Below are 54,388 nucleotides of genomic sequence, written 5' to 3'. Positions count from 1 at the left end.
CTAAAGGTAAAGCGCGTTATGCTGCACACCGCGTCGAAAGCCACGTCGCTGGTGCGGTTTTATTACAACCGCGGCTTTTATATTGATTCTACAACAAAGGATAAAGGCTATATCCGTGCGCTGTTAATTAAGGATTTGGCCTAAGAAGTGTAGTCCTCAAGCAGGGCGGCAAGCTCCTCCTCCGATTCTAAAATAATGCCTTCCTCCAGCTGGGCCTTGTCCTCAGCCAACAGCGCGTCGGGGGCAATGTCTAAGTCTTTTGAATAAATTTGGTCGCCGCTTTCGGTAATGTTATAAAGTTTTACAACGCCGTTTTCTGATATTACCAGATAGTCGTTGGGGTCGGACGGGACGCGCACATCCTCCTTGGGCAGTGAGGCAGAGGCAAGGTCCTCAGGCAATTTGAGAGGGTCCTCCTCCTGGGGCGCTATGGTTTCGTTTATTTCCGGCTCCCGGCTTTCAACCGGATTCTCCGCAGCATTGCTGTTTCTGACAAAACGGTAGCCCGTTATGGCGCAAAGATACATAGCGGCAAAAATTAAAACCGCTGTAAGCACCAAATTTAAAAAATGTCTTTTTCTTGTGCCTTGTGTTCCTTTCTCCATTCTTTTCATCTCCTATCCATCATCTTTTACTCATAGTATTTGGCTTTTTGCCACCCTTTATTCGCCTAAAATAACCGTTTTTTGGAGCATTTAGTGTTATTTTACACCAAAGTAACGCACACGTAATAGTTTTGTAATATGTTTGGGATACAATAAATTTGGTATAGTTTAAGATTTACTACCAAATTAAGGGGTGAGCTATTTGGCAAAAAATACATACAAAAAAGGGACAAGTCCTGCTCAGGATAAAAATAAAAAAAGAAAGAAAAAGAGCAAGGGATTGAGAATTTTAGCACGGGTTTTAATTGTTATCCTCGTAATTGCGGCCCTTGCGGCTTCTGTGATTGCAGGTGCGGTTGTGGGTTTTATCGACAACAGCATGGACTTAATTGCCGAGGAATATAACTTAGATTTTACATCAATTATTTATTATATTGATGAGGAAACCAACCAGCCGGTGGAGATGGACCGCATTCACCGAAACGAAAACCGCGTTTGGGTAGACATTGAAAATATTCCCGAAAACTTAACCAACGCTTTTATTGCTATTGAAGACGAGCGGTTCCGCGATCACAAAGGTGTTGACTTAAAGCGTACGTTCGGCGCATTTCTACAATGGATAACGGGAAATAAAAATTCCTATGGCGGTTCTACCATTACCCAGCAGCTGATTAAAAATATCACTGGTGAAAATGACGTATCACCTACAAGAAAAATTCAGGAAATTGTTCGGGCAATTAATCTGGAAAAGAAGATGAGCAAGGACCAGATTATTGAAATGTATATGAACACCATTTATTTCGGCGCGGGATGCCACGGCGTTCAAACTGCGGCAAACTATTATTTCAGCAAGGACGTGAAGGATTTAACGCTGGAACAGTGTGCATCGCTGGCAGGCGTGGTAAAGGCGCCAACAACTTATAACCCGGCTACAAACTACGAAAAAAACAAAGAGCGCCAGGAGGTTATTTTAACCAAAATGGCCAAGCTTGGCTATATTTCCCAGCAGGAATGCGACGAGGCAAAGGGCAGAAACTTAAACGTGAAAATTGGCGAGGTTAAAAAGGATAAAGAAGATGTAAAGGTTCAGAGCTATTTTGTTGATGCAATTATCACCGATGTTGTCCGCGACCTGATGGAAAAAGAAAACCTGACTGAAGGCGAGGCGACTAATCGACTCTATACCGGCGGGTTTAAAATTTATTCCACCATGAATCCAGACGTGCAAAAGGCAATTGACAACGTTTATCAAAATACCGCCAATTTTCCGGGCAGCTCGGGCAACAAGCCCCAGTCGGCCATGGTGGTGATGGATCCGTATACGGGCCAGATTAAAGGCATGGCGGGCGGAATCGGCAAAAAGACCGTTAGCCGCGGCTTTAACATGGCAACACAGGCAAAACGGCAGCCGGGTTCGGCAATTAAGCCCTTGGCGGTGTATGCACCAGCGATTGAATATAACATCATCACTCCGGCAACCATTATTAACGACGCAAAAATTAAAATTGGCGACTGGGAGCCTAAAAACTCTGGGGGCGGCTATAAAGGTAGGCTAACAGCGCGCAGACATTTGGAGCTATCTCAAAACATTCCTGCGGTTAAGGTAATGCAGGAACTTACAGTTGACAAATCTTTCGACTTTATGACAAAGAATCTGGGCTTTACCACAATGGTGGCTGGCGAAACCAGAAACGGAAAACTGGTTACGGATAAATCATTGTCTATGTCGCTGGGCGGTTTAACCGACGGCGTAACTGTTAAGGAAATGACGGCCGGCTATGCCACATTTGTAAACGGCGGACAGTATAACAAGCCGGTGACCTATACAAAGGTAATTGATGCAAACGGAAAAATTGTATTGGAAAACAAAGTGGAAAATAAGCGGGCCATGAGTGAGCAGACGGCGTTTATCATGCAGAATATGCTCACTGGCGTAATTAAGAACGGTACAGGAACCAGCGCGTCGTTGGGCGACATTTACGCCGGCGGTAAAACGGGTACTACAAACTCCAACAAGGACCGTTGGTTCATGGGCTTTACGCCCAACTATGTCGCCGGCGTGTGGATGGGCTATGAAATTCCAAAAGCAATGAGCGGCAGCAATGTATGTCCGAAAATTTGGAAAAGTGTGATGCAGCCCATTCACGATGGGAAAACGATTAAAACCATTCCGGAGCCCGATGGTCTTGTGAAGCGTACCATTTGCCAAATCAGCGGACGTGTGGCATCAAAATCCTGCAGCACCACCAGGGTGGACTATTTTAAAGAGGGAACGCAGCCGATGAAATATTGCTCGTCCCATTCGTCTTACGGAAGCTCGTTAGGTGACGATGATGACGACAAAAAGACATCCAGTTCCAAAAAGTCCAGCAAGCCGTCTTCGTCATCTTCTTCAACACCGGAACCAGGCGAGGAATTAAATGAGAACAACCAAAACAATGTTTCGCCCGGCACGAATATTCCCAATGAGGAGGAAACGCCAGACGACAATTCCACCGAGGGCGACGGTAACACCGGCGACACCTGGTATGGAGAAGAATAATTCTGCATATACTAAATCAATAGCGACAGCGAAAAAAAGGTTTGAGGAGACATTTACATGGATTATAAAGAAAAATATGAATATTGGCAGACGAGCGATGTGGTTGACGCTCAGACAAAACAAGAGCTTGAAGCTTTAAAGGCAAATGACGGTGAAATTCAGGAACGCTTTTTCAAAGATTTAGAGTTTGGCACCGGCGGGCTGCGCGGAATTTTGGGCGCCGGTTCCAGCAGAATGAACAAATATACCGTAAGAAAAGCAACTCAAGGATTGGCAAACTACATTTGTGACAACGGAGAAAGCGCAAAGAAGCGCGGCGTGGCAATTTCATATGACAGCCGCCACTTTTCTCCGGAATTTGCAATGGAAAGCGCATGTGTTTTAGCGGCCAGCGGCATTCGCGCCTATGTGTTCGACAGGCTCCATCCAACGCCCGTGTTGTCTTTTGCGGTACGGGAGCTGAACTGTTTTGCGGGCATTATGATTACGGCCTCCCACAATCCAGCCAACTATAACGGTTATAAGGTTTATGGTGAAGACGGCGCACAGCTCAATGTTGCCGACTCCAACAAAGTGATTGGATATATGAACCGCATGGACATCTTTCAGGATGTAAAAGCAATGGACGAAAAAAGCGCGAAAGAAGCCGGTTTGATTACAATGATTGGCGACGAAATCCGGGAAAAGTTTGTAGGCCGCGTGCTCTCCTGCCGCAAAAATCCCGATGTGGAAAATGACACGGCAAAAGAAATAAAAATTGTTTACACGCCGTTCCACGGCACGGGCTTGGTTCCCGTTACCGAGGCGCTGGATAAGGCGGGCTATAAAAACGTGTATGTTGTGGAAGAACAGGCACAGCCAGACCCGGAATTTTCCACCGTGAAATCCCCCAACCCGGAGGAGAAGGAAGGATTTCAATTTGCCATCAAGCTGGCAGAAAAAGTGGGAGCAGACGTTATTTGCGGAACAGACCCGGACGCAGACAGAATCGGTGTTTTGGTGAAAGATGCAAACGGCAGCTATGAAGTGATGACGGGAAATCAGATGGGGCTTTTGCTGACGGAGTATATTCTGTCCTCTGCTGCGGAAAAAAATCAGCTTACCTCTAAGGACTATATAGTAAAAACCATTGTAACAACGGACTTAACCAAAAAAATTGCAGAAAATTATGGCGTTCGCATGTTTGATGTTTATACAGGATTTAAGTTTATTGCAGAAGTGATTAAAAAGCACGACGAAATGAACGATGGGAACTATTATTTTGGCTTTGAGGAAAGCTACGGCTGTCTGCCGGGAACCTATGCCAGGGACAAAGACGCGGTTGCCGCAACTCTTTTGGTGTGTGAACTGGTTGCAGTTTTGAAGCGGAAAGGACAGACCCTTGCCGACGCAATTCAAAATATTTACAAAAAGTATGGCTGCTGTGTGGAGCGGACGGTTTCTGTGGTAATGGAAGGCTTAGACGGCATGCAGAAAATGGCCGCACTGATGGAAAAAGTAGCTGCAGATCCGTTTAAGAAGATTGGCGAAACGGAAATTGTGGCATTTAGAAACTATAACGAGGATTTTCGGTTAGATTTTGCAACAGGCAAAAAAGAGTCCATTGGGTTTGAACCGTCAAATGTTCTTTATTTTGAACTTGCAGGCGGCGGATTTTTCGTTATCCGTCCGTCGGGAACAGAGCCAAAGATTAAGTTTTATTATTCCGTTCCTTGCAAAACAATGGCTGAGGGAAACACGAAAATTGACGCACTGGACAAAGCTGTGAAAGAAAAATTGTTGTAAAGTGAAAAAAGCCTTACCCTTTTGGGTAAGGCTTTTTATTTGCACAAATCGCAAAGCTTTGCTCCGACAAATTCTGTAAGCTCATGGCGGTTTACCAAAAGCTGGCATCCCTTTGTGCCTGCGCTGATGGTAATTTTTTCGAACCCCTCTGCCGACTGGTCAAAAAACGTAGGGAACTGTTTCTTCATTCCAATGGGGGAGCAGCCGCCGCGGATATATCCCGTCAAAGGCAATAGCTCTTTCACAGCCAAAAGTTCCACCCGTTTATTATTTGTGGTCTGGGCTGCCTTTTTTAAATCAATTTCCTTGTGAACAGGAATACAAAATACCACCGGGCCGGTTTTGTCGCCTTTTGCTACCAGCGTTTTAAACACCATGTCATAGGGCAGACCCACAGAGTCGGCTATGTGTACGCCGGAAAGGTCGGCTTCGTCCACCTCATATTCAATTGCTTCAAATGGAATTTTTGCTCTGTCTAACATTCGCATTGCGTTGGTTTTCACCGGTTTTGAGCCCAATTTGTCAGCCTCCTAAAATTATGCCTGTTTCAATTTTGTTGCCCTTAATATATTCCGACACGGGCATTTTCTTTTTGCCTTCAAACTGCACCTCGCAGATGAGCAGTGCACCGCTTTCGCACTTTACCAAAATGCCGTCTTTGGTTACACTTAAAATTTCGCCGTTGGCGCCGCTGCTGTTTTCGTGAATGGGCAATGCACGAATAACCTTAAACCGATGCCCGTTATAAAACGTGCTGGCATATGGATAAGAATTCAGTCCGCGTACAAGGTTATATAGCGATAGAGCGTCTTTGTTAAAATCTAAAACGCCGGTATCTTTTGATATCATTGGCGCATAGCAGGAGAGGGCGTCATTTTGCTTTTTAGGATCAAGGGTGCCGTTTTCTAATTGGCAAATGGTTTCCCGAATGGCGTCTGCACCGGCTTTAGCCAACTTATCATGCAGGGTTTCACCCGTATCGTCAAATGCAATGTCCACAGGCTTCACCACCAGCATATCGCCGGTGTCAATGCCATCGTCCATCTGCATGGTTGTAATGCCAGTTTTCGTTTCCCCGTTGATAATGCTCCACTGAATGGGCGCAGCGCCCCGGTATTTCGGCAGCAGGGAAGCGTGAATATTGATGCTTCCATGCTTTGGAATGTCTAAAATCCGCTGGGGCAGAATTTTTCCATACGCCACCACTACAAAAAGGTCTGCTTTTTCTGCGCTTAAACGTTCAAACGCTTCGTCAGTTTTCATGCTTTTGGGCTGATACACAGAAATATTACGGCTTTCAGCAAACACCTTAACTTCCGGCGGAAGCATTTTTTGGCCGCGGCCCTTCGGCTTGTCAGGCTGGGTAACGACAAGAGAGATTTCGTGTCCGTCTTCACACAAGGCCTTAAGAGGGGCCACCGCAAATTCCGGCGTTCCCATAAACACAATTTTCATTTTTATCCCTCCGTAAAAAGCTTAGTTTTCCACTTCCGCAATCATTTTGTCAACATACAGGGTGCCGTTCAAGTGGTCAATTTCGTGGCACAGGGCAATTGCCAACAGCCCCTCGCCCTCAATGGTAAATTCCTTGTTATTTCTGTCTATGGCACGCACGCGCACCTTTTCCGGGCGGGACACCGTGCCGGATCTGCCGGGAATGGAAAGACACCCTTCCGCGTTAATCTGTTCGCCCTTTTTATAAACAATTACAGGATTAATCAGTTCGATAAGCCCCTCGCCAACGTCAATAACCACCACGCGGCGCAAAATCCCTACCTGGGGCGCGGCTAAACCTACGCCGTTTTCCGCATAAAGCGTTTCTTTCATATCGTCTAAAAGTGTAAGAATCCTATCGTCAATCATTGTGACATCGCGGGACTTCTTTCTTAAAAAATCGTTGTCATCGGGAATTGTAAGTACTTTTCTGATAGCCATTTGCTTTCCTCCTAAATTGCGCCGAATGGGTTGTTTTCAATCACCATATTAATATGTGGATTTTTTTCATTGATATGATAACTTCTCAGGCGCGCAAAAATATCCTCCGCCTTCCGGTTCATTTTGCATTTAATCCAAATCCGCTGACGAAAACGCCCGTTAATCTTAGTTACAGACGTTTCGCTGGGACCTAACAATTCAAACGCTCCGTCATAGTCCTTTTGCATCACAATGTGAATGGAACGCGCCAGCTTTTTTGCGTAGCTCAAGAGTCCGTTTAAAACAGGCGAAGTGAGCAAAACGGAAATGATGTCGCAAAAGGGCGGATAGTTCAGCTGGCGGCGAAGCTCAATTTCATTTTCATAAAACGAAAGATAGTCTTGCTCTTGGGCCTGGCAAATCACGCTGTTCTCCGGCATGTAGGTCTGAATCAGCGCGCGGCCTTGTCTTTCGCCTCGGCCGGCCCTGCCGCAAACCTGGGTAATCAGGTCGAAAGTGCGCTCGCCGGCGCGGAAATCGTCCACAAACAGGCTTTGGTCTGCCGCCAAAACGCCCACTAAGGTGACGTTGGGAAAGTCTAAGCCCTTAGCCACCATCTGCGTGCCCAGCAAAATATCAATTTTTTCTTTGTCAAACTTTTCTAAAATCGCCCGGTGGGACGACTTTACACTGGTAGTGTCTACATCCATACGGATAACGGACAGATCGGGGAACAAACTGTGCAGCTCCTCCTCCACCTTTTGGGTGCCTGCGCCAAATTCCTTGATAAAACTGCTTGCACAATTTGGGCACACCTCAGGTTTTTTTATAGTATATCCGCAGTAGTGACAGGTGAGAGAGTTTTTCGCTTTATGATAAGTTAAAGAAACGTCGCAGTTCTTACATTTTATCACGAAACCGCAGCTTCTGCAAGACACAAATGTGGAAAAACCCCGCCGGTTTAAAAATAAAATCGTCTGTTCGCCCTGTTCTTTGTTTTTGCGTATCTCCCGCTGCAGGGAAAGCCCAATGCAGGAACGGTTCCCGTTTTTCATTTCCTCCCGCATGTCTGACACGGCGACTGTGGGCAAATTCTGAGCAGTTGGCCTGCGGGTTAAGGAAATTAGCTGATAATTGCCCTGCTTTGCCTGGTAAAAACTCTCAACAGACGGTGTGGCAGAAGCCAGAACAAAAGCGGCTCCGTGCTGTTTTGCACGAAAATCAGCCACCTCCCGCGCGTGGTAGGTGGGTGCGTTTTCCGCCTTGTAGCTGGTTTCGTGTTCTTCGTCAATTACGATGACACCAATGTTTTTTAAAGGCGCAAAAATGGCCGAACGGGCGCCCACAACTACCCTTGCCTCACCGCTTTTAATGCGTTTATATTCGTCCGCTCGTTCTCCCATAGACAGAGCAGAGTGCAAAACGGCAATTTTTTTGCCAAACCGCGCGGCAAACCGCGTTACCATCTGCGGTGTGAGAGAAATTTCGGGCACCAGCACAATGGCGGTTTTTCCAATTTCCAGCGCCTTTTCAATGCAGTTTAAAAAAACCTCTGTCTTTCCGCTGCCCGTTACGCCGTGGAGCAGAAAGGTGTTATTTTGATTTTCTGTTACCGATGCGCAAATGCGGTCCACTGCGTATTGCTGCTCCTCCGTCAGCGCAGGGGAGGCTGAACGGGGAATGCTTTCGTAATCAATTGGAAGCCGGAACACCTCTACTGTTTCCTGCCGGGCCAGTCCCTTGTCTTTTAACGCGCGAATGGCCTGATAGCCTACGCCTGTTAAAAACAAAATGTCGCTGTCTGCCACAAAATCGTTTTGAATTAAAAGCTCTAAAATCCTGCACTGCTTCGGCGCTTTGTCCCGCAGTTTTTCCAATGCGTCAAATGCCTCGTCGTAGGGCACGTTTAAAACCGAGCCGCGGATCAGTTTGTCAGACACCTTATTTTTGCGTCCGCTGCCAGGAGGCAAAACGGTTTTTACCGCGCTGATATAAGAGCAAAAATACTTCTGTTTTAAAAACTGACAAACCGAAAGCATTTCTCTGTCAAACAGCGGACCGCTTTCTGAAACCGATAAGATTTCTTTCAACGTGCCGTCAAAGTCGGAGTGGTTTGACAAAGACAGCACAAATCCGTCAACAGTTTTGTTTCCGTTTCCAAAGGGCACTGTGACGTGGCTTCCAATATCAATTTTACCCAATAAGCCGTCGGGTATACTGTAATGGAACATTCTGTCAATGTTCAGCGCCAGCCTGTTAATAATTACTCCTGCAAATTTGCCTTCCATTATTTTTCACCGTTTAGCTTTAAAACTTCGTCTAATATTTTCATTCCGGCATCAAATTTGCTCATGTTGGGAAGCGGAATTTTCGCGCCGTTTTTCGTGAGCAAGGTAATGGTGTTGGTGTCAGCCCCAAATCCCGCGCCAGGCGTTCCGATGGTGTTGGCGCAAATCATATCCAAATTTTTTGCATTTAGCTTTTTTTCTGCGTTTTCCAAAAGGTTCTGTGTTTCCATGCAAAACCCTACTAAAATTTGTCCGCTCCGTTTTACCTGGCCCAGTTCTTTTAAAATATCCTTATTTTGAATCAGGGGAATTGTCAGCTCCCCGCCTTTTTTCATTTTTTGTTCTGCTGTGTGCGCCGGGCGGTAGTCGGCCACCGCCGCGGCTTTTATGATAACGTCGCAGCTGGAAGCAAGTTCGGTGCATGCGCGGTACATTTCCTCAGCGCTTATAACCTGCACAAACTCAATTCCAGGCGGAACAGAAAGGGCAGTTTCGCCTGAAACCAGGGTAACTTCCGCACCACGGAAGTGCGCGGCCTTTGCAATTTCGTAGCCCATTTTGCCGGAGGAGTGGTTCGTGATATACCGCACAGGGTCAATGGCCTCCTGAGTAGCGCCTGCGGTGACCAAAATTCGCTTGCCTGCAAAATCTTTTGAAAAACCAATGGCCCGCACAGCCTCATACAACAGCCGGTCGGTGTCGGGCAGCTTTCCGCGGCCTGAGTCGCCGCAGGCAAGGTTACCGCTTTCCGGTTCAACAAACAAAACGCCACGCTGCTTTAATTTTTCCATATTTTCCTGGGTAGCGCAGTTTTCAAACATAGCAGTGTTCATGGCCGGAGCAACGAGCATGGGCGCTTTTGTTGCAAGCGCAACGGTCGACAGCATGTCGTCTGCAATTCCGGCTGCAATTTTGGCGATGATGTTGGCCGTGGCGGGCACAATGTATAAAAGATCGGCCCATTTTGCCAAGGCAATGTGCTCAACCTCCCAAACAGCGGGAGCGCTGAACATGTTGTCGTCTGCCACCATATTTTGCGACATGGTGCGAAACGTTAACGGCGTTACAAATTCTGTAGCCGCCTTTGTCATAATCACCTTTACTTCTGCTCCCTGCTTGCGCAGTTTGCTGATTAAGTCCGGTGTTTTATATGCGGCAATGCCGCCTGTTACGCCAATTAAAATATGTTTTCCCTTTAGCATGAATCCCCGTCCTCGCTTTCCGCTTTCAGTTTTCTAAGTGTGCTGTCTATGTCGTCAAAGCTGTATCCCCTTGCGGCAAAATACCGCTTTGCTTTCATCACGTTTTTTATGTCGAAATTACCGCTGAGCTTTTTTATCATTAGCTTTTCTAAGTTTTCTGTTTCAACATCTGCACAGTCAAGCTCTTCTATTGCATTTTCTGCAGTTTCCGGCGAAATTCCTTTTTCCATTAGTTTATACTTAATCCTTCTCCGGCCATATTTTTTTAAGTTGATATAGTCGGAGGCAAACCGTCTGGCGAAGTCAGCGTCATCTATTAGTTTATATTCTTTTAAAAGTGCGATAACCTTATTCGCTGTGGCCTCGTCGCCTGTGTAGTCCATTAGCTTTTGTTTCATGGTGCGTTCTGTGTAGCTCCTTGCAGAAACAAGATTTGCAGCATAGTTTTTTGCACTTTCAAACAGAATTGTGTTTTTAATTTCGCAAAGCTGTTTTTCGTCAATCTCGTCATTTTCTTTTAATTTCAACGCATACAGGCTGAACGTGTCAATGCCAAAAGCAAACTTTTCGTCTAAAAAAACAGACATTCTGTTTTTATGTTTTTTCTGTGGTTCAATTTTTGTAATTTTCATGAAAACCTCAAAGGACACAAAAGCAGGAACGCCAAACAGCGATCCTGCTTTTTTTTATTTGAAAGCTTATTTTTCTTCTGTTCTGTCGCAGTAAACGCCCAAAGGATAGTATGGAATCATATTTTCCTGAAGCCACTTAATTGCTTCTTCAGGCGCTAAACCCCAGTTGGTAGGGCAGGAAGACAGCACTTCCACCATGGAAAAGCCCTTGCCGTCGAGCTGCGTCTGAAATGCTTTTTTTATGGCCTTTTTCGCGCGGTTAATGTTTTTCACGCAATCTACCGAAACACGTTCAATATATGCCGCACCCGATGTGGTAGCAAGCATTTCGCTCACACGAAGGGGATAGCCCTGTGTTTTTGTGTCGCGGCCGTAAGGAGAGGTTTGCGTTACCTGGCCGGGCAGGGTAGTGGGGGCCATCTGGCCGCCTGTCATACCGTAAATCGCGTTGTTGATGAAAATCACGGTAATGTTTTCTCCCCTGGAAGCAGCGTGGACGGTTTCCGCCGTACCAATTGCCGCCAGGTCGCCGTCTCCCTGATAGGTAAACACCACTTTATCGGGGTGAACGCGCTTAATTCCCGTTGCAACTGCCGGAGCCCTGCCGTGGGCGGCCTCCTGCATGTCACAGTTAAAATAGTCGTATGCAAACACCGCACAGCCAACCGGCGCAACGCCAATGGTAGAGCCTTCAATGCCCAGTTCGTCCATTACCTCAGCCACTAGCCTGTGCACAATGCCGTGGGTGCAGCCCGGGCAATAGTGCAGGGTAACGTCGCAAAGTGCGTGTGGTTTTTTAAATACCTGTTCCATTATTTTTCACCCCCAACAATCTTTTTCACCTCATCAATAATTTCATTGGGATACGGAATATTTCCGCCGGTTCTGCCGTAGAAATGAACCGGAATTCTGCCGTTTACGGCAAGACGAACGTCTTCAACCATCTGCCCCATGCTCATTTCAACCGTTAAAACAGCTTTCGCGCAAACGGTTTCTTTCACATATGCTTCAGACGGGAACGGCCAAAGGGTAATTGGGCGGATTAAGCCGGCTTTAATTCCCTGCGTACGCAGTTCATCCACTGCGTTTTTGCAGATACGGGCAACAGAGCCGTATGCAGTTAAAATAAACTCTGCGTCGTCTGTCTGATATGCTTCATATTTGGTTTCGTTCTGTTCAATGGTTTTATATTTTTCGTAGCGCTCCAGCGTTATTTTTTCCAGCACATTGGGCTGAATATAAAGGGAATTGATAATATTGTGTTCCCGTTTCATTTCTGTTCCGGTGGTGGCCCATGTTTTTTCAGGAATTGTTCTTTCCGATTTTTTCTGTTCAAACACAACGGGCTCCATCATCTGGCCTAACATGCCGTCTGCCAAAATCATAACCGGCGTTCTGTAGATGTCTGCTAAATCAAATGCGTCAGACGTCATATCAACAATTTCCTGCACGGAGCTGGGGGCCAAAACAATCAGTCTGTAATCGCCGTGGCCGTGTCCCTTTGTGGCCTGAAAATAGTCAGACTGAGCAGGCTGAATGCCTCCTAAGCCCGGGCCCGCACGTACAACGTTTATCACAACGCAGGGCAGGTCAGCGCCCGCCATGTATGAAATTGCCTCCGCCTTTAAGCTAATGCCGGGGGAGGAAGATGATGTCATAACTCTTGCGCCGGCGCCGGCTGCGCCGTAAACCATGTTAGCCGCAGAAACTTCACTTTCCGCCTGGAGAAACACACCGCCGATTTTCGGCATACGCTTCGCCATATATGCGCTCACTTCCGTCTGCGGAGTGATGGGATAACCGAAAAAGTAACGGCAGCCGGCCATGATTGCAGCTTCTGCTATGGCTTCGTTGCCTTTTACCAAAACCTTTTCTGCCATGAATATATCAATCCTTTCTGTAAATAGTCTTTATTTAAAAACCTCTATTGCGCAGTCCGGGCACATGGTAGCGCACATTGCGCAGCCGATACACTCATCAGGGTTCACAGCCTCAATGGGACGGTAGCCCTTTTTGTTTAGTTTATCTTTTGCTGGTGCCAAGACCTTTTTCGGACATGCAGAGGCGCAGAGGTAGCAGCCTTTGCATACGTCGTCTAAAATAACAACCTTTGCCATATCATTTCTTGCCTTTCTGCCCACGTAAATTAAATAAAAGCAGGTCTGACAGTGGGCGGCCAGACCGCGGAAAAAAACTGAATTAGATTTTTGAGATGCGGCACTTTATTGGAAATAGCTTTTGTGAAATCTCAGGGCTGAGATGCTCAGCCGCTTTTTCGGTGGCGCATACAAATTTTATGGGGAGGCCGGTTTTCCGGCTGACGTCTTCTAAAATTTCATAGCCTTCCGCAACAATGAAAGACGTAGTTTCCTCTGCAATGTTCGTGTCGGAAATGAGGCCCGTAACCGTAAGACGCGAGGCAATTTCAATGTCTTCTTTCATCCGGATAATTTCGTCGGCATTCGATGTCAGCGGCCGGCGGGTGTTCACCACCAAATAAAGCTCATAACCGCTTTCATCAAAGTATTTTTTATACCGCCCCAATGCAATTGCTCCGTCGTCGTCGCCGCCCACATCTAAAATGATTTTTGCATCTTCTTCCTCAAAAATCCGCATAATTTCAGGCGGCAGAACAGGAATGTCCACATTCGTTCCGGCATAGGCCGGAGCAATTACACAAATTCCGGCGTCTTCTAAAAGAGCCCGGGCATCGTTTGAACGGAAATAGGGGTTAACAATGTCCAAATCCACCAAAAAGACTTTTTCGCAAGTCTTTTTTAAAGACAGCGCGTAGTTCACTGAAAATTCCGTTTTTCCGCTGCCGTAATGGCCCGTTACAATATATATATTACTTTTCATAGAAATACATCACGCCCAATTTACAATTTGATTGGATAACATCTTTCAGTATAGCACAATTTCGCTGTTATGTAAAGTTGTAACCGGAAAAAAGCCGCTTTTATTTACTTTTTTTTAATTAATTTTGCTTAATTTGACAATTAAAGCGCGCCCACCACAACCGACGCAATGGCGCACAGAATAGAGATAACGTCAACGAGATGCAGTTTCCGTTCTTTAAACACAACGACGGACAAAAATGCAGTGATTAAAATTCCCAAAGAGGTGCCCAAAATAGTCATCAGCGCAATGCTCATGCCCCCCATAACCACAAATGCCAGAAGGGTTGAAGCGTTAGACGTCACTGCGCTGGCAGCTACATAAGCAATGTGCTTCGGCGTAATTTTTTTCAGCTCGGTTTTGATGGAGGACTGCCGTTTGGAAAGCACCAGAAAGCCCGCTGCGGAGACAAAAAACATAACCAGATTCATAAGAAAACAATATGCATTTTCGTTGGTGACAATTGGGCTGCTTTGAAACAGCTTCAGCAGAACTACATACATTCCGTTCATAAAAAACAGCACGGCGCAGCAGATGTAACCGATAACGGTCCCGCGCTCTTTGGGTTTCCCCTTTGCGGCGATCGGAAGCAGAACCGCCGAAGCCATTAACGCAGCGCTGATCCAAAATAGCAGAGTTGTGCGCTCATTTAAAAACAAAATTCCAAATAAAACGGGAATGATCATGCTGCCGCAGCTTTGAGAAAAGGAAAGGGTAATCAGGTCGATATACTTCATTGCTACTACGCCTAAAATGACCACAATCACAGTGTCTAAACCTGCGACAATGGAGTAGAGAATTGTCGGACCGTTTACCTCCAGCCGAAAGCCGCCGGTAATGAAAAAGAATGTCATGGCACACAGTGACATGATAAGAGAAAACAGACAATAGGCAGCGTTGCCAGCAGGCGCCGTTTTTTGATATTGCTTGATAAAACCGTTGCTGATGCCGCCGATTGCAGATTTTATAATTAAGATGAGTATGTAAAACCAGGCTCCCATACGGACCCTCCAAACAAAATAATATTACCATGATTATATATGATAATGGAAACTCGGTCAATACATTGAAACGAAATAATTCTTGCAAAATTTAACGGAATATGCTTGACATTTTTTTATGGCTTTGGTATAATGTAAACGATTTCTTGGGAAAACGATTTCAGAGTGATAAGGAGGCGGGTAAAATCGCAAATATTAAAGATGTTGCAAAAATGGCAAACGTGTCAGTGGCAACAGTTTCGCGCGTTTTGAACAAGACCCGCCACGTTTCGGAAGAGATTGAAAAAGCGGTGCTTGAGGCCGCCCGGGAGCTGGGCTACACTCCCAACCTACTGGGGAAAAATCTGCGGCAGAAGCGCACAGGCATTATTTTGGTGATGATGTCTACGCTTACAAATTCCTTTTGCTCTAAAGTAGTAACAGGAATTGCGAACGAAGCGGAAAAGCACAACTATCATATTATGATTTGTGCCACAAATGGCTTGCCTGAGAAGGAAAAAATTTATTTGGGCCTGGTGAAAAACCGCATGGCAGACGGCATGATTGTGTTAAACAGCACCCTTTCTGCTGACGAAATGTCCTTAATTTCAAACCACGCGGCAATTGTCCAGTGCAGTGAATACACAGCCAGCGAAAACACGCCGTTCGTTTCAATTGACAACGGCCTTGCTGCCAAGGACGCTTGTGAGCACCTGATTTTAAACGGCAGAAAACGGATTTTGTTTATCGGCGTGGACAACAGCCTGATTTCCTCGCATCTTAGGATGGAGGGATACCGCCAGGCACTGAGCTGCCACGGCCTGCCCTTCGATCCGGGGCTGGTGCTCTACAGCAACTATGGCTACCGCAACACCATGCGCGTGGTAGACAGATATTTGGAGGAGGGTCACACGTTCGACGCGGTGTTTGCCATTTCAGACCGCATGGCGGCCGGCGCGGTGTCAGCTTTGCGCAAGCATGGGCTCACTGTTCCGGAGGATATTGAAGTGATTGGCTTTGACAATACGGACATTGCCTACATGGTAGAGCCGCCGTTGACAACCGTTTCCCAGCCGCAGACAGAAATGGGAAAACGCGCGTTTTCCATTCTTTATGAAAAGCTAAACGGAGGAGAGCCTGAAAATGTAATTCTCCCACATAAATTGATTGTAAGAAAGTCCGCTAAATAATGCATTAAAAAATATATAAATAAATATATAAATAAAAATCGGAGGTAATGTTTTATGAAACTTTCAGTTGTAAATTCAGCATGTGCCGGCATGTCCTTAGAGGAAACCCTGGCCTATCTTTCGCCCCTGGGCGTTGATTCATTGGAGGTGGGCGCAGGCGGCTATCCTGGTGACTGTCACTTGAACACAAAAGAAATGATTGCGCATCCTGAAAAGGCAAAAGAGATGCTCGACCTGTTCAAAAAATATAATATGGATATTGCGGCAATTTCCTGCCACGGAAACCCCCTGCACCCGAACAAGGAACAAGCAGAAAGCTTCCACAACGATTTTAAAAACGCCATTTTGGCGGCGGAGCTTTTGGGTGTTGACACCATTGTTGGGTTTGCCGGCTGCCCGGGCGACTGTGAAACCTCCCAGAACCCCAACTGGGTAACCTGCGCTTGGCCGCCGGAATATTTAGATATTCAAAAATGGCAGTGGGAAGAAAAAGTTATTCCTTACTGGAAAGACATGGCCGCATTTGCAAAAGAACACGGCATTAAAAAAATTGCATTTGAAATGCATCCTGGTTTTGTGGTTTACAACCCCGAAACGCTGCTGCGTTTGCGTGCTGCGGTGGGCGACATCATTGGTGCAAACGTTGACCCCAGTCACTTAATCTGGCAGGGAATGGACCCGAAAGAGGTTATTAAAGAGCTGTCCGGCGCAATTTATTACTTCCACGCGAAGGACACAAAGATTGACAAAGCAAACACAGCCAAAAACGGCGTATTAGACTATAAACATTACGGCGACGTCTTAGGCCGCTCCTGGGTGTTCAGAACCGTGGGCTACGGCAACGGCAAGGAATATTGGAACGATTTGATCAGCACCTTAAAGGCTGTTGGCTATGACGGCGTGGTTTCCATTGAGCATGAGGACTCGCTTATGTCTGTAAAAGAGGGCTTAGAAAAAGCAATTGCGTTTATGAAAGATGTTTTAATTTATGAGAAAGCAGGCGAAATGTGGTGGGCGTAAACAAAATTTATAACGTTGGTATTATCGGCTTTGGCGGCATGGCGTCGAACCACTTTAAACAGTCGAAAGAGCTTGACCGCATCAACATGAAGGGCGTTTTCGACATAAACCCTGAACGTATGGAATTTGCAAAAGCAAACGGAATGGTTACATATGAATCCAGAGAAGCGCTGCTGAATGACCCTGACATTGACATTGTGCTAATTGCAACGCCCAATGATGTTCACAGGGAAATTGCAATTGAGGCGCTGCGCGCCGGCAAAAACGTGCTCTGCGAAAAGCCTGTTACCATTGAGAGCTGGGAATTGGAAGAAATTATGAAAGTTGCTGCAGAAACGGGCAAGGTGTTTACCGTTGATCAGAACAGGCGTGTGAACAAAGATTTTGTTGCAATGCGCCGGGCAGTGGAACAAGGCCTTTTGGGAGACGTTTATGTAATTGAGTCGAGAGTGGAGGGTTCCCGCGGCGTGCCTGCCGGATGGAGAATTGACAAAAAGCAGGGCGGCGGCATGATGCTGGACTGGGGCGTTCATTTAATTGACCAGATTATGTATATGTATGACGCGAAAGTAACCAACGTGTTTTGCAAAATGTATAGCATCAACTACCCCGACGTGGACGACAATTTCAGGCTCACCATGACGCTGGATAACGGCGTAACAGCCCACATTGAGGTTTCCACAAACAACTTTATTAAGCACCCGAGATGGTATGTTTTGGGTAAAGATGGCACGCTTCAAATTGACGATTGGGACTGCGAGGGCAAAATTATCCGCTGTAAAGACCGGGAGGACACCTGGAGCGCGGAAATTCCAAAATCGAAGGCCGGCCCATCAAAAACCATGGCGCCCAGAAGCGACGATTCGGTTGACATTATCCCCATTTCCGCTCCGGAAGACGTGGTGGATAATTTAAATCCCACCTATTGGCAGTTGATTGACACGTTAGACGGCAAGTGCGAATTAAAAATTAAGCCTGAACAGGCAATGCGCGTCATTAAGGTTATGGAGGCGGCTTTTCAGTCTTCTGAAACAGGCGAAGCAATTAAAACGGATATTTAACAATAAAAGGAGACGAATTTCATGATTAAGGTTACCATTTGGAACGAAAATCAACATGAAAAAACCAGCGAGGAAGTCCGCGCCGTGCACCCCAACGGAATTCACGGCACATTGAAAAGCTTTTTGGAAAAGGACGAGGAGCTCATGATTCGAACCGCTACCTTAGACGACCCGGAATGCGGCCTGACACAGGAAGTGTTAGACGACACGGACGTGTTAATTTGGTGGGGGCACATGGCTCACGAAAAGGTACCCGACGAAGTGGCAGAACGCGTGCAAAAGGCTGTTTTAGACGGCATGGGCGCAGTGTTCCTGCACTCTGCACACCATTCAAAACCGTTCAGACGGCTTATGGGAACCTCCTGTAACTTAGAGTGGCGTGAAACCAACGACCGCGAGCGGATTTGGATTACGGCGCCCTCAAGCCCCATTGTTAAGGGCGTTAACGCAAGGTATTTTGAGCTTGAAGCAGAGGAAACCTATGGCGAGCGGTTCGACATTCCAGAGCCGGACCGCCTGATTATGATTGGCTGGTATAACGGCGGCGAAGTGTTCAGAAGCGGCTGCTGCTTTAACCGCGGCAACGGAAAGATTTTTTACTTCCAGCCGGGACATGAAACCTTTAGAACATTTTACCACCCCACCGTTCAGCTTATCATTAACAACGCGGTGCACTGGGCGGCAAACGAGCGTCCTACCGTAAAGGGCAACACCGATAGCTGTCTGCACTCAGAGAGAATAGAACCTATGGGCAACTAATAGAAAAATAACATGCTTTACACGAAATGAAGTGTAAAGCATGTTATTTTTTATCTTCTTTTAAACATTAAAACTGCTGTAACGAATCAGAAAAGAAGCGACTCGCCCCCCTTCTATCGAAAACTCTATGTTACAACTGTTGTGCACAAAGATACTGCATCAACTAAATTGTTCCAGAGCGTAACCTTCACGGGGGTTGCATCCCCGTTCCAAAGTCTTCGGAAACAGCAATTTCTGACTTGGTGTCTGCAATGAGCCTTTCTGTTTTTAAAGCTTATTCCGCTCTCCAGGAACCTGCAAAAATATTGTAGATTCTGGTTGCGATTTTTTCGGTTGTTGCGGTGCCGTCAACCACCTTGAGTACAACATTGTGTGTGCCATAGTCTAAATCAAAGTTAAAGTTGCCGCCGCGTACGGTCATCTGGAAGTTTGTTTTCAGACTTTCGCTGTTATAATAGGGATTGTCTGTCCACAAGAGCTCGCCGTCCACCCATACTTCAACCTTACCTGTGTAATAGTGCAAACCAGTTTCAAAGGCTAAGATGTCGCCTGTGAAGCTGAAGCTTAAGGTATCGCCTACCTGTGTGGATTCTAAGTAGTTTCCGCCCTCTGTCCAGCTGCCGGATTTTTCTACGCGGCTTGTATCCTTGCAGGAGAAGATTTCCATGGTTTCAATCACTCCGCTGTTTTCCGCCAGCTTATCTTCGCGATTTAAGGGCTTCACATAGTTTCTGCCTGTCTCTAACCATGCTTTTAAGCCGTCTGCATTCACTTTATAACCTGCGTTGTTGGGATGTGTACCGTCAGAATAAAGGTCCTCCACCGCTGTCCCTGCTGCAACGGCTGCTTTCATCGTTTCTGTGTTGTCCCATAGAGGCAGGCCGTAGAACGCAGCAATTTTTTCACCATGGCCGGGAGAAACCCTCCAGGACTGATTTGTGAAGAAGGTCAGTGCCACATAGGGCACGTTATCCATTTCGTTTAACATACGAATAGAGCTTTCCACATTCCGCAAGGTATCGCTTTCGCTTGTATCGTTGCAGGTCATAGCATAAAATACCATGTCCGGTTTTAAGTCGATACAGTCACGCATGAGTCTTAATAAGCTGTAGTCGGTTGTAGTGCCGCCAACGCCTTTGTTATAGCAGTTCACCGTTACGCCTTCTTTTTCATAGGTATCTTTAAACCACTGTGAAAGCTGAGGTACAAAACCATTGGAGGAAGGAGAAGCACCTGCGTTTGCATAGATGGAGTCTCCTAAGAATACAATATTGATTTCATCATCGCCTGCAAAGGGATTTTCATTTACAGCGGGAAGGTTATATTCAATGGCTTCAAATACGGGAGCAAGTGTCACTGCATCCCAAACAAACATCTTCACCTTCACAGCCTCCTGCGGAATGGTAAAGGTGCCGCTATATGCGTTTGTACCGTCCTGAACGGAAACAGTTTTAAGATCTGCCTTCGCTAAGGACTTGCTGTCATCGTATGCCGCAATGATTACCCGATACTGTTTTTCTGTGCCTGTTGTTGATGCAATATCGAATGTCCAGTTCGCTTCTGTTTTGTTTTCGTTTAAGGTAAAGCTTCTGTCCAGCAGCATATCAAATACGCTACCGTAGGTTGCTGTTGCAGAGTTTCCGATAACACCGGTTGCAGAAACAGGGAACACTTCAAAGGAAATGTTTTCGCCCAGTCCGGAAACGGGAACACTGAATACCTCATCTGCAGCAAAGGAGCCGATATTTTTCTCACCTAGTGCAGTTTCTATGTATGCACGAACTAAGGACTTGCTTCTGTCTTCTTTTTCCCCTGCATTGGGAACATAGTCATAGTCAACCTTTAAGCCGCTCATACCAACCTTTTCAAAGGTAATATTTTCAACCTTTGCGTATTTGCCGCTTGCCATGGTTTCTTCATTTAAAATGCCCAGCTCTTCGATAACAAAATCATCTAAGCACAGCACTGCGCCATTTTGCTGATTATTACCGCCCACACGGAAGCTGATTTTCGGTGTGATGGGCATCAAGTCGGAATCGGTCATGCCGTCTTTTAAAGCAAATCCGGGTGTATATAGGGTTGAATAAGTCTGCCAGTCGTTGGATACCTGCCATTCCTGATTATCCGAGATAGCGCTGTCGATTTTGTTTGTTCCTACAAGAAACTGATAGTCTGGTGTATCTTTATAGGGATATTTTTCATTCTCCTTCAGTGTGGAGTTGCTTCTTTCTAAGATAACGGTTAAGGGCTTTGTTGCGCCGCTTTCCAAGCCTTCTGTTTTTGCTTTGAAGCTGATACGGTAGGTGTTATCATTCTTCATGGATGCAGAAGTTGTCAAAGAACTGTATTCGCCGACGCCTGTGGCTTTGATGTAGGTGTTATCGTTTTCTGTCACTCTTTCTGCAGAGACACCTGACGTATTCCAACCCGGGAAGTCGGAAGCGGACACCATCTGATTATTATACATAAAGTATGCGCCGTCTTCCATCACCAGGTCAAGGTCTGCGGGCATACCCATATCCGTTACAGTTACATCTTTATAGCTGAAGGTACCTGCCGTACCTGCATTGGCACCGCCGGCGGTAGATGGTGAAAGTGAGTTACCGGCATAATATGGCTGTCCGTCAGTGTACATACGGGCAATCAGGCTGATGCCAGATGCGTAGCTGAATGTCTGATTATCCATCAGAAAATAAACGGTTAAGTTGTTGTCCGCATTCAGCTGCAAATCATAAATATATGCACCGGGATAGTTTGAGCTTGTCAAGCCGTTGTCCGACCGACCGGATGCGTTCCAGTACAGGCGCAGATTGGCTTTTGTGCCCTTCATCTTTTCCTCGTAGCCGTCTGTTTCGGGGGGTAAATCGTCTGCACGGAAGGTACCCGTGATTTTATACAAACGGCCGGGTCTCAGCTTCTGTGTGAAGGTCATATCGGGGTTACCCCAGCTTGTGGGTTTTGCAGATGTATTTGTTTTGGTGTAGGTCTGCGTTGTAACGGTGCCTGTGGGATTCGATGAGCCGGAGTCGCCGCCCTTGGTTACAAGAATAAAATCGTCAATCTGGTAGTCCAGCTTTTCGCCGTTTACATCGGCAGAAATACCCTTTTGGCCGGCAACACGGATAGCAATACCGTTGATTGAAACATTGTTAATCACAGAACCGCTGCCTGCTGTCAGTTTATCTTCCCAAACAAATTCGTGATCAATTTTTACCCATTCCCCTGTTACCAGCTTACCTGTGATAGGAATTTCATACCAGCAGTTCGTTTTTTCCTCACCAACGGTTAAGGATGAATTGCCCGCATTGGTTACGGTACCGCCTCCATAGAAAATCAGGGTAAAAGAGTTTGCGTCGCTTTTCAGCTCAGTGTTCATCTTAATCCAGAGATTGAACTTCACCCGTTCACCTGAAGGAATAGAAAGATTGTCTGCAGAATACTTGATATCGGTATAATGCGAACCTGCGGTTTGCACAAAATGCAGGCTGCCTGCGCTTCCCATAGCTCCTTCGGATGAAATGGAAAGCTTTCCGTTTGCACTGCCACCGCTTTGAGTCTTTACGGTTTTTAGAGATTCTTCCGATTCAAACGTTTCATAAATCATCGGAAAGTCGGGATTTTCGCCAATTGCCTGTACGCCAATGCTCATTGCGCCCATAAGACCGAAAAGCATGGAAACAGACAAGACCATTGCCAATAACTTTTTCATTTTTATACCTCCATTTATAAATATTTTTTGATACACATGCTTGGCCAAACAACTGTATGCAATCATTGCAGTATATGTACATCTACAATTCATATTTATTTTATCACTTTTCAATAAAAAAAGCTATAGCAATATTAAAAAATATGTCAATTGTTTAATACTATCTTTAAAATATCAAAAAAACTTTTCGTTTCGGCGCGGGGCTTTTGTTTATTTCTTTTTCATTTCATTTTTGTATAACTGCCGCCTTTTTCTTCTGACCCGGTTAATATTCCGTTCAAAATCTCCGTTATTGATAAATTCCGCAAGAACAAACTGCTCAAACACTGGAACGGTGCAAGAATAAAATCCGATTTTGTTTAAAAATAAATCTACCAGCTCATCTGGAAGCACCATATATCCAATTCGCATGGAAGGCGCAATTGTTTTTGAAAACGTGTTCACGTAAATAACCGTTTTTTTAGGTTCTAATGAAAAAACGGTATCTTCATTTTTTGTGGAAATGGTAAATTCAGAATCGAAGTCATCCTCAATGATAAATCCGCTGCGCGTTTTTGCCCAGCGGATATACTCGTTCCGTTTCGAAGCGGTTGCAGTGATCCCACTGGGAAAGCTGTTAAACGGCGTAACATGCAGAACAGAAGCTTTTGTTTCATTTAAAGCAGCAGACTGAATTCCGTCCGCTCCCATTTTCAGCATGTCGCACTGCACGCCGTTGGCCGTATAAACAGAACGAATTTTTTCATAGGAAGGGTTTTCTAAGGCATAAACTCTGTCGCGTCCTAATAGCTGCACAATTAGGCTGTATAAGTATTCCGCACCTGCGCCAATGACAATTTGGTGCGGCAAAACCCGAATCCCTTTGCTTCGGGCAAGATAGCGGCTGATGGATAGCTGCAGTTCCGGGCTTCCTAAGTTCGGCGGCTTAATTAAAATTTGTGTGCCATATTTTGAAAGCACGTTTCGCATTGTTTTTGCAAAAACCGAAAATGGAAATTCTTCGTTCCAATTGTGGTGGTTCGGCGCTGCACTTGTGTTTTCTTGCTCTCGGACGGGAACTGGAAAAAAGTCTTTTTCTTTGTAAATTACAAAATAACCGCTTCGTTCTCTTGATTCCACATATCCCTCATCGCATAAAATCTGATAGGCGTGTTCAACAGTGATAACGCTGACGGAGGTCTCAGCCGCAAGAAAACGTTTAGAGGGCAATTTGTCGCCAAATTGATAAACGCGCCCCGTAATGTCGTCTCTAATTTGAAGATATAGCTGTAGATATGCAGTTTTATCGCTGTTTGTATGAATAGAATATCTCATCTGGTTATATAAAAAACTCCTTTTCTGGCAATTGTAATACTATCAGTATATAGTATAATACAGTTATAACCAGTTGTAAAGGAGAAAAAAGATGAAAAACGAAAGATTTGAATTAAACAAAAATCTGGCCCAAATGCTAAAAGGCGGCGTGATAATGGACGTTACCACACCGGAACAGGCAAAAATTGCGGAGGAAGCCGGTGCATGCGCCGTTATGGCCTTAGAACGCATTCCGGCCGACATCAGGGCGGCCGGCGGCGTTTCAAGAATGAGCGACCCGAAAATGATTAAAGGCATTCAACAAGCCGTGAGCATCCCCGTAATGGCAAAGTGCAGAATTGGCCATTTTGCAGAAGCCCAGGTTTTACAGGCCATTGAAATTGATTACATCGACGAAAGCGAAGTTTTATCACCGGCAGATGATAAATACCATATTGATAAAACTGCGTTTTCTGTTCCGTTTGTTTGCGGCGCAAAGGATTTGGGGGAAGCCTTAAGAAGAATTAGTGAAGGAGCCTCTATGATCAGAACCAAAGGAGAACCGGGAACGGGCGATGTTGTGCAGGCGGTTCGCCATATGCGCATGATGCAGTCTGAAATCCGCAGAATTGCCTCTATGGGGTTAGATGAACTTTTCGAAGCGGCAAAGAACTTGCAGGTTCCTTATGATTTGGTTCTTTATGTTCATGAAAATGCAAAGCTTCCGGTTGTTAATTTTGCGGCCGGCGGTGTTGCAACCCCTGCAGACGCCGCAATGATGATGCAGCTCGGCGCGGAAGGCGTATTTGTTGGGTCGGGCATTTTTAAATCGGGCAATCCTCAAAAGCGCGCTGCCGCAATTGTGAAAGCTGTTTCCAATTTTGAAGATGCCGGACTGATAGCGGAATTGTCTGAAGACCTTGGTGAAGCCATGGTTGGCATTAACGAGCAGGAAATTGAGCTTTTAATGGCGGAAAGGGGCAAATAATTTGAAAATCGGTGTAATAGCCGTGCAGGGAGCATTTATTGAACACGAAAAAATGCTTGCAGAGCTGGGAATATCTTCGTTTGAAATAAGACAAAACTGCGATTTAAACCGCTCGTTTGACGGATTCATTATCCCAGGCGGCGAAAGCACGGTTCAGGGAAAGCTGCTCAAAGAGCTGAATTTGTTTGATGCGTTGAAGGAACTGATTAAAAATGGTTTACCGGTGTTTGGCACCTGTGCGGGACTAATTCTCCTTGCGAAGACCATTGAAAACGAACGTCATGCTTATTTTCGCACCATGGACATTACCGCCAGGCGAAACGCCTATGGGCGCCAGTTGGGAAGCTTTCATACAACAAGTAATTTTAAGGGAATTGGCGACATACCTATGACCTTTATTCGTGCTCCCTACATTCAATCGGCTGCAAAAGAGGTGGAAATTCTGGCCACAGTGGACGGGAAAATTGTTGCGGCCAAACAAAAAAATCAGCTTGTAACGGCGTTTCACCCAGAACTGGACCATGATCCTGGTGTGCATCGCTATTTTGCAGATATGATAAAAAACCAGCCGTCGTTATAAAAACAAACATACAAAAAGTGAGAGAACTTTTTTCTCTCACTTTTTTTGCTTTTAAAAGCTATTTTAACAAACTGATAGAGTCTTTAATGGTTTTTTCCAAAGCTTCTTCACCATATTTGTCAATGTCTTTCTTGTTCTTTTCCTCGTGGGTTAAACAGCCTGCGCCGCCGATACAGCCGTTAATGCAGGCCATGCCCTCAATAAAGTTGTTGGGCAAAACACCTTTTGTGGCCTTTAAAAGCGCAACCCTGCACGCCTCAATGCCGTCGCAGGAAACCGGTTTATAGTCAAAATCGGTGATGCCGTGTTCTTTTAAACCCTGGGCCACCGCGTCGGTCAGGCCGCCGCTGCGGGCAAAAATACGCCCGAAATACGAGGCGTTGTCCAAAACGTCCTCAGGCAAGTCCATAATGTCCATATCGCGGCTGTCAAACAGCGCCTGCAGCTCCTCAAAGGTAATAACGCTGTCGATAAAGGGACGAACGCTCTCTTTTTGAAACTCCATTTTTTTGGCCGTGCAGGGGCCGATAAACACAATTTTGCAGTCCGGCTCCTTTTCTTTCATGTGTTTTGCAATGGTGGCCATGGGAGAAAGATTGTGAGAAATGTGATCCACCAGGCTCGGAAACGATTTGTGAATATAGTCCACAAAAGCGGGACAGCAGGAGCTGGTTAAAAATGTGTCGCTTTCGGCAAGCTCTTTCGACTCGGCAAACGCCACCATGTCTGCGCCCAACGCTGCCTCAACCACATGGTAAAAGCCCAATTCTTTAATTCCCGTAATAATCTGCCCCAGCTTCGCATAGCTGAACTGGCCGGCAATAGACGGGGCCACCACGGCATATACCTTATAGTTTTTATTGTTTTCACTCTTTTTTAAAATGTCAATTACGTCTAAAATGAACGACTTGTCGGCAATGGCACCGAAGGGGCACTGGTAAACGCAGGCGCCGCAGGCGATGCACTTGGAATTGTCGATGGTCGCGGCCTTGTTTTCGTCTTCCCCCATATGAATGGCATTCACCTTGCAAGCGTTTTCGCAGGGACGTTTGCGGTTTGTGATGGCGGAGTAGGGGCAAACCTTTGCGCAGCGGCCGCAGTTCACACATTTCGACTGGTCAATGTGGGCTTTTTGGTGCTCGTCAAAGGAAATGGCACCCCGGGGGCACACGTCTTCGCAGCGGTGGGCAATACACCCGCGGCAGCTCTCTGTCACGTCATATCCGCTAACAGGGCATTCGTCGCAGGCAATGTCAATTACCTCAATTACGTTGGGATTTTCTTTGTCCCCGCCCATGGCCAGCTTCATGCGCTCCCAAACAATGGCCCGCTCCTTATAAACGCAGCACCGCATGGTAGATTCTTTTCCCGGAATAATGCGCTTAGGAATTTCGCCCATTTTTTCCAGCAGACTGTCGTTCCAGGCCTCGCGGGCAATTTCCCGCAGAATTTTATATTTTAAGTGCTGGACCTTCGTATCAAATTTTCTTAGTTTCATGTTATACACCTCGTTAAAAATAGCTCACGTTAATGGTTTTGCCCATTGTTTTCAGCGCCCCGGAAAGCTCCTCTACCAACTGCATTTTAATGTTGAACCCAATGGGAAGGTTCGGATTCTGGTGCGCGGGGTTTACCGCCCTGCCAACATAAAAGTTGATGTCGGTTGCATCATCAAACAGCATTTTTGCAATTTTTGATGCGCCGTCTTTTTTCGTGTGCCAATCTGAAAATAGTTTGTTTTCACCAATGTAATCTTTGGCATATTCTAAAACCTTGTTAATGGTTAAAACGCCTTCTGTCACCAAATCCACACCTTCAATTTTTGCGGTGGGCGGAACGTCGGGGTCTAAATAGTCGATGGAGGTTTCCATTTTTTTGCCCAGAAATTCCGCAGTTATGGTTGAAGTTGTGCCGCCGGACACAATGTGTTTGCCCTGCTTTGCAAAAAACAGGGAAAGCATTTTGTTTCCGTCTTCAGGGTTTCGCGGCGGGCCGAACATTAAGTTCACAACCGAGCGTTTTCTTACCCGAACTGTTGCGGCAGTGGTGTCGTCGCCGGGCTTGTGGTTATAAAGATCGTTGCAGGCGTCCACAATCATGGCGGAAATCGCCGCGGCAGACATTTTTACATCATAATTGGCTTCTGCATATTCCACGATGTTTTCTCTCTGCCAGCCATAGTTTAACGTTTCGCCCACGCCGGCAAAAATGGTGCCGTCGCTCATGGCAATGAAAGCATCGTCCTGCTCCAGCTCAATTTTCGACTCTAAAATCTGCTTGCCCGCAATCACTCTGGTTTCGGTTTCATAGTCAAAACTTTTGCCGCCCCGCAACAAAATCACCTGGGGATTGTCATACTGAATAATTTCGGCATAGGTGTTGTTGGTAATTTTAATAATGGTAAATGTAGAATAAGCAACGCCGCGGACAGAGCAAATGGGCAGGGTTTCCATAATGGTGCTAACGCACTCTTCAATGGACATTTGCGCGGCAATCATGGTTGAAATGATGGTAGACGTTAAGGTAGACAAAATGTTGGCCTTTACGCCGCTGCCAAGCCCGTCTGCTAAAACCAAAATTGTGGTGTCGCCGTCCCGCGCAATTTGCACCATGTCGCCGCAGAGCTGTTCGCCAAACTTGTTAATGCTTTTATAGCCTACGTCAACACACAAATCATTCATCATCTGTCAGCGTCTCCTTTAGCTTTGTCAGGGCAATTTTCGTTTCCGCTGTGGTTTCGCCCAGCAGAGATGCAATTTCCTGCACAACGCGCATCTGTTTTTCAACTACCCTGTCGGTAATCTCAACTGCCGCTTTGCACTGGTTATCCTTTGAAATTTTCATTTGTTCTTCCGCGCTGATGTCTTTCATCAAAACCATGATAATGCGGTATTCCTTGTCGTAAACAATGGTTTCTTCCACATATTTCTGATATTCAGCCAAATATTTTCGTTTGTCATACACATTTTTTTCGTTGCTTAAAGCAAGCACATAATCTGTGGGGTCTAAAATCCGCACAACGGGACTGCCCAAAACGTCCGACGCGCTGGAAAGGTTTAAAATTTTCCGTGCCGCCGTGTTAATTTGCTGCACGTTTAAGTCGCAGTCAAGCACCATAATACCGTTGGGGGTGTTGTGAATAATGGTGTCGGAAAAAGATTCGGCCTTTTCTTTTAAGAAAGGAAGGCACATGGAAAGGTCGGCCTTGCCCATAAAAACGGCCACCGCCTTGTCGCGGCAGGTGTTGTAGCCGCAGCTCCCGCAATTTAATTCCTTGTCCTTCGAGGTTTTGCCCATCTTTCTTAAAATCTCGTCAATTGCCGTGCTGCCGGGCATGGGTTTGGTTGATCCCTCAAAGGCAAAGGCCCTGTCCGTCGTTAAGCTGTCTGCCGCCGGTGTTTCATATAGCCCTTCGCCATAGCCTTTGTTTACCGACAAAAGGTCCATAATGGGGTTGCGGTTTTTCTTTTTCATCACAGGGCCGCCAACACAGCTTCCGCTGCAGGCGGACATTTCAATAAAACAGTTAGAAAGCTTGTCGTTGTCAATGTCGCGCAGGGCGCTGATGCAGGCTTCCATTCCGTCAACCACAACATAGTCGAACTTTTTGTCGAGGTTCATGCTGCGCAAAATTCCACCGGAGGTGGGATAGGCGTTTGTGCGGTTTTTTGTCAGTTCTGAATGGCTGGGGACAACGGAAATATTTTCGGATTCCAGCCAGCCATCTAATTCGTCAAAGGTTAAAACCGCATCCACAGCGCCGGGATATTTTTCTGCCTCTGCCTTTTTGGAAATACAGGGGCCAACAAACACCACTTTGCATCCCGGGTGCTTTTTTTTCAACATTTTGCCGTGGGCGTGCATGGGCGTTACCACATTTGCAAGATAGGGCAGCGCCTTTTCAAAGTGCCGTTCAATCAGCGTATTCACCGTGTGGCAGCAGGAGGAAATTACAATTCGCTTTCCGCCTTTGTTAATAATGTTTTCATACTGCTTCGACACAATTTGTGCACCGATAGCGGTTTCAAATACCCCGCGAAATCCAAGCTTTGAAAGTGCGTTTTCCACATTTTTTGCAGTGCATGACTGAAACCAGGCGGCATAGGAAGGCGCAAGGCTGACGTAAACATCGTCGCCTGCAGCGATAAGGGATTTTACCTGATCCACGTCGTTTCGGATTTGTTTTGCGTTCTGCGGACAGACAACATAACATTCGCCGCACAAAACACACTCGTCGCGGATGATGTGGGCCTGGCCGGCAGTGAATTTTAAAGATTTCACAGGACAGTGCCTGATGCATTTATAGCAATTTTTGCAGTTGGATTTTTTTGTTTCCAAACATTCTGCCATAGCGGTTCCTCCTTCCCAAAAGGATTTATTTTACGGTTTCTAATATTTGTGTTTCAAAAAAGTCTTTCACAGTTTCCGGCTTCACAGAAAAAAGCTCGCCGTCAACCGTTACGCTAACGCCGTTTACACAGTTTTGCATGCAAAACGCGCCGGAAAGCTCCACCTTATCCTGCAAATTATGTTCGTTTACCAGGTCTTGCAGCTGTTCAATAATAGGGCGCGACCCTTTCAAGTGACAGGAACTTCCGATGCAAATTGTAACTTTCATGAATTCGTCCTCCTAAATGCTATTCTAAATTTATGACATACATATACCCTCTATATACCATTGTAACGTATTTCAACCGTTTTTTCAACATATTTATGCTAAAAAACAAAAAATTATGACAAAAAAATAACGAGCAAAAGAAAACCCGGGCAAACCGCATGAAAAAGCGGTCTCCCGGGTGAGTTTGCTTAGTTAAAAATTGGAATTTTTAAAGAAAAAGTTTCGGCGACTGCGCTTATTTTGTCTGCAATGCACACAATGAAGCCCTCCTTATGTTTCGGCGGAATGAGATTCAGCGGAAACATGTGCCGCACGATAATGTTTTTTTCAATGGCGTTCAGATCAAAATCGCGGGAAGCGTTTCTGAGCGCGCATTTTGCATGGGTAAATCCGTGAAAGTTGTGCCATCGGCCGGCGGTGTGCCAGTCGTACATAAAATAGTCGTGCAGCAGCGCCCCGCGAACCAGATTTTTTTTGTTGACGTCGATATGAAATTTAAAAGCCAAATAAAGGCTTAAGCATGCCACGTTGTAGGAATGTTCAAAAATGCTTGTGCAGCCGTGCTGAATGTGTTTCTTTTCCGCTTGCATGCAGTCAGAGGAGAGAATGTCGCCTCCATACTGTTCTACTAATGTTTCTACATATTTTTCCAAAGTCATACGTTCCACCTGTTTTAGATTTATTTAAAGTTTCAGTAAAGCACCCAATATGCCTGCAAGAATGATATAAAATATGGGGTGCAGTTTTAGTTTGTTCGTTAAAATTAAAAAGATGAAAAATAAAATAGCCGCCCGAACATCTAACGACGCAAAAACGGTCTGTATCTGGCCGTTAAAATCATTGAGCACTGCCGAACCAATCAGCCCTAAAGCCACCGACGCAATCATGCCGGTCGTTGCTGGACGCACACCGTACAATGCATGTTCAACATACAGATTATTTTTAAATTTGTCAAACATTTTTCCAATTATTAGAATCGTTATCACTGACGGTGCAACCAAACCTATGGTTGAGCAAACCGCGCCAAAAATTCCTGCCACCGCATAACCCGCATAGGTTGCCACATTCACGCCTATGGGGCCGGGGGTAGATTCCGATATGGCAATCATGTCTGACAAAAACTCTTTCGTAAACCAACCCAGCCGGTCAGACATCTCATATAAAAATGGTACTGTGGCAAGCCCGCCGCCAATGGCAAACAACCCGGTTTTAAAAAATTCAAACAGCAGTTGGAGGAAAATCATTTTGCATTTCCTCCCTTTTTGCCGCGCTTAAAAAGCAGGCCTGCACATGCGCCGGCAATCACAAAATAAATCGGTGAGAGCTGAAAGAAGAAAGAGAGCAGGCAGGAGCAAACGGCGATACAGAGACAAATCTTATCCTGCACCGCAGATTTACCTATGGTAAACACAGCGTTTACCACCAGCACGGCAACAATAATCCGAATGCCGCCGAAAATGTGGCCGGTGATTTCATATTGTGCAAAGTTTTTTAAAAACCGGGCAATGATGATGATTATGATAAAGGAGGGGACTACAACGCCCAGCGTTGCCCAGATTCCGCCCCAAGCGCCGCTTGCCTTTCGGCCCACAAAGGTAGCTACATTTACGGCAATGGCCCCGGGAGTGCACTGAGACAGGGCAAAATAGTCTACCAGCTCCTCTTCGGTGCACCAATTTTTGCGCTGGCAAAGCTCAACCTTCATAAGCTCCAGCATGGCATAACCGCCGCCAAAGGTAAATGCACCGATTTTAAAGAAAGCGGCAAACAGCTGCAACAATTTTTTCATTGTCAAATCATCCCAAAGTGTTCAAACACTTCCCGGTTTGTGCCATAGAAAATATCGTCTTTACTGCCCATCATTTTGCAGAAGCGTTCCATGCGCTCCCAGCCGTTCTCTATGTCAAACTCATAGCTGTGTCCCCAAACATAAAATATCTGCGGTTTGTCCGGGGTGAGGCGTAAAAACTGCTCTCCCAGCTCAAACAGCTTTTCATCTGCATGGTGGCACGTTGCGTTATAGCGCAGCATATCCTGTTCTAAGTCGAAGCTGTGGGTCACAGCGGTTGTGCGCGCATATTTTAAGCCTGCGTTATGAATTACCTCCACCGATTCGTCCGTATATGCGCCAAAGGCATAGGCCATGCCGCAAATGTCGGTTTGAAACAGTTTTTCTAAGTTTTTCTTGTCTTCGACAATTTCTATTTCCGTCTTCAAACGGTCTGCGTCTTTTAAATTGATGTGGTTAAGACCGTGAACTGCAATTTCATGCCCCTTATAAAGCGTGTTCAGCCCCTCTGAATTCATTCTGTAAACGGGGACGATATCTTTGTAATACCACGGTTTATCGTGCTTTTGAATTCCGCTGTTTAAGTTAAAGGTACCTTTTAAGCCAAATTTATTAAAAATTTCAAGCAGTTTCCTGTCCTGTTCTACGCCGTCGTCATAGCTGAACGTCAGTGCTTTTTGAATCATGTTCGTCACTCCTGGTGCTTTTTTTTCATTATATCACGTTTTTTCTTCTGCGTCAACAAATCAATCTGGTTGAAATTTCAGCCAAAATGTGATAAAATAAATACCGAAATACTGAAAGAAAGGCTTGACAATGATGAAAACGCTCCATGTAACCGTACCAAACCATGAATATGATATTTTAATTGGAAAAAATATATTAAACCAGGCGGCGGAATATGTGAAAAATGTTTCGAATCCTGCAAAAATTATGATTGTAACGGATGAAAACGTTAACCGGTTTTATGGGGAACGGCTTATCAATTCCTTAGAGCAGATTGCAGATGTAAAAACCGTTGTGCTTCCGGCAGGCGAAACCACAAAATCGCTGGACTTTCTAAAGCAGCTTTATGACGCAGCTTTCGATTTCGGCATGACGCGGGCTGATTTAATGGTAGCTCTCGGCGGCGGTGTGGTGGGTGACCTTGCGGGCTTTTGTGCGTCAACGCTATTTCGCGGAGTTGATGTTATTCAAATTCCCACAACCCTCCTGGCCCAGGTAGACAGCTCCGTAGGAGGAAAAACCGCCATCGACGTGCCTCAGGGCAAAAATTTGGTAGGCACATTCTATCAGCCGAAACAGGTTATCATTGACACGGAAACGTTAAAAACGCTGCCGGGCAAGGAATTTGCAAGCGGTTTGGCCGAAGTCATAAAATATGGTGCGATTTGGGACAAAGCGCTGTTTTCACGGCTTGAAGAAGCAGAAGGCAAAGATGCGCTGTTGGAAAACATTGCAGATATTGTGTTCACCTGCTGCGACATTAAACGGCAGGTGGTGGAAATAGACGAACATGACACCGGCTTAAGAATGATTTTAAATTTCGGCCACACCGCAGGGCACATTGTGGAAAAGGCTTATCATTACACGGGCTACACCCATGGTCAAGCGGTGGCCTTTGGAATGATTGTTGCATCGCGCCTTGGTGAGAAAATGGGCCGTACTGCACCGGGAACCGCAGAAAGAGTTTTAAAACTTATTAAGAAAAATGGCCTGCCCACCGCAATTGACATAGAGGAACAGCAGCTTATGGGCGCGGCTTTAGACAAAAAGGCAACTGGCAGCAGCATCAGCGTAATTTTGTTAAAAGAAATTGGAAAATGTGAAATTTACAAAATGCCGGTTACAGAATTTGCTGACAGGTGTAAAGAGATTTGGAAATAATAAAAAGCCGCACAAATTTTTGTGCGGCTTTTTATTATTTAAATTCCGTCCGTCACAGTGTTGGATGCATCTTCAAACGGTTGAACGCTCACATATGCCTCGTCTGCCGTGCGAATCATGGAGGCAAGCATTTGAAATGTTATTTCGGGAACCGTTTCACTGGTTGCAGGCACGTCAATTTCACAAATAACAACCCGGGTGGGGTCGAGAGAAAACCTTGCCCATTTATATCTGCGGTTTAATTCGTTCAAAACTTTAAGGCATTCGACGGTTTTCCCCTCTTGAATTTTTTCAATTCCACATTGAACACTTGCTTCAAATCCGTTTGTATACATAAAAATGGCAATGTTAATCGGCTGCAAGTGCTTTCCGTTGAATCCCAAGGTGATGGCATCGGCCTTTCCGGCATAATTTTCAGTTAAGGTAACCTTCAGTTTTTTCCGTCTGAGAAGTTCTAAAAATTTTTTTGTAGATTGAACCATGTCCCTCTCCTTATGCGTTTGCTTTTTTACTGGGCATCATTACCAATTATATTATAATGAATAAAAAAAATCAAGTGGCATACGCTTTAATCTGATTCAAATTTTCTTTCACAAACCGAAATCCATCGTCATACATTTCTTTGAGCTTCTTGGGATCAGATTCCGTTCTGCGCCAGCCTGCGGTGTTTTGTGGGGCAATGATGAAGGCCTTGCCCTCCTTTTCCAGCTCCAGCAAACGGCGGTGGGACTGGTTGTAGTTTTCTGTTCTTGCCTTTAAAGCCTGTGTGAAAAGCGGATATTTGCGGTATTTAAAAGCTGCAAGCTTCAGCGCAGGCTCTTCTTTTTTTATATAGTTTTTTTCTCGCGTTAGAATTACCAAATTCTTGGTGCAGCCGTCTGAAAGAGCCTTTTCAATGGGAACAGAGTCGGTAATTCCGCCGTCCATATAGAGATTGTTTCCAATTTTTACAGGCTGAAACAAAATCGGCAGCGCGCAGGTGGCAATTAAAACCGCCCAGGATTTATCGTCGCCGGGAATGTTTAAATATTCCGTTTTTCCTGTGTTCAGGTTTGTTACCGCGGCATAGACGTTTTTGCTGTATTTTTGATATGTATCATAGTCGAACGGGAGATGAACGTTGGGCATATCGTCAAACACAAATTGAATGTTATAGTAGCTTTTGTTGCTGCGGTTTAGCAAATGGCGCGGTCCCATATACCGTTTGTCGGGAAAATATTTCATTCCGATTTCCAGGCTGCGCTCTTTTTGGCGCGAAACATACGACACCCCGTTGGCTATTCCGGCAGATGCACCAATGACATAGTCTGCAAAAATGTTTTCCTCCATCAGTGCGTCCATTGCGCCTACGGAAAAATAGGTTCTGCTGGCGCCGCCCTCCAAAACCAGTCCAAGTTTCATAAATTGTCAGCTCCTGTTTTTTTCTGTTCATTCATTATATCACAAAATTTTGAATAAAAAAAGGGGGGCCGGAAAAAATATGAAAGCAAAGAAAATTTTAAATCAGGAGGTAAAATGTTATGTCACCAAAAGAATTGCTTTATGTTGAAGATGTGTTGGGTCACGAAAAACAAATGAAAACTGCCTGCTCAGATTTTGCAAGCCAAATTCAGGACCCGGAGCTGAAAAGTTTTGTTCAGGGATTATCCTCAAAACACCAGGAAACATTCGGAAAAATTTATAATTTATTATCATCAAACTAATTAAGGAGGCATTTACATGGAAGACAGAGTCATTATGGATAACATTTTAACCGCAACAAAGGGCGCGTGCGATTTACTGATGCACGGCACCATAGAATCGTCTACGCCCGCAGTGCACAGCGCATTTAAAATGTCGCTGGACGAATGCTTGGCAATGCAGAACGAAATTTATACAAAAATGTCTGATAAAGGCTGGTATCCCCAGGAAAAAGCAGAGCAGCAGAAAATTGACAAAGCGAAACAGAAGTTTAACAGTATGCAATAAAAAATATGCCCGGGGCAAACCTGCCCCCGGGCATATTTTATTATTTAATATCGCTTTAAAGCTTCAAACCGATAGCCTTCGCCCTGAAAATATTCAATCAGACCGGGAAGCGCGTCAGCCGTAGCCTGCTTTGCTCCAGCGTCGTGCATTAAAATGGTAAGCGAATCTGACCCGGAGGATTTTGCTGTTTTTTTCGCTTTTTCAATTAAATTAGCAGGAACCGGACTCCTGGTTTCTGCGTCTCCCGTTAAACAGTTCCAGTTTACAAACGGAACATTTTCCTCAATTAAAACATTTTTAAATTCTGCCCGCTGCTCCCGGAACGCCCCCCCTGGGAAACGAAAAATATTGGTAAAAGCGTCTTCTCCCACAATGTTTGTTAAAACGTCTTTTGCTTTGTTCACTTCTTCTCTAAAATTTTCTAAGCTTCCATACACATAGCTGTAATCGTGGGAATAGGTGTGGCTGGCAATGGTATGTCCCTCGTCGGCCGCACGTTTCACTGTGTCCGGATACTGCTCCGCATTTTTTGCAATAATGAAAAACGTTGCTTTTACATTATATTGTTTTAAAATATCTAAAATTTGCGGCGTTACTTTGGCGGAAGGGCCATCGTCAAAGGTGAGGTAAACTACCTTGTCACCGGCCTGGGGCGGGTAAATTTCAAAATAGTCGGCCGATGGGGTGCCGTCGGGCCGCACACAGCGCCGCACTTGATATTCGGGCAGCAGGACCGCCTCATATGTATAATCGACCCCGCGGAGCGACTTGTCGTGCCGGTTCATGCAGGAGCTAAGGCCTGCGATAACCCAGACTATAATAACAAGCAAAACCAAAACCAGAACAGTGTGCTTGTTTGGTTTAAACGAATATTTTTTTCTTCTTCTAACGGCCATTTCCCACACTCCTTGCTGCAAACGTCACAAATTGTAGATTTTCCATTCTTTATGTTTATTATACATGATAATTGTTACACATTAGTTAAGTTACGTTTAAATTTAAGAATTTTTTTTTAGCAGAAGCATATAAATATAAAAAAACCTTTGGAGCATGAATGATGAATAAAAAGCTAATACTAATTTTAATGTCAATGGTTTTGTTATTGAGCGGCTGCACATCGAAAAGCGTTTTTAAAAACGAGATAACAGAAGATATAACGCCTGTTGCGGTGAATGTGCCGGCAGAGCTGAATCCGGGCAAATACAGCGAACTGCCCAACGAAAAAAACGGCTGGGGACTGAAAAAAAATAAAAATGCACCGCCGGAAATTCCTGCAAAAACAGTTGAAATTTTAAACAAATATGGTGCGGTTTACAAAGACAGCGAGCCTCATGCGCTATACCTCACGTTCGACGAGGGCTATGAAAACGGTTACACGCCGAAAATTTTAGACGTGTTAAAGGAAAACGAGGTTCCAGCTGCATTTTTTGTCACCGGTCCATATATTAAAAATCAGCCGGAATTGATAAAGCGCATGGTGGACGAGGGGCATATTGTTGGCAACCACACCATTAACCATCCCAGCATGCCGGACGTAAAAAGCGCGGAAAAACTGAAAAACGAAATTGTTGGGCTGGCCAACAGTTTTACAGAACTAACGGGACAGGAAATGAAATTTTTCCGCCCGCCCATGGGGGAATATTCCGAACGGACGCTGAGTCTGACTCAGGATTTGGGCTACACCAGCGTATTCTGGAGTTTTGCGTATAAAGACTGGGACGTAAAAAATCAAAAGGGAACAGATTATGCATATTCCCAGATAATGGACGGCGTGCACGACGGGGCAATTTTGTTGCTCCATGCTGTTTCAGAAAATAATGCCAATATATTAGACAAAGTGATAAAAGACTTAAAAACAGCAGGATACCGGTTTAAATCGTTGGATGAATTTGGAAATCATGTAAATAATAATTAGTATTTATATGCTCCTGCGGTCAATAATAAACATGCAGACCAAAAGGGAGTGATGAATTGCGGGCACATACGAAAAAGCGGGTTCAGACGTTTTTCATTTTTTTAATCATTACGGCAACAGCAATGTTCGTCGAATGTGACGTCTATTTTCCCGACAAAATTAAAATATTCTACGGCGAAAATATTGATGTGCGGGAGGGTTCACCGTACACTGTTCATATAGCTGCCTCAGGCACAATGGAAGCAAACGGCGAATATGACGCCGCGGTTAAACTGTTCGGCTTAATTCCGGTTAAAAATGTGGAAGTTGATGTTTTGCCGGCCACCGAAATAGTTCCCGGCGGAAAAACCATTGGAATTAAGCTGTTTACCCGGGGGCTGATGTGTGTGGGGACAGAAAAGCTGACAGGAGAAGGCGGGCAAACCATAGACGCGTTGAAAGATGCGGATATTAAAAACGCCGACATGATTATGCGGGTAAACGGTGCAGAGCTGCACACAGTTGAGCAGTTTGGAAAAATTGTGTCGGAGTCGGAAGGCAAGCCTCTGACGCTCTCGGTGGAACGCAGCGGAGAACAGATGGAAAAAACCTTGACGCCGGTGAAAACAAAGGACGGCTATAAGCTTGGCATTTGGGTGCGCGACTCCACAGCAGGAATTGGAACGTTAACGTTCGTAGATAAAAAAACCAATTTATATGGTGCATTGGGGCACCCCATAACAGATGTGGACACAGGCGCGCTGATGCCGGTGGAGCAGGGCAGCATTTCGGATACGAAAATTGTTGACGTGAAAAAGGGACAGCGGGGTGAACCGGGGGAACTGTGCGGCCTGTTTGATCAGAGCGGCGCAGACCGGGGCGTGATCATGAAAAACACGACGCAGGGCATTTACGGCGTTATAGAAAGCGGATATGACGTGGGTGTGTCGCAGGAACCGGTTCCTGTGGCATCGAAAGCTCAGGTTCACACCGGGAAAGCGGAAATTTATGCAAACGTGGAAGACAACAAGGTAGAAAAATTTGAAGTGGAAATTGTGAAAATTATGAAACATGCGGTGGACGATAAAAACATGGTGGTAAACGTTACCGACAAACGGCTGATTGATAAAACGGGGGGCATCGTCCAGGGAATGAGCGGAAGCCCAATCTTGCAGGACGGAAAAATTATCGGCGCCGTAACCCACGTGTTTGTGAACGACCCAAAACGGGGATATGGTGTGTTTATTGAAAATATGCTGGAGAATTTAAACGAAATTAATAAGGTGCAGTAAAAGAAGAAAAGGGCCGCTAAGGGATTATTAGCGGCCCTTTATTTTAGGGGTGACGTACCGCAGCCCGGTTATGGGGGAAAGCCGCGGCACGTCGGGGGATTATACAGTTGTCCGCCTTTGACGGACAGAAACACCTATTTTTAGATACTTTTGTCTGTCAAAGAATAAAAAAGATGCCCTTTACATATAGTATATCATAGTTGCAAGCTAATGGCAAGCTTTATTTTGCAAATTTTGTGTTAGCATTTTATGTAAAGAGGTGATGTCATGAAAGACAGAGAAGAATATTACAAAATTATCGGCAGGAACATTGCTTTTTTTCGTAAGAGAAAGCATCTTACACAGGTTGGACTTTCTATGAAAGCGAATGTTTCAAGAACGCATATTAGTCATCTCGAAGCGAAAAATGTTAACAAAGCACCGTCTTTAGACATGCTGTTCCATCTCTGCGAAATTTTAGAGATTGAGCCATATCAGTTGTTTATTGAACAAGACGAGGAAAAAGAGAAGAAAAAGTAAATCAAAAACACCGCTTTCCGTTTCAAACGGAAAGCGGTGTTTGTATTTTATGCGGTTTCTATGGAATTTGCTTTTTGTAAATTTAATTTTTCCACAGCCCAGTCGCGCATTTTATATTTTAAAATTTTACCGGCGGCGTTCATAGGAAACTCGTCAACAAAAGCAACATAGCTTGGAACCTTGTGTTTCGCCATGTGATCTAACACATATTGCTTCATTTCGTCTTCGGTGGACTCTTCGCCCGGTTTTAAAATGACACAGGCCATAATTTCCTCGCCATACTGCTCGCTGGGAACGCCGATTACCTGAACGTCCTGCACTTTCGGGTGTGTATAAATAAAGTCTTCAATTTCTTTCGGATAAATGTTTTCGCCGCCGCGAATAATCATGTCTTTAATACGGCCGGTGATTTTATAGTTTCCGTCCGGCAGTCTTCTTGCCAGGTCGCCGGTGTGAAGCCAGCCGTTTTCGTCAATTGCCGCATCGGTGGCTTCAGGCATTTTGTAATATCCCTTCATGATGTTATAGCCCCGGGCCACAAATTCGCCGTCAACGTCGTCAGGCAGGTCTTCATAGGTTTCAGGGTCTACAATTTTACATTCCACGCCATACATCGCCCGGCCAACGGTGTTTACCCGGGTTTCCAGCGAGTCGTCCGTCCAGCTCATGGTGCAGCCCGGCGACGCCTCTGTCTGCCCGTAGGTAATACAAATTTCCGGCATGTGCATTTTGTTTACAACATCTTCCATAACTTTAACCGGGCAGGGACTTCCCGCCATAATGCCTGTTCTCATGTAAGAAAAGTCGGTCTTTTCAAAGTCTTCATGCCCCAGCATGGCAATGAACATGGTGGGAACGCCGTGAAATGCCGTAATTTTTTCCTTGTTTATGCAGGCAAGCGAGCGCCGCGGCGAGAACATGGGCATAGGCGACATGGTAGTGCCGTGGGTCATAGAAGCCGTCATAGCCAGCACCATGCCGAAGCAATGGAACATGGGCACCTGAATCATCATTCTGTCTGCAGTGGACAAATCCATGCAGTCGCCAATTGCCTTGCCGTTGTTCACCACGTTGTAGTGGGTGAGCATAACACCTTTGGGGAACCCGGTTGTGCCGGAGGTATATTGCATGTTGCAAACATCATGTTTGTCAATCTGTGCGCGCCGGCGGTGAACTTCTTCAATTGGTGTTTTCTGCGCCATTGCAATGGCTTCATCCCAGGAATAACAGCCCGGCTGCTTGCTGTCAACCGTAATGATGTTTTTCAAGCACGGTAATTTTTTCGATTTTAACTCGCCTGGCTGGCTTGTTTCCAGCTCGGGACACAAGGTTTTTATAATTTCAACATAGTCGGAGTCTTTGCATTTATCAATCATAACCAGCGTGTGGGTGTCCGACTGGCGGAGCAAATATTCCGCCTCATGCACCTTATATGCGGTGTTCACCGTTACCAAAACCGCGCCGATGGTAGACGTAGCCCAAAACGTAATATACCATGCGGGAACATTTGTTGCCCAAATGGCAACATGGTCGCCTTTTTTCACGCCCATGGAAATGAGGGCGCGGGCAAAGGTATAGACGTCTTCCCGGAACTGGGGATAGGTTCTGGTGTAGTCCAGCTCTGTGTAACGGAATGCAAATTGTTCGGGAAACTCATCGCAAATCCGGTCTAAAACGTCGGGGAACGTGCAGTCAATTAAATGCTCTTTCGGCCAGGGGAATTTTCCGGTTTTGGCCTTGTTGTCATAAAGCTTGTGGGGTTCTCCCACCATGTAGTCTGACATGAAAGTAGCAAATGCAGGGAACACCACGGCCGCGTCTTCTAAGTTTTTGTTCCAGCGTTTTACCCACTCTAACGACACATAGTCGTCGTAACCGGAGATTTTTAACTGGTCTAAAATCTCAACAACCGGCACGTCGCCGTCGCCCAGAATTTTATATTGCACTGTGCCGTCCTCGTTCATCACCGAGTCCTTAATGTGCACATATTTGGTATATTTCCCAATGTTTGCAATGGTTTGCTCCGGCGTTTCATGGAAAAACCGGAACGGGTGGTGAATATCCCACAAAACCTGCACGTGGGAATTATCAACCGTTTCGATCATTTTTTTCAGGCGCGCGGTGTCTGCATACACACCGGAGGTTTCCACCAGCAGGCAAATGTTCTTTTCCTCTGCCGCCGGAATTAAGCGGCGCAGCAGACGGATTACACGCTCGTCGTCAATTTCGCCTCTGGGATCCGGGTTTAAATCGCCCAAAATTCTGACATATTTACAGTCCAATTTCGACGCTAAATCGATATAGTCAAATCCTTCTTTTAGCGCTTCGTTTTCGTCGTCTGTTCCGCCGAGGTAGCAGGAGGAGGCCAGACAGGAGATGGAAAGGTTTAGCTTTTCTAAGTTATTTAAAGTTTTTGTTAGCTGCGCATCTGTAAAGGGACGCGCTTTTAATAGATTCATTTCATTTTCAAGGCCGCGAAGCTCAATGCCGTTATACCCTAAATCCTTTGCCATAATGTAGATGTCATTCCAAGACCACTCGGGACATCCGACGGTTGAAAATGCAATTTTCATGTTCAAATCACTCCATAACTTAAAATAATTTAGAATTACCTTTCGGTAAGTTACATATTAGCATTTACAAAGTCAATAGTCAACATATTTTTTGTGAAAAACAAGATGAATGAATAAAAAAGAGCAAAAAAACGCAAATTTGAGTAAAAAGAAAACCGGCTAATTAGCCGGTTTTAATTTTTTTATTAATAGTTATCCAATTTGCTCGCCAGACTCTGTCAGCGAAAGGGAAACTGCGTCGGTTAACACGTCGGAATAGTTTAACGAAACGTTTCTGCTGGCGTCGGCAAAATCCGAAATGCTTTCTAAAGTGACATTAAAGGTGAACGGATAAACGGCATTAATAGTGCCGTAGCGCACAACCACCCGCTTGCGGCCTTTTTTTACCGTGATTTTAATGTGTGAACCTATATTGTTTTCAATCAGCGTACGAACCCGTTCCAAATCGTTTTTGTTAATCACTTAAAAAACACCTTCTTTGCCATTATTTAGCCTATCACATTCCCTTGTGTCAAAAGTTATGAATTTACTTTTTTATTATACCACAACTTTAAGATTGTGTCAAGTGGACAAGTTTTGGGAAATTTTTAAAGAAGAATTTGGTAAAATATCACAGTGAGCAATTGACATTTTTTGGGGGCCATGGTACAATAAAACTATCAAAAACAGAGGGGTGATTGTTTGGATTGCGTTGAAGTGAAAAAAAGTGTTCCGGTGAAAGGAAGCTATGACATTATCGTAGCAGGTGGCGGTGTTTCCGGTGTTGCGGCGGCAGTGTCCGCAAGCCGCATGGGCAAAAAGGTACTGTTAATTGAAAAAACCATTTGTTTGGGTGGGTTAGCAACCATCGGGCTGATTAACCTGTTTGTTCCCTTATGCAACGGTCGGGGCGTGCAGATTATTAAGGGCATGGCAGAGGAGTTGTTACAGCTATCTGTAAAATACGGATATGACACCATTCCCGACTGCTGGAAAAATGGTAACCCCACAAAAGACGGACCCAGATATGTGACGCGGTATTCCGTGCCGATTTTTGTTTTGGCGCTGACTGAGTTTATTAAGAGTGAGGGCGTATCCATTTTATATGATTCTGTGGTGTCAGACGTGGCGATGGAAGGCAGCCAGGTGAAAGGCGTTGTGGTTGTGAACAAGTCCGGTTTTGAATATTACACGGCAGGCATGTTTGTAGATGCCACCGGCGACGGAGATTTAATGGTTCAGGCAGGCGTGCCAACGGTGCAGGGACGGAACTTTCACACGTTTATGATGCACGGCGCAGACACTGAAATGTGCAAAAAGGCAGCGGAAAGCGGCGATTTAGGTAATTTGCAGCACTGGGCAAGCGGCGGAAATGCAAACCTTTATGGCGGCGGCCACCCGGAGGGAAAGCCCTATTGGCTGGGAACAAATTCGCAAGACGTGACGAACTATGTGGTGGAAAATCACATTGAAGCGTTGAATAAGCTGAAAAATGATAAGGATAAAGTGGCACGGGACATACTTCGAATTCCCACCATGCCGCAGTTTCGAACCACGCGGCACATCGACGGGAACTATACCCTGAAGGAAGCGGACACCTACAGGCACTTTGACGACTCGGTCGGCGCAATTTGCGACTTCGACCGGCGGGACTTTTTATATGAAATTCCGTTTGGAACGCTGGTGCGCGACGGGTTCGGAAACATTATTACAGCCGGCAGAAGCGCGGCGGGAGAGGGCTATGCGTGGGATGTTCTGCGCGTAATTCCTCCAGCAATCATTTCCGGCCAGGCAGCAGGCGTGGCCTGTGCTTTGGCAATTGACGAAAAGAAACCTGTTTATGGAACAGATATCAAAATGTTACAAAAAACGCTTACAGCGCAAAATGTGATGATTCACTTTGACGATGGTCTGGTTCCCAAAGCTGGGGAAGAAATCACTGTGCAGGAAAGCAATATGGAGCATTTTTAAAAACTAAGTGGGGGTATTTTTAGATGAAAAAAAGGCTGTTATACTTACTTTTAGCGATTTGTTTTGTATTGCAGACACAAGTTGTGTTTGCATCTTTGGTGACAATGTATTCTGCCGACGGCAGGGAGCTTATTGTTGCGGAAAGCGAGATTGAGGCACAAAAAACGGTGGGGTGGTTCACTGCACCGCCGGTTTTAATGTATTCAGCAGACGGCAGACAGCTTTTGGTTTCAGGCGATGAAATTGAACTGTATCAGAATGTGGGCTGGTATTTAGAGCCTATGAGCACCATGTATGCTCCCTTTGACAGAACAATTGCAGTGCCAACCTGGCAAGTGCAGGATTATGTTAATGTCGGCTGGTTTACCACCCATGACGAGGCTCTATATAATGAAATAATTCCGCAGATACAATATGCTCTTTCCGTAACGGATTATAACGGCGCCATAGATATTTGCGACGACGCACTAGACAAATTTTGGGACTATGAAAACGTGTTTTTTGAAGACATTGTCAACACGGTATATGTTGTTATGGATACCTGGCGGGCAACCGTGAAACAGCCGGTTGCAGCAATTTCCAGTTATGTTACCGACAGCTATGGAATAAAACAGGCAAACATTGTACTGCGCAATATCAGCTATAAAGAAATTTCGGCCATTGAGTTGGAGTTTAACTGTTACAATACATTTAATGAGCCGGTAAAATATTACGGGTTTGGAAGCAGCCAATTTGACGGGTATGCGCAGCAGATGTCTTTTGGTACGCTGGATACACAATCATGGCATTGGAGTCTGTATGGATACAGCGAAACAGATAGAATTAAAAATATTAAAATCACTCGTGTAGCATTTGCTGACGGAACGGTTTGGACACGGTAAAAAAACGCATGGGCATCAATTACGATGCCCATGCGTTTTTTTGATAGCAGTTTTCAGTGCCGATATTTAAACCGCCGGCGCATTATCATGGTGTTTTTAATCGTTATCGTCATCGTCTTCATAACCGCAATTGATACAAATATCCTTTTCGGATGTGCGGATACAATTTACAAAAGCATCGCCGACCTGCGAAACAGCGCCGAACACAACGGGAACTTCAACGCAGAGATCCTGGCTGATTGTAAAGTGACAAGAGCCGTTTTTAATTCCGGGGCATGTTTCCTGACCAGGTCTTACAACCGGATCGCCGCAGCATTTCGTTTTTGTTACGCCGCTTCTTGCAAAAGGCGTCACCGTTACCGGTGCGCATACTGATAGCGACTGAAAGCCTGTTGCCGGGCATGTTTCAGCAATCGGTTCTCCGTTTGTATCTGTTAAAACAAAATTTGCCATATCATTGGCCTCCTTTTTTATTGGTACAATATCATAATATGTCGAAAATTGTAAGTTTGACATTAAAGAATACAATTTATCGTTCAATTGTAAACAGAAAAGAAATACCCCGCATGAAAAGCGGGGTATCAAAATATTAAAAAACTTCATTTAAAAACAGAAACGAACAAAATATTCGTGAAAAGTTGATTCAGCTGCTGTTACGCAGAAAGTTCATGGATTGCTGCTGCGTTCATATTTTTGGCAAACAATAGTTTTAAAAAGATTGGCGTTAAAATAGACGATACGATAATGAGAATGATAACGGGCGTGAAGTAAATGGGGTCCAGAAGGCCCACAGATAGGCCCTTTTGCGCCACAATCAACGCCACCTCGCCCCGGGTCATCATGCCGACGCCTACAATTAGGCTGTCCCGCCAGGAATATTTGCATATTCTTGAAACCAGCCCGCAGCCAATAATTTTAGACACTAAGGCCACCAGCACAAAGCAGATGGAAAACAGCACAATGGTGCCGGAAATGCCATGTATGTCGGTTTTTAAACCGATACCTGCAAAGAATACGGGACCAAACAGAATATAGGAATTAATGGCCATTTTTCGCTCAATATATTCGGCATCGTTAATGTTGCAAAGGATAATGCCGGCTACAAATGCGCCGGTAACGTCTGCCACACCAAAATATTTTTCAGCCGCATATGCCATAAACATGCATAGCGCCAGACCAAAAATCGGTATCCTCTGGGTGTGGGAGTATTTTTTATTTAATGCTTTAAAGAGTTTGTAGCATGCATATCCAAGTACGCCTGAAAACACAAAAAATAGCAGACTGCGCATAATAACCGACAAAATGCCCGCGCTGGCGCCAGAGGTGTTAGCGCCGATTCCGATGACAACCGTTAAAACCATAATGCCGATAACGTCGTCAATGATGGCGGCGCTGACAATTGCTGTACCAAGCTTTGATTTCAGCTTGCCAAGCTCAGACAGGGTTTGCACCGTAATGCTCACAGATGTGGCAGTGAGAATTACGCCAATAAACACGGCCTTATAAAAATGTGGAGAGCCAACGGCGGCAAACCCATAAAACAGCATGTAAAGCAGCGTTCCCAATATCAGCGGAACAGCTACGCCGCAAACTGCAACCAGACAGGCAAACGGCCCTGTTTTAATCATGTTTTTCAGGTTTGTGCCCAGGCCTGCCGAAAACATTAGCAAAATGACGCCGATTTCGGCCATTTGCGTTAAGAAACTTGTCTGTCCCACTAATCCTAAAACGCTGGGTCCAATCAATAACCCTGCCACAATTTCGCCCACCACTTGGGGGACTTTCATTTTTCTTGCCAAAAGACCTAAAATTTTTGCCGAAACCAGGATGATTGCCAAATCTTTAAATACCGCATAGGTTTCCAACTGATTCACTCCTTATTTTTTTCGCACAATTTTATATAATATCACATTTTTATGAAAAAAACAATAACAATTCGGTTAAACAATAAAAAAACTTCCCGGAAGGATTACATTCCGGGAAGTTTTTAAGTTTTACTTATTCATACTCCACAACGTCTGTCCAATGGGTTAAAAACGCGCGTTCTTCTGGTTTTCCTTTCACTAACTGGGACGCTGCGACAATGGGAATCCATTTCTGCACATACTGCTTTGCTGTGTCGCTCTTTTTACAGAACAAATCCAAATATTTTTCCGCTGTTTTGTCATCGCCGGACAGGCAGAACAAAAGATAGGTTCTTGCCGCGTCTGCACTGGCGTTGCCCTGGGTTGCGTGAGACCAGTCTAACACATAAGGCGTGCCGTTTTTATCCACAATAATGTTGCTTGGGTTAAAATCGCCGTGACAAACCTTTGTGTGTTTGGGCATACCCTCCAGTCTTGCATGAAGCTCATAACGGGTAGTTGCGTCCAAATCGGTTTCTGAAATTTTGCGCTTCATCTTATCCTTCAGTTTTGTTAAAAGAGGTGCTGTTTTTCCATGAATTTCAAGCTGAAGATCAACAAAAAGGTTTAAATATTCATCCAGTTTTTCAGGATGCTTTTTCATAAGGGAGGCCAGCGTTTCCCCTTCAATGAAGTCCATCACTAAGGCCCACTTGCCGTCGGTTTTTGTAACCTCCAAAAGCTTCGGTATATTTAATCCGGTTTCCTCCACACGGGCTTGGTTCAGCGCCTCGTTCAATACGTCAGCCTTCGAGAATTCCTCGTTAAACACCTTAACCGATTTGTCGCCGTCGCGGTAAATTGTTTTAGTAGGTCTTACTGCAATTACATTTTCAAAATTCATTATCTTTCACCTCCATAATATGCGTTCAGGTATAATTCCTTAATTTCGCTCATCAGCGGATATCTGGGGTTTGCGCCGGTGCACTGGTCGTCAAATGCCTGTTCTACCATTTCGTCCAGCCGGTCTAAAAAGTCTTTTTCATCAATGCCATATTCTTTAATGGTCTTTTTAATTCCAACCAATTCTTTTAAATCGTCAATTGCCTTAATCAAGTTTTCGGTTTTTTCTTCGTCCGTCTTGCCCTTAAGGCCCAGTGCATCTGCAATCTGAGCATATCGTGCTAAGGTATGCGGGTGGTCATACTGCGAGAACGTACCCATTTTTGTGGGTACCTCACTTGCATTAAAGCGGATAACTTCATCAATCATCAAAGCGTTTGCAACACCGTGAGGCAGATGGTGGAATGCGCCAAGCTTGTGTGCCATGGAGTGGCAAATGCCCAAAAATGCGTTTGCGAATGCCATGCCGGCCATGGTTGCAGCGTTTGCCATTTTTTCTCTTGCTTCCACGTCTGTCTGACCGTTTTCATATGCTTTCGGCAGATATTCAAAAATAACTTTCAGAGCCTGAATTGCCAACCCGTCGGTGTAATCCGTAGCCATGATAGAAGCATAAGCCTCTAAGGCGTGGGTAACTGCGTCAATACCCGATGCGGCTGTTAAGCCCTTGGGAGCTGACATATGAAGGTCTGTGTCGATAATTGCCATGTTTGGCATCAGCGCATAGTCAGCCAGAGGATATTTAACGCCGGTTGATTCGTCAGTGATAACGGCAAACGGCGTCACTTCAGAGCCTGTGCCGGCAGAGGTGGGAACAGCAATGAAATATGCTTTTTCACCCATTTTCGGGAACGTGTAAATACGCTTTCTGATGTCTACAAAGCGCATTGCCATGTCCATGAAGTCTGCTTCCGGGTGTTCATACATCACCCACATGATTTTCGCGGCATCCATTGCAGAACCGCCGCCCAGCGCAATAATGGTGTCCGGCTGGAATGCGCGCATCTGCACGGTTCCGGCTTTGGCGCAAGCTAAAGTCGGGTCGGGAGCTACGTCAAAGAACGTGGTGTGGGCAATGCCCATCTCGTCTAACTTATCGGTAATCGGTTTTGTGTAACCGTTCTGGTAAAGGAACGAGTCTGTTACGATAAATGCTCTCTTTTTGCCCATGACGTTTTTCAATTCATCTAAAGCAACCGGCAGGCAGCCTTTCTTTAAATAAACCTTTTCAGGCGCTCTGAACCAAAGCATGTTCTCCCTTCTTTCTGCAACAGTTTTGATATTCAAAAGGTGCTTTACACCGACATTTTCCGAAACAGAGTTGCCGCCCCACGAGCCGCAGCCCAGGGTGAGGGAAGGCGCAAGCTTAAAGTTGTAAAGGTCTCCGATGCCGCCGTGGGAAGAAGGTGTGTTCACCAAAATGCGGCAGGTTTTCATTCTTAAAGCAAATTGGTTAATTTTTTCTGTTTCCTTCACAGCATCTACATAAAGAGAGGAGGTGTGGCCATAGCCGCCGTCAGCAATGAGCTGTTCTGCTTTTGCCAGAGCATCGTCAAAGTCTTTGGCTTTATACATTGCCAAAACAGGGGAAAGCTTTTCGTGAGCAAATTCTTCAGAAATGTCCACCGAAGTTACTTCGCCGATAAGAATTTTTGTGCCTTCCGGAACATCAACACCGGAAAGAGCGGCAATGGTGTGTGCTTTCTGACCAACAATTTTGGCGTTTAATGCGCCGTTTATAATAATGGTTTTCCGAACCTTTTCCGTTTCATCCTTATCCAGGAAATAGCAGCCGCGGCGGGCAAATTCTTTTTTTGCAGCGTCATAGATATTTTTCATAACAATCACGCTTTGCTCTGACGCGCAAATCATACCGTTGTCAAATGTTTTAGAATGGATAATAGAGTTTACTGCCAAAAGCAGATCGGCCGAGTCGTCGATAATGGCCGGTGTGTTGCCCGCACCAACACCGATTGCAGGTTTTCCGCTGGAATATGCCGCTTTTACCATGCCCGGTCCGCCGGTTGCTAAAATAATGTCTGCCTCTTTCATAACCGTGTTGGTTAAATCCAACGAGGGAACGTCAATCCAGCTGATAATTCCCTCCGGAGCGCCAGCCGCTACGGCTGCATCTAATACTACCTTTGCCGCAGCAATGGTAGACTTTTTTGCTCTGGGATGGGGGCTGATAATAATTGCGTTTCTGGTTTTCAGCGCAATCAGCGTTTTAAAAATTGCTGTTGATGTGGGGTTCGTGGTAGGAATAACTGCTGCTACCACACCGATGGGTTCTGCAACCTTTTTAATGCCATAGGATTTGTCTTCTTCGATAATTCCGCAGGTTTTTGTGTCCTTATAGGCGTTGTAAATATATTCCGCCGCATAGTGGTTTTTAATAACCTTGTCTTCCACAATGCCCATGCCCGTTTCCTCCACAGCCATTTTGGCGAGGGGAATTCTGGCCTTGTCGGCAGCTGTGGCAGCCGCCAGGAATATTTTGTCAACCTGTTCCTGAGTGTAGCCGGCAAAAACTGTTTGAACGTTTCTTAATCTTTTCAGTTCTGTTTCCAACGCTTCCACGCTGTCAATGATTGGTTTTGTTTCATTCATGATAGAACCTCCCACTATAGTATATTGTTAAATTTTTAACAACCTGTTTAAATTTATTTTAGCACGAATTTTTCTTTTTGTCAATATATAAAATAAATTGTTCAAAATCTTTGTATATATCCAATAATCCAGCGCATATAAGGAGTAACAAAGCTGTAATTTTGGCCAAATAAACATTATGCGCCTGTTGACTTTGCGGCCTCGCCGTTTGCAAATTCGCTGGGAGTCAGGCCGGTTACTGCCTTAAACTGGGCGGCAAAATATTTGCTGTTTTTATAACCGGTCATAATGCTGATTTCATATATTTTATATTTGCCGGTTATCAGCAGCTCCTTTGCTTTTTTTACCCTGAGCTCTATTAAATAGTCCCTGAAATTAAAGCCGGTGTGCAGCTTGAAAAAGCGCGAAAAATAAGAAGGATTTAAGTTTAAATATTTTGCCACGTCCTCTAAAGATAAATCCCGGGCAAAATTATTTTGAATATATTCCACGGCACGTTTCACAGTGCTGGAAGAAGCGGTCAGATTGTTTTTTCCGGCCTCCCGGCAAACCATAAAAAGCACGTTGGTGCAAATATTTTGCGCTGTGGCGCCGTTTGCTTCGGAAAGGGAACGCATCATGCGTTTGAATTCTGCGTTTTCTTTTAAATGCGGCGCCATATTCTGCATGGAAATTTCACAGAATTCGGACAGTGCATCTGAAAGCACATTTTCGGCCGACTGGGAAAGCAGCCGCACAATATAGTTTAAATGCTCTTTAAGACGGGGCGTTTTATCCAAAATTGCGGAAATTACTACGTTTTTATACATATCAAGCAGCAACGCGTGATTTTCCTTCGTGTTGTCAATTGCCTCGACGTTCATGTTGCTGTTGCTTAAAATCGGTGTTGTGATGTGGTCGATAAAATCGTGAAAGGACATAAAATGCCGGCCAATATGCCAATTGACCGTAAGTCCGATCATGGTCTTTAAATTGTGCTCGGTATTGGTGAGGTGCAGACGCAAGGTATTAATAAAATTGGTGGCGTCGCTGGTCTCCGCCAAAGCAACATAAAAGATTTCTCCGTTTGTGAACATGATATTCTGAATTTCAAAGCTTTTATTTTCAGGCCGCAGAAAGTTGCCCACGGCAACCAAAAACCGCTCCTTGTCGTAATTCCAGCGGTTTGTCATATATTCATTGTAATTGGGAATGGCAATCCAGAACGGGCAGTATATGCAGGAATGATTGCCTAAACTCAGCTCTTTGGCCTTTTTCTGAATATTTTCTCTGCCGGTGATGTTCCCCATAAAAATGTCTGTCAAAAACTGTTTTCTTGCAGAAACAACAAGCTGATCAAATAATTTATCACGCTTTTTCTGAGTCGCCTGCCGGTCAAGCAAAACCTTAATTTCAGTCAGCGCCGCAGTCAGCTCAGTGTCATCTCCTGGGTTGATAATGGCGGAAACTCCTTGGGAAACAGCGGATTTTGCCAGCTCAAAATCCGTTCTGTCGGTATACAGTAAAATTTTAATATCCGGAAAACGTCTGTGGATGCTTTTCACAATATCTAAGTTCTTTTCCTTTGCCGGGGGCAAATCGGTAATCACCAAATTTGGGCGCGTTCTGGCTACTGCGTCTGACGCGCGCTTATTATATAAATAGGAAGAAACAACGGTAAAGCCTAAATTGCTTTCGGAAATTGCATACTTCAAGTGCGCAATTGTTTCAGCTTTGCTGTTAATAATAATCGTTTTATACATAAATAAACCACCTGTTTTACGGCTGTTTTTATCAATGTCACAAGTATATCATACTTTTTTTCAAATATCAATAGAAAAGGTACGTTTTATTTACTAAATTCATAGTGTTGTAAAAATTTTGGGCTTGAAGTGGTGAATGATTTATGGCATAATATATCATATATCATAAACTACAAGTCAAAGTGGGGACCTACGCATGAAGGAAATACTTAAAAAAGTTGCAGATAACATGACTGCAATCAAAAATCAGGGCATTGAAGAAGAATGTCCCATTGGAATTATCGACATTGAAAACTGGGAGTGGCCACAAGGGGTTGGAATGTATGGCATGTATAAGTATTACAAGGAACTTGGCGATACATCATACCGCGATTTTTTAATAAAATGGTATGATAAAAATATCGCAAAAGGTCTTCCCGAACGAAATGTCAACACCATGTGTCCAATGCTGACACTGGCGCATTTGGCCGAGGAAACCGGCAGAAAGGATTATTTAGACCTTTGCACCGAGTGGGCAGAATGGGTTATGAACGAAATGCCGAGAACGGAAGGCGGCGGAATTCAGCATATCGTCAGCGGTGGGGAAAACCACAACCAGGTTTGGATTGACACGCTGTTTATGACAGTGCTGTTTTTAGCCAAAATGGGACTGTTGCTTGACAGAAAAGAATATATTGAAGAAGCAAAATTCCAGTTCCTGTTCCATATTAAATATCTGGCTGATAAAAAAACTGGATTTTGGTTCCACGGCTGGACCTTTGACGGCAGACACAACTTTGCCGATGCGCTTTGGGCACGGGGCAACTGCTGGTATACCGCAGGTTCGGTTGAGTTTATAGAAATGCTTGGCCTTGAGGGTTCTTTAAAAGAATACCTTTTGAACACGCTCGTGTTTCAGGTTGAGGCGCTGGCAAAAACCCAGGACGAAAGCGGCGGTTGGCACACACTTTTAGACGATCCAAGTTCCTATTTGGAAGCTTCTGCGACAGCCGGTTTTGGTTACGGTATTTTAAAAGCCGTTCGGCTGGGTTACATAGATGAAAAATATAAGGTGGTCGGCGAAAAGGCGCTGAAATATGTTGTAGATAACATTGCCGAAGATGGAGAAGTGCAGAACGTATCCTACGGAACGGGAATGGGCGCGACCTTGGAGGACTACCGGGTAATCCCAATTTGTCCCATGACATATGGTCAATCTTTGGCGCTTCTGATTTTGACAGAGGGCGTACGATTAAAATAAACGGAACTTGACTGCAAGGAAGTGTAAAACTGATGTATGAAGAATTTTTAGAAATTGGCGTAGAAGAAAAACATAAACGGTTTGACCCTGAGGCGGGCATGATTATGCAGCATGTGGCCCCTTGGAACGGGGGTTCCGGCGGATACCACACAAGAATTTCAGGGGATTTGCACAGCCCAACAGAGAACTCTGCATTTGCAGACCATGTGTTTTTCTTAAGAAAAGAAGAGTATTATGAAGAGGCAAAATCGGTTCTTTGGGGCCTGATTAAATATCAGGACAACCGCGAAGACTCCAAAACATACGGTTTGTGGCCTTACTATATTGAAGAAGACTGCGACCACATGATTGCGCCTGACTATAACATGGCGGATTTTAATGCAAAGCACTTTGCATACATATTAAAAAGAAGAAGCGACTGTTTAGACGACGAGCTTCGCGCCGCTTTATCCGAATCGCTGATGAAAGCGGCAATTTGCAGCATCAGAAGAAATGTTTCCCCAGACTACACAAATATCAGCCTGATGAGTTTAAACACCATAATCAACGCCGGTGAAATTTCAGGCAACAAGGAGTTTTTAGAACGGGGAAAGGAACGGCTCAGAAAGGTGCATGAATATAACGCTTTCTGCGGCTGTTTCAGCGAGTATAACAGTTCGACCTATTCTCCGCTGGCAATCGAAGAAATTTCCATGATGCTGGAACTGTTTGAAGATGAAGAATGTGTAAAAATGGCCAAGGATCTGAATGTTATCGCGTGGGAAATGCTTTTAAGCCATTACCACCGGAACTTAAAGCAGGTTTCGCCGCCGCAGATGCGTTGTTATCACAACTTTGAGGGAAGTAAGCTCGAAGAAATGATATATCTAGGAACCAAAGGAGCGTTTGGCAGTATTGACAAAGCAAACCCTAAGTATCCTGCAATGCTGCAGATTCCGCCGGTTTGCCCGGAAGAGGTGGTTGAAAAATATTTAAAGAAGCCTTTTGAGCCGACATTTATTGACCAGACATTTTATAAGAAAAACAATTTCAGAACGCCGGATGAAGACACGGTTATCATTCGGAATATTGACAGTCCGGACTTAAAAGCATTCACCTATATGGCGGAAGAGTACGCCATGGGAGCCTTTGAAAAGACAGATATGTGGACACAGCGCAGGTCTTCAATGGTTTACTGGGGAACAAAAGTATGTGCAAATTCATAATTTTCAAATGTATAATAAAACTGATTA

At 45.1% G+C, this 54,388-nt stretch carries 50 protein-coding genes and 1 pseudogene; 19 read left to right on the top strand and 32 right to left on the bottom strand.

From position 1 onward, the window contains the following. Positions 1-144 (top strand): annotated as a pseudogene (locus tag WIG73_RS03940) (GNAT family N-acetyltransferase); the annotation flags it as partial. Here the strand turns inward: WIG73_RS03940 and WIG73_RS03935 are convergent. Beyond that, entirely contained in the window at positions 141-605 is a 465-nt protein-coding gene (locus WIG73_RS03935; RefSeq protein ID WP_177678053.1) for a BofC C-terminal domain-containing protein, read from the bottom strand. The pseudogene WIG73_RS03940 and the gene WIG73_RS03935 sit on opposite strands and share 4 nt — an antisense overlap. A 280-nt stretch (positions 606-885) precedes the next feature. On the opposite strand from WIG73_RS03935, the gene WIG73_RS03930 reads away from it, so the two are divergent. Both WIG73_RS03930 and WIG73_RS03925 read left to right on the top strand, forming a co-directional pair. After that, complete coding sequence (locus WIG73_RS03930; RefSeq protein WP_337399376.1) at positions 886-3,147, top strand: PBP1A family penicillin-binding protein; 2,262 nt, start codon at positions 886-888, stop codon at positions 3,145-3,147. Between the two features lie 57 nt (positions 3,148-3,204). Beyond that, the gene (locus WIG73_RS03925) at positions 3,205-4,932 is read left to right on the top strand and encodes a phospho-sugar mutase (RefSeq protein WP_249312919.1); all 1,728 of its coding nucleotides are present in this window, start codon (positions 3,205-3,207) and stop codon (positions 4,930-4,932) included. Positions 4,933-4,967: 35 nt separating this feature from the next. Here WIG73_RS03925 and ybaK read toward each other — a convergent pair whose 3' ends face one another. From ybaK to WIG73_RS03870, 11 genes are all read right to left on the bottom strand, one after another. Continuing rightward, positions 4,968-5,450: a Cys-tRNA(Pro) deacylase gene (gene ybaK / locus WIG73_RS03920; RefSeq protein ID WP_337399374.1), complete on the bottom strand. Its 483-nt coding sequence runs from the start codon at positions 5,448-5,450 to the stop codon at positions 4,968-4,970. A 4-nt stretch (positions 5,451-5,454) separates the two neighbouring features. Further along, complete coding sequence (fmt, locus tag WIG73_RS03915; protein WP_337399373.1) at positions 5,455-6,387, bottom strand: methionyl-tRNA formyltransferase; 933 nt, start codon at positions 6,385-6,387, stop codon at positions 5,455-5,457. 21 nt (positions 6,388-6,408) lie between these two features. Next, complete coding sequence (def, locus tag WIG73_RS03910; RefSeq protein WP_177678025.1) at positions 6,409-6,867, bottom strand: peptide deformylase; 459 nt, start codon at positions 6,865-6,867, stop codon at positions 6,409-6,411. An 11-nt stretch (positions 6,868-6,878) separates the two neighbouring features. After that, a complete protein-coding gene (gene priA / locus WIG73_RS03905) occupies positions 6,879-9,134 on the bottom strand; it encodes a primosomal protein N' (protein WP_337399372.1) in 2,256 nt (751 codons plus the stop codon). Next, a complete protein-coding gene (coaBC, locus tag WIG73_RS03900) occupies positions 9,134-10,336 on the bottom strand; it encodes a bifunctional phosphopantothenoylcysteine decarboxylase/phosphopantothenate--cysteine ligase CoaBC (protein WP_337399371.1) in 1,203 nt (400 codons plus the stop codon). The genes priA and coaBC overlap by 1 nt, the downstream gene beginning before the upstream one ends. Next, the gene (locus WIG73_RS03895; RefSeq protein WP_337399370.1) at positions 10,330-10,968 is read right to left on the bottom strand and encodes a regulatory protein RecX; all 639 of its coding nucleotides are present in this window, start codon (positions 10,966-10,968) and stop codon (positions 10,330-10,332) included. Before WIG73_RS03895 ends, coaBC begins: the two co-directional genes overlap by 7 nt. Positions 10,969-11,034: 66 nt before the next feature. Then, positions 11,035-11,781, bottom strand: a complete 747-nt coding sequence (locus tag WIG73_RS03890; RefSeq protein ID WP_337399369.1) for a thiamine pyrophosphate-dependent enzyme — start codon at positions 11,779-11,781, stop codon at positions 11,035-11,037. Then, positions 11,781-12,848, bottom strand: coding sequence for a 3-methyl-2-oxobutanoate dehydrogenase subunit VorB (gene vorB, locus WIG73_RS03885; protein ID WP_337399368.1), 1,068 nt, complete (start codon positions 12,846-12,848; stop codon positions 11,781-11,783). Before vorB ends, WIG73_RS03890 begins: the two co-directional genes overlap by 1 nt. A gap of 30 nt (positions 12,849-12,878) precedes the next feature. Further along, entirely contained in the window at positions 12,879-13,085 is a 207-nt protein-coding gene (locus tag WIG73_RS03880; RefSeq protein ID WP_177678037.1) for a 4Fe-4S dicluster domain-containing protein, read from the bottom strand. A gap of 82 nt (positions 13,086-13,167) precedes the next feature. Continuing rightward, positions 13,168-13,827, bottom strand: a complete 660-nt coding sequence (locus tag WIG73_RS03875; protein WP_337399367.1) for a hypothetical protein — start codon at positions 13,825-13,827, stop codon at positions 13,168-13,170. A 140-nt stretch (positions 13,828-13,967) separates the two neighbouring features. Then, positions 13,968-14,867, bottom strand: a complete 900-nt coding sequence (locus WIG73_RS03870) for a hypothetical protein (protein ID WP_337399366.1) — start codon at positions 14,865-14,867, stop codon at positions 13,968-13,970. 101 nt (positions 14,868-14,968) lie between these two features. Here WIG73_RS03870 and WIG73_RS03865 point away from each other — a divergent pair, with 101 nt between their 5' ends. From WIG73_RS03865 to WIG73_RS03850, 4 genes are read left to right on the top strand one after another with little or no spacing between them, the layout of a single operon-like run. After that, on the top strand, positions 14,969-16,036 hold the full coding sequence (locus tag WIG73_RS03865) for a LacI family DNA-binding transcriptional regulator (protein WP_337399365.1): 1,068 nt from the start codon (positions 14,969-14,971) through the stop codon (positions 16,034-16,036). A gap of 54 nt (positions 16,037-16,090) precedes the next feature. Beyond that, positions 16,091-17,056, top strand: coding sequence for a sugar phosphate isomerase/epimerase (locus WIG73_RS03860; RefSeq protein WP_337399364.1), 966 nt, complete (start codon positions 16,091-16,093; stop codon positions 17,054-17,056). Further along, a complete protein-coding gene (locus WIG73_RS03855; RefSeq protein WP_177679273.1) occupies positions 17,047-18,117 on the top strand; it encodes a Gfo/Idh/MocA family oxidoreductase in 1,071 nt (356 codons plus the stop codon). The genes WIG73_RS03860 and WIG73_RS03855 overlap by 10 nt, the downstream gene beginning before the upstream one ends. Positions 18,118-18,138: 21 nt before the next feature. Beyond that, a complete protein-coding gene (locus WIG73_RS03850) occupies positions 18,139-18,876 on the top strand; it encodes a ThuA domain-containing protein (protein ID WP_177679271.1) in 738 nt (245 codons plus the stop codon). A gap of 274 nt (positions 18,877-19,150) precedes the next feature. On the opposite strand, the gene WIG73_RS03845 is transcribed toward WIG73_RS03850, so the two are convergent. Together WIG73_RS03845 and WIG73_RS03840 are read right to left on the bottom strand one after the other, a co-directional pair. Continuing rightward, positions 19,151-22,585: an SGNH/GDSL hydrolase family protein gene (locus tag WIG73_RS03845; protein WP_337399361.1), complete on the bottom strand. Its 3,435-nt coding sequence runs from the start codon at positions 22,583-22,585 to the stop codon at positions 19,151-19,153. A gap of 210 nt (positions 22,586-22,795) precedes the next feature. After that, positions 22,796-23,899, bottom strand: a complete 1,104-nt coding sequence (locus tag WIG73_RS03840) for a PLP-dependent aminotransferase family protein (protein WP_337399360.1) — start codon at positions 23,897-23,899, stop codon at positions 22,796-22,798. Between the two features lie 91 nt (positions 23,900-23,990). On the opposite strand from WIG73_RS03840, the gene pdxS reads away from it, so the two are divergent. Beyond that, positions 23,991-24,866, top strand: coding sequence for a pyridoxal 5'-phosphate synthase lyase subunit PdxS (gene pdxS / locus WIG73_RS03835; protein ID WP_337399359.1), 876 nt, complete (start codon positions 23,991-23,993; stop codon positions 24,864-24,866). A 1-nt stretch (position 24,867) separates the two neighbouring features. Then, positions 24,868-25,446, top strand: coding sequence for a pyridoxal 5'-phosphate synthase glutaminase subunit PdxT (gene pdxT / locus WIG73_RS03830; protein ID WP_337399358.1), 579 nt, complete (start codon positions 24,868-24,870; stop codon positions 25,444-25,446). Between the two features lie 58 nt (positions 25,447-25,504). Here pdxT and WIG73_RS03825 read toward each other — a convergent pair whose 3' ends face one another. The 8 genes from WIG73_RS03825 to WIG73_RS03790 all read right to left on the bottom strand — a co-directional run bounded on the left by WIG73_RS03825 (position 25,505) and on the right by WIG73_RS03790 (position 32,539). Continuing rightward, on the bottom strand, positions 25,505-26,944 hold the full coding sequence (locus WIG73_RS03825) for a monomeric [FeFe] hydrogenase (RefSeq protein WP_177678600.1): 1,440 nt from the start codon (positions 26,942-26,944) through the stop codon (positions 25,505-25,507). A gap of 13 nt (positions 26,945-26,957) precedes the next feature. Then, the gene (locus tag WIG73_RS03820) at positions 26,958-28,127 is read right to left on the bottom strand and encodes a SpoIIE family protein phosphatase (protein WP_249313408.1); all 1,170 of its coding nucleotides are present in this window, start codon (positions 28,125-28,127) and stop codon (positions 26,958-26,960) included. Next, positions 28,120-29,796 carry a [Fe-Fe] hydrogenase large subunit C-terminal domain-containing protein gene (locus tag WIG73_RS03815; protein ID WP_337399356.1) on the bottom strand — a complete coding sequence of 559 codons (1,677 nt, stop codon included), beginning with the start codon at positions 29,794-29,796 and terminating at the stop codon, positions 28,120-28,122. Before WIG73_RS03815 ends, WIG73_RS03820 begins: the two co-directional genes overlap by 8 nt. 25 nt (positions 29,797-29,821) lie before the next feature. Then, a complete protein-coding gene (locus tag WIG73_RS03810; protein WP_177677707.1) occupies positions 29,822-30,064 on the bottom strand; it encodes a (2Fe-2S) ferredoxin domain-containing protein in 243 nt (80 codons plus the stop codon). Positions 30,065-30,252: 188 nt separating this feature from the next. After that, positions 30,253-30,717, bottom strand: a complete 465-nt coding sequence (locus tag WIG73_RS03805; RefSeq protein WP_337399355.1) for an HD domain-containing protein — start codon at positions 30,715-30,717, stop codon at positions 30,253-30,255. Between the two features lie 30 nt (positions 30,718-30,747). Continuing rightward, positions 30,748-31,308, bottom strand: a complete 561-nt coding sequence (locus WIG73_RS03800) for a chromate transporter (protein ID WP_337399354.1) — start codon at positions 31,306-31,308, stop codon at positions 30,748-30,750. Continuing rightward, positions 31,305-31,853, bottom strand: a complete 549-nt coding sequence (locus WIG73_RS03795) for a chromate transporter (RefSeq protein ID WP_337399352.1) — start codon at positions 31,851-31,853, stop codon at positions 31,305-31,307. Before WIG73_RS03795 ends, WIG73_RS03800 begins: the two co-directional genes overlap by 4 nt. A 2-nt stretch (positions 31,854-31,855) precedes the next feature. Continuing rightward, a complete protein-coding gene (locus tag WIG73_RS03790; protein ID WP_337399351.1) occupies positions 31,856-32,539 on the bottom strand; it encodes a polysaccharide deacetylase family protein in 684 nt (227 codons plus the stop codon). A 133-nt stretch (positions 32,540-32,672) separates the two neighbouring features. Here WIG73_RS03790 and aroB point away from each other — a divergent pair, with 133 nt between their 5' ends. Further along, on the top strand, positions 32,673-33,740 hold the full coding sequence (gene aroB / locus WIG73_RS03785; protein ID WP_337399377.1) for a 3-dehydroquinate synthase: 1,068 nt from the start codon (positions 32,673-32,675) through the stop codon (positions 33,738-33,740). A 38-nt stretch (positions 33,741-33,778) separates the two neighbouring features. Here the strand turns inward: aroB and WIG73_RS03780 are convergent, their stop codons facing one another. After that, positions 33,779-34,222 carry a hypothetical protein gene (locus tag WIG73_RS03780; RefSeq protein WP_337399350.1) on the bottom strand — a complete coding sequence of 148 codons (444 nt, stop codon included), beginning with the start codon at positions 34,220-34,222 and terminating at the stop codon, positions 33,779-33,781. 70 nt (positions 34,223-34,292) lie between these two features. Continuing rightward, a complete protein-coding gene (locus tag WIG73_RS03775; protein WP_337399349.1) occupies positions 34,293-35,141 on the bottom strand; it encodes a patatin family protein in 849 nt (282 codons plus the stop codon). Positions 35,142-35,260: 119 nt separating this feature from the next. Here WIG73_RS03775 and WIG73_RS03770 point away from each other — a divergent pair, with 119 nt between their 5' ends. Together WIG73_RS03770 and WIG73_RS03765 are read left to right on the top strand one after the other, a co-directional pair. Continuing rightward, positions 35,261-35,443, top strand: coding sequence for a hypothetical protein (locus tag WIG73_RS03770; RefSeq protein ID WP_249313007.1), 183 nt, complete (start codon positions 35,261-35,263; stop codon positions 35,441-35,443). A 16-nt stretch (positions 35,444-35,459) separates the two neighbouring features. After that, positions 35,460-35,708, top strand: coding sequence for a spore coat protein (locus tag WIG73_RS03765; protein ID WP_177678558.1), 249 nt, complete (start codon positions 35,460-35,462; stop codon positions 35,706-35,708). A 44-nt stretch (positions 35,709-35,752) separates the two neighbouring features. Here WIG73_RS03765 and WIG73_RS03760 read toward each other — a convergent pair whose 3' ends face one another. After that, positions 35,753-36,604 (bottom strand): polysaccharide deacetylase family protein, encoded by an 852-nt coding sequence (locus WIG73_RS03760; protein ID WP_337399348.1) that lies wholly within the window; start codon positions 36,602-36,604, stop codon positions 35,753-35,755. A 161-nt stretch (positions 36,605-36,765) separates the two neighbouring features. Between WIG73_RS03760 and pdaA the strand changes: the two genes are divergently transcribed. The 3 genes from pdaA to WIG73_RS03745 all read left to right on the top strand — a co-directional run bounded on the left by pdaA (position 36,766) and on the right by WIG73_RS03745 (position 39,413). After that, entirely contained in the window at positions 36,766-37,623 is an 858-nt protein-coding gene (pdaA, locus tag WIG73_RS03755; RefSeq protein ID WP_249313012.1) for a delta-lactam-biosynthetic de-N-acetylase, read from the top strand. A gap of 56 nt (positions 37,624-37,679) precedes the next feature. Next, on the top strand, positions 37,680-38,894 hold the full coding sequence (spoIVB, locus tag WIG73_RS03750; RefSeq protein WP_249313013.1) for a SpoIVB peptidase: 1,215 nt from the start codon (positions 37,680-37,682) through the stop codon (positions 38,892-38,894). Between the two features lie 267 nt (positions 38,895-39,161). After that, positions 39,162-39,413, top strand: a complete 252-nt coding sequence (locus tag WIG73_RS03745; RefSeq protein WP_177679992.1) for a helix-turn-helix transcriptional regulator — start codon at positions 39,162-39,164, stop codon at positions 39,411-39,413. Positions 39,414-39,460: 47 nt separating this feature from the next. Here WIG73_RS03745 and WIG73_RS03740 read toward each other — a convergent pair whose 3' ends face one another. Beyond that, positions 39,461-41,986 (bottom strand): AMP-binding protein, encoded by a 2,526-nt coding sequence (locus WIG73_RS03740; protein WP_337399345.1) that lies wholly within the window; start codon positions 41,984-41,986, stop codon positions 39,461-39,463. Positions 41,987-42,178: 192 nt separating this feature from the next. Further along, positions 42,179-42,448 carry a Veg family protein gene (locus tag WIG73_RS03735; RefSeq protein WP_337399344.1) on the bottom strand — a complete coding sequence of 90 codons (270 nt, stop codon included), beginning with the start codon at positions 42,446-42,448 and terminating at the stop codon, positions 42,179-42,181. 219 nt (positions 42,449-42,667) lie between these two features. Between WIG73_RS03735 and WIG73_RS03730 the strand changes: the two genes are divergently transcribed. Together WIG73_RS03730 and WIG73_RS03725 are read left to right on the top strand one after the other, a co-directional pair. Then, on the top strand, positions 42,668-43,936 hold the full coding sequence (locus WIG73_RS03730) for an FAD-dependent oxidoreductase (RefSeq protein WP_337399343.1): 1,269 nt from the start codon (positions 42,668-42,670) through the stop codon (positions 43,934-43,936). A 23-nt stretch (positions 43,937-43,959) separates the two neighbouring features. Continuing rightward, entirely contained in the window at positions 43,960-44,817 is an 858-nt protein-coding gene (locus WIG73_RS03725) for a hypothetical protein (RefSeq protein ID WP_337399342.1), read from the top strand. A gap of 96 nt (positions 44,818-44,913) precedes the next feature. On the opposite strand, the gene WIG73_RS03720 is transcribed toward WIG73_RS03725, so the two are convergent. The 5 genes from WIG73_RS03720 to WIG73_RS03700 all read right to left on the bottom strand — a co-directional run bounded on the left by WIG73_RS03720 (position 44,914) and on the right by WIG73_RS03700 (position 51,916). Continuing rightward, positions 44,914-45,270 carry a hypothetical protein gene (locus tag WIG73_RS03720; RefSeq protein ID WP_177677793.1) on the bottom strand — a complete coding sequence of 119 codons (357 nt, stop codon included), beginning with the start codon at positions 45,268-45,270 and terminating at the stop codon, positions 44,914-44,916. Positions 45,271-45,470: 200 nt separating this feature from the next. Then, a complete protein-coding gene (locus WIG73_RS03715) occupies positions 45,471-46,682 on the bottom strand; it encodes a cation:proton antiporter (RefSeq protein WP_249313025.1) in 1,212 nt (403 codons plus the stop codon). A 133-nt stretch (positions 46,683-46,815) separates the two neighbouring features. Continuing rightward, positions 46,816-47,565, bottom strand: coding sequence for an aminoglycoside phosphotransferase family protein (locus tag WIG73_RS03710; protein ID WP_177677789.1), 750 nt, complete (start codon positions 47,563-47,565; stop codon positions 46,816-46,818). Then, a complete protein-coding gene (adhE, locus tag WIG73_RS03705; protein WP_337399340.1) occupies positions 47,565-50,174 on the bottom strand; it encodes a bifunctional acetaldehyde-CoA/alcohol dehydrogenase in 2,610 nt (869 codons plus the stop codon). Before adhE ends, WIG73_RS03710 begins: the two co-directional genes overlap by 1 nt. A 176-nt stretch (positions 50,175-50,350) precedes the next feature. Then, the gene (locus WIG73_RS03700; RefSeq protein ID WP_337399339.1) at positions 50,351-51,916 is read right to left on the bottom strand and encodes a helix-turn-helix domain-containing protein; all 1,566 of its coding nucleotides are present in this window, start codon (positions 51,914-51,916) and stop codon (positions 50,351-50,353) included. 196 nt (positions 51,917-52,112) lie between these two features. Between WIG73_RS03700 and WIG73_RS03695 the strand changes: the two genes are divergently transcribed. Continuing rightward, the gene (locus WIG73_RS03695; RefSeq protein WP_337399338.1) at positions 52,113-53,156 is read left to right on the top strand and encodes a glycoside hydrolase family 88 protein; all 1,044 of its coding nucleotides are present in this window, start codon (positions 52,113-52,115) and stop codon (positions 53,154-53,156) included. A 32-nt stretch (positions 53,157-53,188) separates the two neighbouring features. After that, entirely contained in the window at positions 53,189-54,361 is a 1,173-nt protein-coding gene (locus WIG73_RS03690; protein ID WP_337399337.1) for a hypothetical protein, read from the top strand. Positions 54,362-54,388: the final 27 nt, after the last annotated feature.

Source organism: Congzhengia sp. (assembly GCF_037235575.1).
In the GTDB taxonomy this organism is placed as follows: Bacteria; Bacillota; Clostridia; order UBA1381; family UBA9506; genus Congzhengia; species Congzhengia minquanensis.
This window is presented reverse-complemented; position numbering and strand designations above follow the sequence as displayed.

What these genes read in the sequence shown, in the direction of transcription:
- WIG73_RS03935 (WP_177678053.1), bottom strand. Translation starts at nt 605, where the DNA reads ATGGAGAAAGGAACACAAGGCACAAGAAAAAGACATTTTTTAAATTTG.
- WIG73_RS03925 (WP_249312919.1), top strand. Translation starts at nt 3,205, where the DNA reads ATGGATTATAAAGAAAAATATGAATATTGGCAGACGAGCGATGTGGTT.
- fmt (WP_337399373.1), bottom strand. Translation starts at nt 6,387, where the DNA reads ATGAAAATTGTGTTTATGGGAACGCCGGAATTTGCGGTGGCCCCTCTT.
- def (WP_177678025.1), bottom strand. Translation starts at nt 6,867, where the DNA reads ATGGCTATCAGAAAAGTACTTACAATTCCCGATGACAACGATTTTTTA.
- priA (WP_337399372.1), bottom strand. Translation starts at nt 9,134, where the DNA reads ATGGAAGGCAAATTTGCAGGAGTAATTATTAACAGGCTGGCGCTGAAC.
- coaBC (WP_337399371.1), bottom strand. Translation starts at nt 10,336, where the DNA reads ATGCTAAAGGGAAAACATATTTTAATTGGCGTAACAGGCGGCATTGCC.
- WIG73_RS03895 (WP_337399370.1), bottom strand. Translation starts at nt 10,968, where the DNA reads ATGAAAATTACAAAAATTGAACCACAGAAAAAACATAAAAACAGAATG.
- WIG73_RS03890 (WP_337399369.1), bottom strand. Translation starts at nt 11,781, where the DNA reads ATGGAACAGGTATTTAAAAAACCACACGCACTTTGCGACGTTACCCTG.
- vorB (WP_337399368.1), bottom strand. Translation starts at nt 12,848, where the DNA reads ATGGCAGAAAAGGTTTTGGTAAAAGGCAACGAAGCCATAGCAGAAGCT.
- WIG73_RS03880 (WP_177678037.1), bottom strand. Translation starts at nt 13,085, where the DNA reads ATGGCAAAGGTTGTTATTTTAGACGACGTATGCAAAGGCTGCTACCTC.
- WIG73_RS03875 (WP_337399367.1), bottom strand. Translation starts at nt 13,827, where the DNA reads ATGAAAAGTAATATATATATTGTAACGGGCCATTACGGCAGCGGAAAA.
- WIG73_RS03870 (WP_337399366.1), bottom strand. Translation starts at nt 14,867, where the DNA reads ATGGGAGCCTGGTTTTACATACTCATCTTAATTATAAAATCTGCAATC.
- WIG73_RS03865 (WP_337399365.1), top strand. Translation starts at nt 14,969, where the DNA reads ATGCTTGACATTTTTTTATGGCTTTGGTATAATGTAAACGATTTCTTG.
- WIG73_RS03860 (WP_337399364.1), top strand. Translation starts at nt 16,091, where the DNA reads ATGAAACTTTCAGTTGTAAATTCAGCATGTGCCGGCATGTCCTTAGAG.
- WIG73_RS03850 (WP_177679271.1), top strand. Translation starts at nt 18,139, where the DNA reads ATGATTAAGGTTACCATTTGGAACGAAAATCAACATGAAAAAACCAGC.
- WIG73_RS03845 (WP_337399361.1), bottom strand. Translation starts at nt 22,585, where the DNA reads ATGAAAAAGTTATTGGCAATGGTCTTGTCTGTTTCCATGCTTTTCGGT.
- WIG73_RS03840 (WP_337399360.1), bottom strand. Translation starts at nt 23,899, where the DNA reads ATGAGATATTCTATTCATACAAACAGCGATAAAACTGCATATCTACAG.
- pdxS (WP_337399359.1), top strand. Translation starts at nt 23,991, where the DNA reads ATGAAAAACGAAAGATTTGAATTAAACAAAAATCTGGCCCAAATGCTA.
- WIG73_RS03825 (WP_177678600.1), bottom strand. Translation starts at nt 26,944, where the DNA reads ATGAAACTAAGAAAATTTGATACGAAGGTCCAGCACTTAAAATATAAA.
- WIG73_RS03820 (WP_249313408.1), bottom strand. Translation starts at nt 28,127, where the DNA reads ATGAATGATTTGTGTGTTGACGTAGGCTATAAAAGCATTAACAAGTTT.
- WIG73_RS03815 (WP_337399356.1), bottom strand. Translation starts at nt 29,796, where the DNA reads ATGGCAGAATGTTTGGAAACAAAAAAATCCAACTGCAAAAATTGCTAT.
- WIG73_RS03810 (WP_177677707.1), bottom strand. Translation starts at nt 30,064, where the DNA reads ATGAAAGTTACAATTTGCATCGGAAGTTCCTGTCACTTGAAAGGGTCG.
- WIG73_RS03800 (WP_337399354.1), bottom strand. Translation starts at nt 31,308, where the DNA reads ATGATTTTCCTCCAACTGCTGTTTGAATTTTTTAAAACCGGGTTGTTT.
- WIG73_RS03795 (WP_337399352.1), bottom strand. Translation starts at nt 31,853, where the DNA reads ATGAAAAAATTGTTGCAGCTGTTTGCCGCTTTCTTTAAAATCGGTGCA.
- WIG73_RS03790 (WP_337399351.1), bottom strand. Translation starts at nt 32,539, where the DNA reads ATGATTCAAAAAGCACTGACGTTCAGCTATGACGACGGCGTAGAACAG.
- aroB (WP_337399377.1), top strand. Translation starts at nt 32,673, where the DNA reads ATGAAAACGCTCCATGTAACCGTACCAAACCATGAATATGATATTTTA.
- WIG73_RS03780 (WP_337399350.1), bottom strand. Translation starts at nt 34,222, where the DNA reads ATGGTTCAATCTACAAAAAAATTTTTAGAACTTCTCAGACGGAAAAAA.
- WIG73_RS03775 (WP_337399349.1), bottom strand. Translation starts at nt 35,141, where the DNA reads ATGAAACTTGGACTGGTTTTGGAGGGCGGCGCCAGCAGAACCTATTTT.
- WIG73_RS03770 (WP_249313007.1), top strand. Translation starts at nt 35,261, where the DNA reads ATGTCACCAAAAGAATTGCTTTATGTTGAAGATGTGTTGGGTCACGAA.
- WIG73_RS03765 (WP_177678558.1), top strand. Translation starts at nt 35,460, where the DNA reads ATGGAAGACAGAGTCATTATGGATAACATTTTAACCGCAACAAAGGGC.
- WIG73_RS03760 (WP_337399348.1), bottom strand. Translation starts at nt 36,604, where the DNA reads ATGGCCGTTAGAAGAAGAAAAAAATATTCGTTTAAACCAAACAAGCAC.
- pdaA (WP_249313012.1), top strand. Translation starts at nt 36,766, where the DNA reads ATGAATAAAAAGCTAATACTAATTTTAATGTCAATGGTTTTGTTATTG.
- WIG73_RS03745 (WP_177679992.1), top strand. Translation starts at nt 39,162, where the DNA reads ATGAAAGACAGAGAAGAATATTACAAAATTATCGGCAGGAACATTGCT.
- WIG73_RS03740 (WP_337399345.1), bottom strand. Translation starts at nt 41,986, where the DNA reads ATGAAAATTGCATTTTCAACCGTCGGATGTCCCGAGTGGTCTTGGAAT.
- WIG73_RS03725 (WP_337399342.1), top strand. Translation starts at nt 43,960, where the DNA reads ATGAAAAAAAGGCTGTTATACTTACTTTTAGCGATTTGTTTTGTATTG.
- WIG73_RS03720 (WP_177677793.1), bottom strand. Translation starts at nt 45,270, where the DNA reads ATGGCAAATTTTGTTTTAACAGATACAAACGGAGAACCGATTGCTGAA.
- WIG73_RS03710 (WP_177677789.1), bottom strand. Translation starts at nt 47,565, where the DNA reads ATGAATTTTGAAAATGTAATTGCAGTAAGACCTACTAAAACAATTTAC.
- adhE (WP_337399340.1), bottom strand. Translation starts at nt 50,174, where the DNA reads ATGAATGAAACAAAACCAATCATTGACAGCGTGGAAGCGTTGGAAACA.
- WIG73_RS03700 (WP_337399339.1), bottom strand. Translation starts at nt 51,916, where the DNA reads ATGTATAAAACGATTATTATTAACAGCAAAGCTGAAACAATTGCGCAC.
- WIG73_RS03695 (WP_337399338.1), top strand. Translation starts at nt 52,113, where the DNA reads ATGAAGGAAATACTTAAAAAAGTTGCAGATAACATGACTGCAATCAAA.
- WIG73_RS03690 (WP_337399337.1), top strand. Translation starts at nt 53,189, where the DNA reads ATGTATGAAGAATTTTTAGAAATTGGCGTAGAAGAAAAACATAAACGG.